This is a genomic window from Gaoshiqia sediminis, from assembly GCF_025907915.1.
GTDB classification, from domain to species: Bacteria; Bacteroidota; Bacteroidia; order Bacteroidales; family Prolixibacteraceae; genus Gaoshiqia; species Gaoshiqia sediminis.
The window spans coordinates 115,343-173,013 of the sequence record NZ_JAPAAF010000002.1 but is presented as its reverse complement, the minus strand read 5'-3'; the positions used below and the strand labels follow the sequence as shown (position 1 = coordinate 173,013).

49 protein-coding genes and 2 riboswitches (1 of these 51 cut by a window edge) are annotated in these 57,671 nt (G+C 47.8%); of the genes, 12 read left to right on the top strand and 37 right to left on the bottom strand.

The genetic code is table 11. The annotated features are described in order from the left end of the window. Nucleotides 1-129 precede the first annotated feature (129 nt). Nucleotides 130-687 carry a hypothetical protein gene (locus tag N2K84_RS02455; protein WP_282590181.1) on the top strand — a complete coding sequence of 186 codons (558 nt, stop codon included), beginning with the start codon at nucleotides 130-132 and terminating at the stop codon, nucleotides 685-687. Here N2K84_RS02455 and N2K84_RS02450 read toward each other — a convergent pair. The 3 genes from N2K84_RS02450 to N2K84_RS02440 all read right to left on the bottom strand — a co-directional run bounded on the left by N2K84_RS02450 (nucleotide 620) and on the right by N2K84_RS02440 (nucleotide 3,969). Continuing rightward, complete coding sequence (locus N2K84_RS02450; protein ID WP_282590180.1) at nucleotides 620-1,270, bottom strand: HAD hydrolase-like protein; 651 nt, start codon at nucleotides 1,268-1,270, stop codon at nucleotides 620-622. The genes N2K84_RS02455 and N2K84_RS02450 overlap by 68 nt on opposite strands. A 153-nt stretch (nucleotides 1,271-1,423) precedes the next feature. Continuing rightward, nucleotides 1,424-2,350 carry an adenosylcobinamide-phosphate synthase CbiB gene (gene cbiB, locus N2K84_RS02445; protein ID WP_282590179.1) on the bottom strand — a complete coding sequence of 309 codons (927 nt, stop codon included), beginning with the start codon at nucleotides 2,348-2,350 and terminating at the stop codon, nucleotides 1,424-1,426. Between the two features lie 131 nt (nucleotides 2,351-2,481). Beyond that, nucleotides 2,482-3,969, bottom strand: coding sequence for a cobyric acid synthase (locus tag N2K84_RS02440; RefSeq protein WP_282590178.1), 1,488 nt, complete (start codon nucleotides 3,967-3,969; stop codon nucleotides 2,482-2,484). A 471-nt stretch (nucleotides 3,970-4,440) separates the two neighbouring features. Here N2K84_RS02440 and N2K84_RS02435 point away from each other — a divergent pair, with 471 nt between their 5' ends. After that, nucleotides 4,441-4,896: a helix-turn-helix domain-containing protein gene (locus N2K84_RS02435; RefSeq protein WP_282590177.1), complete on the top strand. Its 456-nt coding sequence runs from the start codon at nucleotides 4,441-4,443 to the stop codon at nucleotides 4,894-4,896. Here the strand turns inward: N2K84_RS02435 and cobC are convergent. From cobC to N2K84_RS02370, 13 genes are all read right to left on the bottom strand, one after another. Continuing rightward, nucleotides 4,893-5,450, bottom strand: coding sequence for an alpha-ribazole phosphatase (gene cobC / locus N2K84_RS02430; protein ID WP_282590176.1), 558 nt, complete (start codon nucleotides 5,448-5,450; stop codon nucleotides 4,893-4,895). The genes N2K84_RS02435 and cobC overlap by 4 nt on opposite strands. Before the next feature lie 186 nt (nucleotides 5,451-5,636). Beyond that, a complete protein-coding gene (locus N2K84_RS02425; protein ID WP_282590175.1) occupies nucleotides 5,637-6,089 on the bottom strand; it encodes a transposase in 453 nt (150 codons plus the stop codon). 230 nt (nucleotides 6,090-6,319) lie between these two features. Then, entirely contained in the window at nucleotides 6,320-7,081 is a 762-nt protein-coding gene (locus N2K84_RS02420; protein ID WP_282590174.1) for an adenosylcobinamide-GDP ribazoletransferase, read from the bottom strand. 146 nt (nucleotides 7,082-7,227) lie between these two features. Continuing rightward, nucleotides 7,228-8,238 carry a nicotinate-nucleotide--dimethylbenzimidazole phosphoribosyltransferase gene (gene cobT / locus N2K84_RS02415; protein WP_282590173.1) on the bottom strand — a complete coding sequence of 337 codons (1,011 nt, stop codon included), beginning with the start codon at nucleotides 8,236-8,238 and terminating at the stop codon, nucleotides 7,228-7,230. An 82-nt stretch (nucleotides 8,239-8,320) separates the two neighbouring features. Continuing rightward, on the bottom strand, nucleotides 8,321-8,830 hold the full coding sequence (cobU, locus tag N2K84_RS02410) for a bifunctional adenosylcobinamide kinase/adenosylcobinamide-phosphate guanylyltransferase (RefSeq protein ID WP_282590172.1): 510 nt from the start codon (nucleotides 8,828-8,830) through the stop codon (nucleotides 8,321-8,323). 187 nt (nucleotides 8,831-9,017) lie between these two features. Continuing rightward, a complete protein-coding gene (locus tag N2K84_RS02405; RefSeq protein WP_282590171.1) occupies nucleotides 9,018-9,401 on the bottom strand; it encodes a DUF4430 domain-containing protein in 384 nt (127 codons plus the stop codon). An 86-nt stretch (nucleotides 9,402-9,487) separates the two neighbouring features. Then, nucleotides 9,488-10,576 carry a DUF5074 domain-containing protein gene (locus N2K84_RS02400; protein ID WP_282590170.1) on the bottom strand — a complete coding sequence of 363 codons (1,089 nt, stop codon included), beginning with the start codon at nucleotides 10,574-10,576 and terminating at the stop codon, nucleotides 9,488-9,490. Between the two features lie 11 nt (nucleotides 10,577-10,587). Next, nucleotides 10,588-12,522: a TonB-dependent receptor gene (locus N2K84_RS02395; RefSeq protein ID WP_282590169.1), complete on the bottom strand. Its 1,935-nt coding sequence runs from the start codon at nucleotides 12,520-12,522 to the stop codon at nucleotides 10,588-10,590. 87 nt (nucleotides 12,523-12,609) lie between these two features. After that, nucleotides 12,610-12,815, bottom strand: a riboswitch (cobalamin riboswitch). Between the two features lie 76 nt (nucleotides 12,816-12,891). Beyond that, nucleotides 12,892-13,665: an NUDIX hydrolase gene (locus N2K84_RS02390; RefSeq protein WP_282590168.1), complete on the bottom strand. Its 774-nt coding sequence runs from the start codon at nucleotides 13,663-13,665 to the stop codon at nucleotides 12,892-12,894. A gap of 186 nt (nucleotides 13,666-13,851) precedes the next feature. Then, nucleotides 13,852-14,655 carry an ABC transporter ATP-binding protein gene (locus N2K84_RS02385; protein ID WP_282590167.1) on the bottom strand — a complete coding sequence of 268 codons (804 nt, stop codon included), beginning with the start codon at nucleotides 14,653-14,655 and terminating at the stop codon, nucleotides 13,852-13,854. Next, a complete protein-coding gene (locus N2K84_RS02380; RefSeq protein ID WP_282590166.1) occupies nucleotides 14,655-15,677 on the bottom strand; it encodes a FecCD family ABC transporter permease in 1,023 nt (340 codons plus the stop codon). Before N2K84_RS02380 ends, N2K84_RS02385 begins: the two co-directional genes overlap by 1 nt. Nucleotides 15,678-15,702: 25 nt before the next feature. Further along, complete coding sequence (locus N2K84_RS02375) at nucleotides 15,703-16,230, bottom strand: cob(I)yrinic acid a,c-diamide adenosyltransferase (protein ID WP_282590165.1); 528 nt, start codon at nucleotides 16,228-16,230, stop codon at nucleotides 15,703-15,705. Between the two features lie 11 nt (nucleotides 16,231-16,241). Then, a complete protein-coding gene (locus tag N2K84_RS02370; RefSeq protein ID WP_282590164.1) occupies nucleotides 16,242-17,075 on the bottom strand; it encodes an ABC transporter substrate-binding protein in 834 nt (277 codons plus the stop codon). Between the two features lie 82 nt (nucleotides 17,076-17,157). After that, nucleotides 17,158-17,341, bottom strand: a riboswitch (cobalamin riboswitch). Between the two features lie 646 nt (nucleotides 17,342-17,987). Between N2K84_RS02370 and N2K84_RS02365 the strand changes: the two genes are divergently transcribed. Next, nucleotides 17,988-18,362: an HU family DNA-binding protein gene (locus N2K84_RS02365; RefSeq protein WP_282590163.1), complete on the top strand. Its 375-nt coding sequence runs from the start codon at nucleotides 17,988-17,990 to the stop codon at nucleotides 18,360-18,362. 98 nt (nucleotides 18,363-18,460) lie between these two features. Here the strand turns inward: N2K84_RS02365 and N2K84_RS02360 are convergent, their stop codons facing one another. The 4 genes from N2K84_RS02360 to N2K84_RS02345 all read right to left on the bottom strand — a co-directional run bounded on the left by N2K84_RS02360 (nucleotide 18,461) and on the right by N2K84_RS02345 (nucleotide 22,632). After that, complete coding sequence (locus N2K84_RS02360) at nucleotides 18,461-18,808, bottom strand: DsrE family protein (protein WP_282590162.1); 348 nt, start codon at nucleotides 18,806-18,808, stop codon at nucleotides 18,461-18,463. 116 nt (nucleotides 18,809-18,924) lie between these two features. Beyond that, nucleotides 18,925-19,476, bottom strand: coding sequence for a helix-turn-helix domain-containing protein (locus tag N2K84_RS02355; RefSeq protein WP_282590161.1), 552 nt, complete (start codon nucleotides 19,474-19,476; stop codon nucleotides 18,925-18,927). 111 nt (nucleotides 19,477-19,587) lie between these two features. Continuing rightward, the gene (locus N2K84_RS02350; protein ID WP_282590160.1) at nucleotides 19,588-20,739 is read right to left on the bottom strand and encodes an MFS transporter; all 1,152 of its coding nucleotides are present in this window, start codon (nucleotides 20,737-20,739) and stop codon (nucleotides 19,588-19,590) included. A 6-nt stretch (nucleotides 20,740-20,745) separates the two neighbouring features. Then, entirely contained in the window at nucleotides 20,746-22,632 is a 1,887-nt protein-coding gene (locus N2K84_RS02345; protein WP_282590159.1) for a DUF4914 family protein, read from the bottom strand. Nucleotides 22,633-22,995: 363 nt separating this feature from the next. Here N2K84_RS02345 and N2K84_RS02340 point away from each other — a divergent pair, with 363 nt between their 5' ends. Next, complete coding sequence (locus tag N2K84_RS02340; RefSeq protein ID WP_282590158.1) at nucleotides 22,996-24,000, top strand: bile acid:sodium symporter family protein; 1,005 nt, start codon at nucleotides 22,996-22,998, stop codon at nucleotides 23,998-24,000. Between the two features lie 146 nt (nucleotides 24,001-24,146). Next, nucleotides 24,147-25,361 carry a multidrug effflux MFS transporter gene (locus tag N2K84_RS02335; protein ID WP_282590157.1) on the top strand — a complete coding sequence of 405 codons (1,215 nt, stop codon included), beginning with the start codon at nucleotides 24,147-24,149 and terminating at the stop codon, nucleotides 25,359-25,361. Between the two features lie 128 nt (nucleotides 25,362-25,489). Here N2K84_RS02335 and N2K84_RS02330 read toward each other — a convergent pair whose 3' ends face one another. The 4 genes from N2K84_RS02330 to N2K84_RS02315 form a co-directional block, all read right to left on the bottom strand. Further along, nucleotides 25,490-27,439, bottom strand: a complete 1,950-nt coding sequence (locus tag N2K84_RS02330; protein ID WP_282590156.1) for a RagB/SusD family nutrient uptake outer membrane protein — start codon at nucleotides 27,437-27,439, stop codon at nucleotides 25,490-25,492. 13 nt (nucleotides 27,440-27,452) lie between these two features. Beyond that, nucleotides 27,453-30,830: a TonB-dependent receptor gene (locus N2K84_RS02325; protein ID WP_282590155.1), complete on the bottom strand. Its 3,378-nt coding sequence runs from the start codon at nucleotides 30,828-30,830 to the stop codon at nucleotides 27,453-27,455. A 103-nt stretch (nucleotides 30,831-30,933) separates the two neighbouring features. Further along, the gene (locus N2K84_RS02320) at nucleotides 30,934-31,890 is read right to left on the bottom strand and encodes a FecR family protein (protein ID WP_282590154.1); all 957 of its coding nucleotides are present in this window, start codon (nucleotides 31,888-31,890) and stop codon (nucleotides 30,934-30,936) included. 114 nt (nucleotides 31,891-32,004) lie between these two features. Then, a complete protein-coding gene (locus N2K84_RS02315; RefSeq protein ID WP_282590153.1) occupies nucleotides 32,005-32,571 on the bottom strand; it encodes an RNA polymerase sigma-70 factor in 567 nt (188 codons plus the stop codon). A gap of 207 nt (nucleotides 32,572-32,778) precedes the next feature. On the opposite strand from N2K84_RS02315, the gene N2K84_RS02310 reads away from it, so the two are divergent. From N2K84_RS02310 to N2K84_RS02300, 3 genes are all read left to right on the top strand, one after another. Further along, nucleotides 32,779-33,363 (top strand): flavin reductase family protein, encoded by a 585-nt coding sequence (locus N2K84_RS02310; RefSeq protein WP_282590152.1) that lies wholly within the window; start codon nucleotides 32,779-32,781, stop codon nucleotides 33,361-33,363. Nucleotides 33,364-33,501: 138 nt separating this feature from the next. Beyond that, on the top strand, nucleotides 33,502-35,607 hold the full coding sequence (locus N2K84_RS02305; protein WP_282590151.1) for a M3 family metallopeptidase: 2,106 nt from the start codon (nucleotides 33,502-33,504) through the stop codon (nucleotides 35,605-35,607). Nucleotides 35,608-36,000: 393 nt separating this feature from the next. Continuing rightward, nucleotides 36,001-36,699 (top strand): ComF family protein, encoded by a 699-nt coding sequence (locus N2K84_RS02300; protein WP_282590150.1) that lies wholly within the window; start codon nucleotides 36,001-36,003, stop codon nucleotides 36,697-36,699. A gap of 15 nt (nucleotides 36,700-36,714) precedes the next feature. On the opposite strand, the gene N2K84_RS02295 is transcribed toward N2K84_RS02300, so the two are convergent. The 4 genes from N2K84_RS02295 to N2K84_RS02280 all read right to left on the bottom strand — a co-directional run bounded on the left by N2K84_RS02295 (nucleotide 36,715) and on the right by N2K84_RS02280 (nucleotide 41,481). After that, the gene (locus N2K84_RS02295; RefSeq protein ID WP_282590149.1) at nucleotides 36,715-37,599 is read right to left on the bottom strand and encodes a DUF4249 domain-containing protein; all 885 of its coding nucleotides are present in this window, start codon (nucleotides 37,597-37,599) and stop codon (nucleotides 36,715-36,717) included. Nucleotides 37,600-37,604: 5 nt separating this feature from the next. Continuing rightward, complete coding sequence (locus N2K84_RS02290) at nucleotides 37,605-39,959, bottom strand: TonB-dependent receptor (protein ID WP_282590148.1); 2,355 nt, start codon at nucleotides 39,957-39,959, stop codon at nucleotides 37,605-37,607. A 230-nt stretch (nucleotides 39,960-40,189) separates the two neighbouring features. Next, the gene (locus N2K84_RS02285) at nucleotides 40,190-40,801 is read right to left on the bottom strand and encodes a porin family protein (protein WP_282590147.1); all 612 of its coding nucleotides are present in this window, start codon (nucleotides 40,799-40,801) and stop codon (nucleotides 40,190-40,192) included. Beyond that, nucleotides 40,798-41,481, bottom strand: coding sequence for an SIR2 family NAD-dependent protein deacylase (locus N2K84_RS02280; protein ID WP_282590146.1), 684 nt, complete (start codon nucleotides 41,479-41,481; stop codon nucleotides 40,798-40,800). Before N2K84_RS02280 ends, N2K84_RS02285 begins: the two co-directional genes overlap by 4 nt. Nucleotides 41,482-41,663: 182 nt before the next feature. On the opposite strand from N2K84_RS02280, the gene N2K84_RS02275 reads away from it, so the two are divergent. Together N2K84_RS02275 and N2K84_RS02270 are read left to right on the top strand one after the other, a co-directional pair. Continuing rightward, nucleotides 41,664-42,791: a glycosyltransferase family 4 protein gene (locus N2K84_RS02275; RefSeq protein WP_282590145.1), complete on the top strand. Its 1,128-nt coding sequence runs from the start codon at nucleotides 41,664-41,666 to the stop codon at nucleotides 42,789-42,791. Next, on the top strand, nucleotides 42,784-43,347 hold the full coding sequence (locus N2K84_RS02270) for an L-threonylcarbamoyladenylate synthase (RefSeq protein WP_282590144.1): 564 nt from the start codon (nucleotides 42,784-42,786) through the stop codon (nucleotides 43,345-43,347). Before N2K84_RS02275 ends, N2K84_RS02270 begins: the two co-directional genes overlap by 8 nt. Before the next feature lie 69 nt (nucleotides 43,348-43,416). On the opposite strand, the gene N2K84_RS02265 is transcribed toward N2K84_RS02270, so the two are convergent. The 3 genes from N2K84_RS02265 to N2K84_RS02255 all read right to left on the bottom strand — a co-directional run bounded on the left by N2K84_RS02265 (nucleotide 43,417) and on the right by N2K84_RS02255 (nucleotide 45,726). Then, on the bottom strand, nucleotides 43,417-44,124 hold the full coding sequence (locus N2K84_RS02265) for a head GIN domain-containing protein (RefSeq protein ID WP_282590143.1): 708 nt from the start codon (nucleotides 44,122-44,124) through the stop codon (nucleotides 43,417-43,419). A 100-nt stretch (nucleotides 44,125-44,224) separates the two neighbouring features. Beyond that, on the bottom strand, nucleotides 44,225-44,755 hold the full coding sequence (rimM, locus tag N2K84_RS02260) for a ribosome maturation factor RimM (RefSeq protein WP_282590142.1): 531 nt from the start codon (nucleotides 44,753-44,755) through the stop codon (nucleotides 44,225-44,227). Nucleotides 44,756-44,838: 83 nt separating this feature from the next. After that, complete coding sequence (locus N2K84_RS02255) at nucleotides 44,839-45,726, bottom strand: aldo/keto reductase (RefSeq protein WP_282590141.1); 888 nt, start codon at nucleotides 45,724-45,726, stop codon at nucleotides 44,839-44,841. A gap of 257 nt (nucleotides 45,727-45,983) precedes the next feature. Here N2K84_RS02255 and N2K84_RS02250 point away from each other — a divergent pair, with 257 nt between their 5' ends. Together N2K84_RS02250 and N2K84_RS02245 are read left to right on the top strand one after the other, a co-directional pair. Next, nucleotides 45,984-46,661 (top strand): DUF5020 family protein, encoded by a 678-nt coding sequence (locus N2K84_RS02250; RefSeq protein WP_282590140.1) that lies wholly within the window; start codon nucleotides 45,984-45,986, stop codon nucleotides 46,659-46,661. A 17-nt stretch (nucleotides 46,662-46,678) separates the two neighbouring features. Beyond that, nucleotides 46,679-47,971 (top strand): NCS2 family permease, encoded by a 1,293-nt coding sequence (locus N2K84_RS02245; RefSeq protein ID WP_282590139.1) that lies wholly within the window; start codon nucleotides 46,679-46,681, stop codon nucleotides 47,969-47,971. Nucleotides 47,972-48,383: 412 nt separating this feature from the next. On the opposite strand, the gene N2K84_RS02240 is transcribed toward N2K84_RS02245, so the two are convergent. The 6 genes from N2K84_RS02240 to N2K84_RS02215 form a co-directional block, all read right to left on the bottom strand. Continuing rightward, the gene (locus tag N2K84_RS02240; RefSeq protein WP_282590138.1) at nucleotides 48,384-49,580 is read right to left on the bottom strand and encodes a DUF438 domain-containing protein; all 1,197 of its coding nucleotides are present in this window, start codon (nucleotides 49,578-49,580) and stop codon (nucleotides 48,384-48,386) included. A gap of 53 nt (nucleotides 49,581-49,633) precedes the next feature. Then, nucleotides 49,634-50,113 carry an SRPBCC family protein gene (locus N2K84_RS02235; protein ID WP_282590137.1) on the bottom strand — a complete coding sequence of 160 codons (480 nt, stop codon included), beginning with the start codon at nucleotides 50,111-50,113 and terminating at the stop codon, nucleotides 49,634-49,636. Nucleotides 50,114-50,209: 96 nt separating this feature from the next. Then, the gene (locus N2K84_RS02230; protein ID WP_282590136.1) at nucleotides 50,210-52,345 is read right to left on the bottom strand and encodes a glycoside hydrolase family 97 protein; all 2,136 of its coding nucleotides are present in this window, start codon (nucleotides 52,343-52,345) and stop codon (nucleotides 50,210-50,212) included. Between the two features lie 23 nt (nucleotides 52,346-52,368). Continuing rightward, nucleotides 52,369-55,134, bottom strand: coding sequence for an alpha-amylase family glycosyl hydrolase (locus tag N2K84_RS02225; protein WP_282590135.1), 2,766 nt, complete (start codon nucleotides 55,132-55,134; stop codon nucleotides 52,369-52,371). A 66-nt stretch (nucleotides 55,135-55,200) separates the two neighbouring features. Then, complete coding sequence (locus N2K84_RS02220) at nucleotides 55,201-57,234, bottom strand: SusE domain-containing protein (protein ID WP_282590134.1); 2,034 nt, start codon at nucleotides 57,232-57,234, stop codon at nucleotides 55,201-55,203. A 2-nt stretch (nucleotides 57,235-57,236) separates the two neighbouring features. After that, nucleotides 57,237-57,671: the 3' portion of a SusF/SusE family carbohydrate-binding protein gene (locus N2K84_RS02215; RefSeq protein WP_282590133.1), read on the bottom strand. 654 nt of this gene lie beyond the right edge of the window; the window shows 435 of its 1,089 coding nt (coding positions 655-1,089); the start codon falls outside the window, past its right edge; its stop codon occupies nucleotides 57,237-57,239.

The following is a 57,671-nucleotide window of genomic DNA, read 5'->3' as shown; positions in this document are numbered from 1 at the left end:
TCGAAAGCAACTGAAAACCACCTGCTTATTTGGAATGATTTTTCACGGGCAGGTGGTTTTTGTTGCTGATTATTTATTTAATTTGCAGGCAGGTTTGGGAATTGCTTTTCGATTTATAAAAGTTATGCGATGGGGTTACTTCTGTACATTTTAGCAGCGATAGCATTTAGCGTTTACGCTGCATACAAGTCGGCTTACTTTGCCGCGACTCAATATTGGGGGTTGAAACTGACCTATTCACGCGAAACGATCGAAAGCCTGACAGCCAACAAGCAGATCAACCACTACCTGAAAAAGATTAACTTAAACGGGCTTCAAAGCGCCATCACCCCACGCAACCAAAAAACCAAACGGACCATCATCGCCGCATTTAACCTGCTTTTCTTTTTTGCTGGAGCTTTTGCTTTTGTCTGGTATGTGCCCATCCTAACCTTGTTTGGCATACTCATTCTGAAAAACCTTGTTCGCCAGGCACTGCCTACAGCCAGTTCGCTGAAAAGCCTGGAGAAAGTAATTGCCGAAATGGAAAAAGAATCCCGCTTGCTGGAGGAACAGGAGCGTTTGCAGGAGAAAGAAGCTTCCGATTTCTTTATCGACCAATTGCGCCTATCGCTTGTTCCTAGTAAACCAGATGCTCGGTTAAGTCATCCACGTCATCTGCAAAATAGTCGGGTTGAAGTGATCTGATTTCGTCGGCATCGCCATAACCGTAGCCCACGCCAATGGTGCTGATCTCATTGGCCTTTCCACCCACAATATCAAATTTCGTATCGCCAATCATCACCATGTTCGGTGAAGGTATCAATTGGTTCCGATCGAGCAGCTGCGTAATAATACCTGCTTTGGTATGCAGACCGCCATCGCCCGAGCCTTGAAAATCGGTCAGATAACGATCCAGACCAAATTCGCGCAGCACGATTTCAGTGAAACGGTCTTTTTTCGAGGTCGCCACATAAAGTTTCGTTCCCCTGTCGGCCAGCTCAGCCAGTAATTCAGCGATGCCCGCATACAATTCGCCTTCGTACAAACCTTTTGTGCTGTAATATTCACGGAACAAGCGAACGCCAAGCTCCACCTGACGTTCGTCAAAGCCGAGCACGTTTTTCAGTCCATCCTGGATGGGCGGGCCAATCAGCCGGTCTACTACCACGGAGCCAATCCGGTCGTGGTCCATTCGTGAAAACATGTAGTTTAACGAGTTTTCAATCCCAACTTTTGAGTTTAATAAAGTCCCGTCCAGATCGAAAATGATATGTGAATAATTGACCATGAATAACGATTTTGGTGCAAAGAAAATACAAATAAATGGCATCCGGATTTCCTCGATGCTTAAAACACTCCAACCTTAAAAATTATTAATCGCACATTAAAATAGTGAAACCTGATTCTTGAACTAGGTAAGAAGATGAGTCTTCTAAAGTGCCTAAATAAACACCAACACAATCCCTCCTACCATCGCCACAGCACTAGCCATATTCACATAAGCCGCAAACCAAAAATCGCTGGTGCTAATTTGTTTTTGGTGGTGGCCGATGTAAGGTTTCTTGACCAGTTTGCCGTGGTACACATTTGGCCCGCCAAATTGGCATTTCAGAATACCGGCAAGGGCCGCTTCGGGGTAACCGGCATTGGGGCTGGCGTGCCGGTGACCGTATCGGAATACATGCTGCACACCGCTCCAACTGAGAGAAACCAACACCATCAGCAGCGCCGTCAGCCGGGCGGGAACCAGGTTGAGCAAATCATCCAGGCGGGCGGCAAACCAGCCATAGTCTTTGTAGCGCTCGCTTTTGTAGGCAATCATCGAGTCGAGGGTGCTGGCCATTTTGTAGGCGAAAAGCGCCGGAACGCCACCCAGCGCATAAAAAAACAGCGGGGCGATCACGCCATCGCTCAGGTTTTCGGCCATGGTTTCGAGCACGGCTGTGCGAATTTGCTGCTCATTCAGCTTCGTCGTATCGCGGCCAACGATAAAGCTCAGTTGTTTGCGGGCAGCCTCGATCCCTTCTTTTTCGAGGGCACGGATCACCAGCCATGATTCGTAAACCAGGCTACGGTTGGCCAAACCAAAGAAAACGGCGACGGATGCCGTAATGATGAAAACAGCGGGATAGCCTTCCAGATAAACAAACACAAAATGAAGCACAGCCCAGGTACCGCCAACCAGCAAAGCCGAAGTTAATGCTCCTTTCAGCTTGCGATTTTTACCCCGGTTGAAACGCTTCTCGAACCAAGCAATCAGCCAGCCAAACAACCGGATAGGGTGCGGCAGCCAGCGCGGATCGCCCAGCAGGCCATCGAGGGCAAAACCGGTGAGAAGCGGGAGTATGAGTAAATAACTATTGTCCATAAATGCTTTTCAAGTCATCCTGAACTTGTTTCAGGACCTTTCTCTTATTTGAAACAGATCCCGAAACAAGTTCGGGATGACTCGGCTTTATTGAGGGTTTCACTTTAAGTGAAGCCCTCAATCTACTGTGTTTATTCATCAATCTGCATCACCGCATACACATAGTCCATGTCCACATGGGCACGAACGTGGGCGGCAAGCTTATCGTATTGTTCTTCCTTGAATTTGGCGTAATCAAACTCGGCGACTTCAGCCTTGAGTTGGTTGGCTTTCAGGATATCTTCCACCACCGCTTTGTTGTCGAGGATGCCGTGCAGGTAGCTGCCCCACAGTTTGGGCGAAACCATACAGCCGTCAGCCGAGCCGTCGTTCAGCGTACACAAGGGTTGGCCGCTTTTCAGTTCGGTAACGCCCATGTGAATTTCGTAACCCGAGCAAGCTTCGTCGCGACCGGCAAATTTGAAATCGGTTTGCACGGTGCGTTTGTCCTGTGTCAGGGTGGTGACAACCGGCAACAACCCGAGACCCGGAATGGCGTCAATTTCGCCCTCCACATGATGCGGGTCGCGGATTTCTTCGCCCAATAGCTGGTAGCCGCCGCAAATGCCGTACACACCTTTGTCCGCCTCGGCAGCCTGCAAAATGGCTTTGGCCAAACCCCTTTCGCGCAGAAACATCAGATCGGAAATAGTATTCTTGGAGCCCGGAACCAGCACCACATCTGCTTTGGCAATCTCCTCGGGGTTGGCCGAATAATACAGGTTGACATCGGGCATGCGCTCCAGCATGTTGAAGTCGGTGAAGTTGCTCATGTGCCGCAGCAGCACCACGGCCACATTCACCTTGCCATCGTCTTTCACACTGCCGCGTTTGAAATCGATCACCACGCTGTCTTCCTGCTCCACGTGGATGTCGGTGAAGTAGGGAACCACACCGATCACCGGGATACCGGTCAGCTCTTCCAACATCTTTCGGCCATCTTCAAACAAAGCAATGTCGCCCCGGAATTTGTTGATGAGAATACCCTTAATGAGTTTCCGCTCGGCCTTGGGCAGCAGCTTGATGGTACCGTACACGCTGCCAAATACGCCGCCGCGGTCGATGTCGGCCACCAAGATCGTGGGCGAGCCGGTTTCGAGCGCCACACGCATGTTTGTGATGTCCTTGTCCCACAGGTTCACTTCCGAGATGCTGCCCGCACCTTCCATCACAATCGGATTGTAGCGCGCATCGAGCGAGCGCCAGGCTTTCATGGCTTCGGAAAACAAGTAGTCGCGGTCGGTTTTCAGGAAATACTCCTGCGCCGTTTGGTCGCCCATCGGTTTGCCGTTCAGCACCACCTGGGCTTTGGTGTGGCTGGTCGGTTTCAGCAAAATGGGGTTCATGGCGCTGAGGCAGGGAATGCCGCAAGCCTCGGCCTGCACGGCTTGCGCGCGGCCCAGTTCCAAACCTTCGGCGCTGGCATACGAGTTCAGCGACATGTTCTGCGCTTTGAACGGGGCCGGTTGGTAACCATCTTGCTTAAAAATGCGGCAAAACGCGGCGTTGATCACCGACTTGCCCACATCGGAGCCGGTTCCGACAAACAGGATGGGTTTGAGCTTAAGCTGTTGTTTCATATTCATTAAAATCATTACAAACACGATCGTCCTTCCGAAAAAGCGTTCCAAAGATAGCAGAAACCGGAGCAAACAGGGGGTTTTCACGGGATAATTGAACAGGTTTAAATTCGCTTTGGCAGCTTGCCCAGGGCGGTTCGATTTTTCAATTCGCTCACACGAAGACATTTGTCTAAACCGGCGCCATTTTTCATCTAAACTTTAGGCCTTTGTCCTTTTTCCTAAATTTACTAATTCAAAATTTAAAGACCTTGTACCTTTTCCTAAAGTATTCCCACTATTATTTAATCCCTTTGTGCATTTTCCTAAACTAAAGGTTTGTTAATTTTATCACCTTGTACATAGTCCTAAAGTTTACGTACCAATATTTTATCACTTTGTACTTTTTCCTAAATTATTGGCTTAAATACTTTAGGAAAATGTCGGGAATGATTAAATTTTACGTTAACTTGAAGAGAAAAAATATCACCCATGCCAATCAACTATCAACCCGTTACGCCGCAGATGCTTTATGCAGGCCTTCGGGAAACCGACAAAACCACCGAACACAAACTGCCAAGCTTTGTCAACGAGGCCATTCCGAGCGGCAACAGCTATCTCGACCTGTTGGCCCGGCTTATTGTCACCAACGGGAAGCGGCCTGCACCGCATTATGCCCGGATGCTGGGCGCCAATCCGCGGCAATTCGACGGGGCCATTCGTTGCCTGACAGGGATGAGCGCCCACAACTGGATTAACGAATACCTGCGCCTGGTTGCCTGCGATTTGCTGGAACACACGTCCCTCACGTTTAAGGAAATCGGGCGCATGCTGAACCTGTCGCAAAGTAGTTTCAGCCAGTTTTTTCAGGCCTACCAACACATGCAACCCTGGGAGTACCGAAGCCTGAAGAAAGACGGGAAGCAGGTGAGTTACTTTTATGACTAATGCGCTGAGGTAAATTCAAATACTTCGCCGTAATCCACCCGTTGCTGAAACGCGTCCAAAGGTGCAGTCCGGTTCAACAGGCATGACAGAGCCCTCACAATGCCGCCATGCGTGATCACCACGACATTCGTTTCGTTGTTATTCTGTAACTCGTCGAGAAAAGCGCCGGTGCGACTGATCAGGTCGCGGAACGATTCGCCGCCGGGAGTCCGAACGCTTACATAGTCGGCAAACCAGGCCTGCGCTTCCGTCGTTTCGCTGATGGTGTCCCAGGGCTGCATTTCCCATTGGCCAAAGTTTAGCTCCATCAGGCGTTCGTCGAACTGAATAACCATCCCTGGAAATAAATCCTGTGCCAGTTGGCGGCAACGCGTTAGCGGACTGCAAAACACGGCATCGAATGTGGCTCCGTTCAGCTTCTGTTTCACCTGTTCCAGCTCGTGGCCGTAAGTGGGCGCCAAAGCCACATCAGTCTGCCCGTAACAAATTCCGGGAGGCACAGCAACACGGGTGTGGCGGATGGCGGTAATTTTCATATAATGATCGTTGAACATAGATATGTTTTGCAAATTGGCAGAGGTGAACCCAATAAGGTAATAAGGTTACTGTCTCTTCTGTTGGTCTTGCCACTAAGGTTAACTACAAAAAATAAGGTTTTGAAAAAGCGTCGATAAACCTTATCGGATAGTCAAGCTTAGTAGGAAAAATTGCTAATCGTAATTCTGGTAAACCTTATTACCTTATTCCCCATCGAACCCTTTTTGAATAGCTTGCTGATAATGCTTAATAAACTCCTCGTACTCTTCGGCAAAGGTATGTTTCCTATGATGCTCCGGCTGATTCAGAATGTATTTACAAACTCTGTTAACATGACTTTTTGATACAGAAAAAGCCGAACAACTTTGCTGCCATTGAAAACTTCCGGCAACCAATTTATTCTCGTGAATAAACCGTTGTGAACTCTCGGCTACAATCGTAGCCAAACGTTGTTCGGAAACACCGGGCGAACGGGAAACCAGAAAATGAACATGTTCCGGGTTGGCATAGACTGCATACAGCTGACATTCGTTGTTATTGACAATTCCGGTGATATATTTTTCAATACGTTCGCGCGAGGCTTCATGAATGCAGGCCTGACGGCTCAGGGTGGTAAACACAAAATGAGTGTACAAATTATTGTATTCTATCTTCATGCTGATTGAATTAGGTTGACCGTCAATTTACAGCATTATTTTTCTATTTCAAATAAGGTAATAAGGTTGTCATCTGTTCCATTTGTCCTGCTACTAAGGTTAATTACCAAAATAAGGTTTTGTAACCCGTTTTAAAAACAACGGAGAAACCTTATTTTCATTAGCCCACCTTAGTAGAAAACATTAACCCAATTCCCGGCAAACCTTATTACCTTATTTATTCCGAAACGTTAAATCAACCCTTTGCCCCCCAGCAAACACAAATAAAACAACACCTCAATGATTTGTTGCAAGGCGCCCAGGCAATCGCCCGTGTAGCCCCCAATTTTCCGTTCGATGTATTTTTTGAACAGGAAGGTAATGAGCAACGACACCGGCAATACCACAGCCATCAACTGCCACGGGAAAAGCGCTGCCGGGACCAGCCCGAAGAAAACAGCCAGCAGCAGGTCGGAGTTTCTGCCCCGTTTGCCGATGGGTTTGGTTTTGCTCAGCTCGTCCTCGCGCGAATATTGGCTGGTAAAAATGACGAGTACCGGCATCAGGCGGCCAAAAGCATGCCCGGCCACCAAGGCCAGCGGAACGGTATAAACCGGCAAGGCTTGCAGCGCCAGAAATTTGGTCGCCAGCATGCCAATCAGACCTATGGTTCCGTAGGTTCCAATTCGGCTGTCTTTCATGATGGTGAAAATCTTTTCGCGCGTATAGCCTCCTCCAAAACCGTCGCAGAAATCGGCAAAGCCATCTTCGTGAAATGCACCGGTGAGCAAAATGGTCGCCAGCATACTCAAAAACACACTCAAACTTACCGGAAACAACTGCACCAAGCCGTAGAATACCGCAGCGCCCAGCCCACCCACGATCAAGCCAATCAGCGGGAAATAACGAGTTGAACGGTTCAGCCGCTCCGGCGAGTACTCCAGCGTTTTGGGCACCGGGATGCGCGTGTAAAACATCAGCGCGGTGAGAAAGAGGTTGAGTTGTGTTCTCATGATATTCGGATTATTAGATTTCTGGATAACTGGATTGCCGGATCATTGGATTTTCGGGTAGCTGCCCAAGCATCGACCTAAACCGCAGGAATAGTCAATTTACAGTAGTCTGATAATCCAGCAGTCTGAAAATCCAAAAATCTGTATTACCCTTTATTCGAAACCCCGGCATCTTCGAAGCTGGCCATTTCGTTCAGAAAAGTTGCCGCTGCTTGGATGACCGGATAAGCCACCGCAGCGCCCGAACCTTCACCCAAACGCATGCCCAGACTCAGGACCGGCTCCGCCTGCAGATGTTCCAAAATCAGCTGGTGCCCCTGTTCTTCCGACGCATGACAGAAAATACAGTTGTCGCGGACCGAGGCGTCAAACTGAATGGCAGTCAGCGTGGCTGCCGTGGTGATAAAGCCATCCACCAGGATGACCATCTGCTGCCTCCTGGCTTCCAGTATGGCGCCTGTCATCATGGCAATCTCGAAACCGCCAAAGGTAGCCAGTGTTTCCTCAACCGAAGTGGGGTTATACTTTTCTGAAACGGTTTTCAGGACTGATGTTTTGTAGTCGAGCTTGTCGCCCACCATACCTGCACCTTTGCCGGTACATTGTTCAATGGGCAGCCCCAGAAAGCGGTGCATCAGCAGCGACGACGCCGACGTGTTACCAATTCCCATTTCACCAAAACCAATAACATTACAACCGGCAGCGGCTTCGGATTTCACCAGCTCTGCCCCGCGCATCATAGCCTCCTGGCACTGTTCAACGGTCATGGCCGGTTCTTCCAACATGTTTTTGGTGCCCATATCCACCTTGGCATTAATGACTGGCATGTCTTTCGGAAAGTAAAAATCAACACCGGCATCTACCACTTTCAGATTGATGCCGTTTTGCTTGCAAAATACATTGATGGCGGCGCCACCGGCACAAAAGTTCATCACCATCTGCCAGGTTACTTCCTTCGGATACGGGCTCACACCAGCATCGGCCAGGCCATGGTCGCCGGCAAAAACCAGCATGGCCGGATTTTTTAACTCGGGCGAAAGAGTCTGCTGGATCATCCCGATTTGCAGGGCAATGCGTTCCAGTTGTCCCAATGACCCGGTGGGCTTGGTTTTCAGGTCAATTTTGTGTTGAAGTTGGTCTTTTAGTGAGTTTGTCATTTATCGTCAATTTTTATTATTTGAAAAGTATAGTGAGCAGCGAGATACGAGTAATACTTCTTATCTCACTGCTCACGACTCGCTACTTAATCTTCACCGGGATGCCCGACACCATCAGGTAAACGGTGTCCGCCTGCGCAGCGATGTGCTGGTTCATCCAGCCTTGCAGGTCGGCAAACTTGCGGGCCATTTCATTTTCGGGATGAACACCCATGCCCAGCTCGTTGGTTACTACAATTAAGTCCATATCCTGCTGAATGAACTGTTGCCACTCGGCTTTGGCAGCTTCGAGCGCTTCATCTAGCTGGTAGCTACAGTCGTGGAAAAAGTTGGTGAGCCACAGGGTTACGCAGTCCATCAACACCACCTTGCCAGAGAAGTCGTGTTTTGAAAGCTGCTTTTCTTCCTCCACATTTTCCCAGCGCTGGTCGCGGTCGGCTTGGTGGCGGCGCACCCGTTGGGCAAAATCCTCGTCCCAAATACGGGCGGTTGCCAAATACACGGGCCGTTCACTTTTGCCCTCTGCCATTTGCTGGGCAAAGCTGCTTTTCCCAGACCGGGCGCCACCGGTTACAAGAGTTATAGTTGCCATTCGGGTTTCAAATTCCAAGTTTCAAATTCCAAGTTTCAAATTTCAAGTTCCAAAAGAAAATCGTGAGTAGTGAGACAAATTTGAGCGGAACTATTGTACTTTATTTAAGCCACAAAGAGCACAGCGTTGCTCACGGAGTTTCACTGAGTAAAAACTGATCACTGCTACTGAACACCGAGACTGATCACTACTTATCTACCGTACACGAACAAACATCTTTCACAAAACGCCAGCTGATGGTATCGCCGCCTTTTACAGGTTGATTGATGGCCACTTTCGGCTTTTTGCCATTAACGGCATAGTACCAGGCCATTTCGCCGCGTGCCGCTTCAACCCCGTTGATACTGGTTACAAATACGTAATTTGCTACGGGGTGGGTTTTTACCTTGGCAGCATGTTGCAGCGCCTCAAGGGCTGTCATGGAACGGGAACACTCAACCTGTATGGTTTCCGGGGCTTTTTGGTCACCGTAATTTATTTCAACGGTTACAAATTTCGCTTTTCCGGCAACGCCTGGCATACCGATCAGCATCATCAGCATAAAGCCTAAAAAAAATGTGGTTAGTTTCATCAGTTGAGATTTTTGGGTTCTGTATAAGAAACACGAAAACTACCCCTGCCAGGCAAGGGTAGCATTTTCAGATTGCGAATCTATTCTTAATCGAGGAAGATAGCCATGGCAGGCGAAGAACCGACGGTTTTGGTTGCTTCCAGTTCACCTTCAGTTGTGTAAATCATCATATCGCCATTTACCGTGCTCCCTTTGTCAACAAACACGTACGTTTTGCCATCAACCGGATTCACCGAAACACCGTTCAAACCGGTAACTCCGGTAACTAGTGGTTCTGCTTCATACGTTTTGGATGTTGTATTGAATACTTGAACGCCACCAACCAGATTCCAGTTGGCATCGTAACCGGCGGCAACCACATATAGCTTTGTGTAATCTTTGCTGAATGACATGATCGAAGCGTACGAAGTACTGACATTATCCAGTTGATACAAGGTCATTGCATCAGTCTTGGTGTTTATATAACCTAAACCCGTTTCGGTTGAAGGGTCAGACCAGGAGCTAACTAAACTCACATAAAGGTTATCGCTTTTATCTTTCACAAAATAGCTGGATACTGCATCGGTAGTGATATATGAAATTGCTTCTGTTGCCAGGTTCATAACCGCAATCTTTTTAGCGTAGCCCAGTGCAGCATACAATTTACCGTTGGCAATCGCCAAACCTTCAGGCCCACCAGCCAAGGAAATCTTCTTTTCCACAGTTTTGGTCACAACGTTATATTTAACCAGGTACGACATCGAGGAGTCGGTCCAGATATCACCTCCCCAGCACGAAATGTACAAGTAGTTGCCACTAGCAACACAAAAGCGAGGTTTTACAATTTCGGTTGTAATTGTGTCCTGCGCTACAAAAAGCGGGTCAGTTACCACTACGCGGTCGGGATTGTTGTTCATCAAATACAAGCGGTCTTCGTATTCGTAGATATATTGCGGGGCCGAGCCGATCCTTTCACCGCCGTTTTGTTGTTGGTAGTAGAAGGCGGTCAGTTCATCTTCCTCATAGTTATACTTGGTAATTGAAGAAGTGTTTTGCTCGTACCCGCCATAGTTCAGCACATAAGCGCCTTTGGTTAATTCACTTGGATATAATTCATTGTCATCATCGTCGGAACAGGAGCTAAAAAGAGCTGCCGACAGAAATAAAAAAGGAAGTAATCTGAATAACTTTTTCATGATATTAACGATTAGTTTTTGTTGAAATTTAAATCGGTTGAAAGGGTGAAACGGAAACTACGGCCCCACATGGCATAACCCGGTTGGTTGTAATAAGCCGTATCCAGCAGGTTATTGGTGGCAAAGGTTAGTTTGAAGTGTTGGTTGTTTACCTTCAGCTTGCGCGACAGGCCACAGTTCATCAGGAAATAATCATCCAGCATTTCGCCTTCGGGATTGAAAATATTACCCGAGTAGTTGGCCAAACGCCCGCCGGTATAGTTCCCATCGATAAAAACACTCCAGTTCCCGTATGTCAGATTAAGAAAAGCATTGCCGATGTGTTTCGGCACATAAACCACCTGACGGCCAATCAAATCTGTATTTTCATCATCTTTAATTTCAGTTGGGTTAAAGCTGTAATTCAACCTGAGGTTGAAATGTAACTTATCCATGAAAATATCCGTGTTTGATGACATTTCAATGCCCTTGCTGACAACCTGTGACTTATTAAACGGTTCCCATCCGCCACTGGCCGGGGCCCATTCAATCCAGTCTTTTACATCCAGGTAAAAAGCGTTCAACTTCAAATCGGTTTGAACCATTTCGGTACAATACTGATATTGCAGCCCCAATTCGTAATTCATCCCGTCCTCGGGCTTCAAGTCGGGGTTTCCAACAACTGGCCAAAAGCGATCGTTAAAAGTCGGGATGCGATAACTGCGTCCAATGCTTCCGGTTGCTTTCATCACCGAAACCTCATCCGAAAACACGCGATATTCGGCGCCCAGGGAGGGCGTAAACGGCACTTCGAAATTGGTAACTACTTGTTGGCGTAGGTTTAATGTCATCTTTACCTTGTTCCCCGGCATATAAAAGCCCGACAGGTAAAAATCGGCCTGCTGTTCGTAATCAATCACCTCTTTATCGTAAGCATACACATTGGGTTTTAGGTAAGTGTACTTGACGCCAGCTTTGTAACCAAGTTTCACTCCAAAATCCTGTTTACCCTCCAGTTCACCAATCAACCGGTCGGTACCAATTTTTGCATCCTGGTTGGCATTGTACAGCTGCATGTCGTGTACATAACCCAAACCGACTTTGTAGTTGAAGGTATGTTTACGGTTTTCGTATTCCGACCAAAAACGAACATGCTTGTTGTCGAGTGTTTCGGGCTCGACATTATTCATTTTTACCTCATCCATCAGTAACTGAATCTGGTGCCAGTCGTGTTCGAACCACAAAGCCGATTTAAACCATTTTTTATCGCTGAACTTATAATTCAGTTCCTGGATCAAGCCCATGTTTTCGACCATTGCGCCTCGCTGTGTATAACGCTTGTTGTCTGAAGGATCAACAAATTCAAAGTCGTTTTTCAACATAAAATAATACAGGCGTGTAACCGACTCAAGCTTGCCGTTACCAACAAACACCTTCGTGCCATACAACTGTTCGCCGAAAGAGCCTTCCGAAACGGTTGCTTGAACACGGGTACCATCCGTCCAATTGTTGTGCAAGCCCAGGTGGATCGCACCACCAATAGATCCTGAGCCGTTAACAGCCGACGACGAACCATATTGGAGGTCGAAACCATCGAACAAGTACACCGGAACACTTGAGAAGTCGCTGTGCCCCAGGGTGAGGGAATTGATGTTAATGCCGCCAAAATTTACGGAAGTGTGGTCGGGTGCTGTACCCCGAATGCGAATGGTAGATAAGCCGCCTGCATTAGATTTCAGGTAAATAGGGGTAAACCGCATCAACAGCTGATCAAGACCAGTGGCCTGTACGATATCGATTTGAGTACTTGGTATGGACTCAATTTTGGCTCCGGCCTGATACTTTTTGTATGGAGCATAGGTGGCTACCTCGTGTAAGAGAACAGAATCTGCAACTTGTGCCGGTTGGGCGGACAAACTGCCTGATACAAGGGCCAGAATACTTACGAACAGAAAATACCGTCTCATTTCTTAAAACAGAATATGAGCTTAGGATAAAATTTGTGAAAAATACACGACTAAATTTCACCAGCTTTATTCCCGAAGCTTTTGTTATTATTCGAAAAGATTTTGGCAGGTCTTCTGGCTCACCTTACTTTCTGATGCCTTCCCATCCGTCAGATGACGAATAGTGGCTGGGGTTTCAGAAAGCTTTTACAAGGCTTACAGCTGCGGGTACAGCTCCGGATTTACACCGGATTCCCTTTTCATCCGGATCCGGTTGTTACCGAATCCATAGAACCAAATCCGCGACAAATGTAGAAATTATTTAAAAACGGTTATCCTTCCCGGAAAGATTATTCGTAACAAAATAGTTTAGCTATGGATGTGAGCAACTTACCAGTCTCCGCTCAGTCCATCCAATAAGGCTTGATTGTACTTTTCGAGATCGAACCGGTACAGGTAAGGGGCTTTGTGGGCTACGCCCAAACGGCGTTCGGGCAAGCGTTTCAGAATTTTGTAGCTCAGTATTTTCCGCTGAAAATTACGGCGGTCCAATTCCCTGCCCAAAATGGTTTCGTAGAGTTTTTGCAATTCGGGCATGGTATACTTTTCCGGCAGCAGGTTGTAGCCGATGGGCTGGTAGCGAAGTTGAAGGCGCATGGTTTCCAGCGCTTTGTCCAGAATTTGACGGTGGTCCATCATCAGGGTTTCCACCTCGTCGATGCCTTTCCATTCGCAGGTTTGCGAAAATACATCGGGTTGGGGATCAACCTTCGAGAATTCGACCAGCGCGTAAAATCCGACCGACAGAAACCGCTGGCCCAACCATTCGTAATTGGTGAGTTTTACGCCGGCTTTTTTCATGTTCTCGGGCTTCAGCCCGGGATTGCTTCGTTTCGGATCACTAAAAATATGAAACTGGTTCAGGAAAATTTCGCCCAGCCCGGTACGTTCTTTCAACACACGGGTAGCGGCTTCTTCCACCGTCTCCGTTTTACCGACAAAACCTCCCGGAAGGCTCCATTCGTCGATAAACTTCGACTTCAACAACAACACTTTCAACTGGTTATCGTGAAATCCAAACACGACACAGTCAACCGACAAATGCGGCAAACACTGCGATTCCAGCTCCTCGAAATTTACGCCTATGGGTTTTGTCTTACTCACGAAAGTTCTTTTGGTTCACAAAGTAAGCAAATTTCAGGAATTTCTTCGATGTTAAAATCTGTTAAAAGGCCAGCGCCATTAAACGTTCCGGGAAACCGCCAGTCTAATTATCGTAATCGCAAGGGACAAGTTTTCTTTTCATGAATTTGCCGGGAAGCTTTCATACGCAAGCTTCCCGGTTTTTTGTTATTTCGACTTCATCATCTTGTCGCTCACCAAAAAAACGACAGGCTTACCTGAATACGGATTAGTGCGCACAATCACAGGCGTTTTGTAAACGTCCTCTATGGTTTCAAAGGTTAGCACATCGTCGGGTTTTCCCTGGTTGACGATCCGTCCTTCGTTGAACAGCAACAACCGGTCGCAATATTCCGAGGCCAGGTTCAGGTCGTGGATGACCATCAGCACAGTTAGCCCCATTTGCACATTGAGTTGCTGTAAAAGATTTAAAATACGTACCTGGTGCGTAATATCGAGGTGCGAGGTGGGTTCGTCGAGCAGCAGCAATTCGGGTTCCTGCACCAAGGCACGGGCAATGGCGGCACGCTGCTGTTCACCACCGCTCAACTCGGTCATCAGTTTGTTTTTATGCTGAAAGGTTTCGGTAAGCCGCATATATTTTTCGGCAATCTCACGATCACGGCTGGTCTCAAAAAATTGAAACCGTGAATAATACGGAATCCGGCCCATCAGCACATAATCTTCAACAGTGATCTGGTCGGCATCCACAAACTGGGAAACAATTGCGATGTTTTGCGCCCTTTTGCGCAACGAAAGAGATTGCAGCGACCGGCCATTCAACAACATCCGGCCCGAAAGCGGCGGAAGCGAGCCGGTGATGCCCCGAAAAAGAGTGGTCTTCCCCGACCCGTTGGGGCCGATAATCCCGGCAAATGAGCCCTTCTCCAGCGAAAAGCCAATCCCTGACAGCCGGAAAGACGGATAACCGCACGCGAAATTCTCGATATCAAAAAATGCCTGCCCCATCATTACATTCCTTTCCTCATTTTTCGGCTCATCAACAAAATAAAAACCACGCCGCCAATAATGCCCGTAATTACCCCAATTGGCAATTCGTTGGGCGAAATGATAGTCCGGGCCACCACATCAGACAGCACCAGGAACGAGCCCCCCAGCAAAAAAGAGCTGATCAGCAGGATGCGGTAATCGGTACCCAAAAACAAGCGCAATACATGCGGAATGATCAGGCCCACAAAGCCGATGACCCCCGCTACGGCCACGCAAATGCCAGCCAGCAGCGAAGCCAGCAAAAACAACGCTTTGATGGCCACATGGGTATTGATGCCCAGGTGGAGCGCTTTTTCTTCGCCCAACCGCAATGCATTTAAGGGCTGCACAAACAGATACGAAATGAACAGCACCAGCAGTGTAACGATCAGCGTGAGCCACACCAGGCGGGTATCAGGTTCATCCAGCGAGCCCATGATCCAAAAAACGATGCCGTGCAGGTTTTCGGTGCTGCTCACTGCCATCAGGAACATCATGGCCGACGACGCCACAAAGCTGACCATCACACCGGTGAGCAGCATGTGCTGAATATTGATATTTCCGCGGCGCGAGCTCAGCGTATAAACCAGGAAGATGATGAGAAAAGCGCCCAAAAAACCCGAAAGCGGGAGGGCAAAAGCACCCAGCTTTTGGTGCAGTCCCAGCACAATGGTGAACGCCACGCCCAGCGAGGCACCACCCGAAATGCCCAGGGTAAATGGCTCCACCAGCGGGTTGCGGTAAATACCCTGCAACATCACCCCGGCCAGGCTGAGCGCCCCGCCAACAGCAACCCCCAACATAATGCGCGGCAGCCGCACCTGACTGATGAGCATATGCTCCAGCGAGCTTTCGTCGCCCCCGGCAAACAGCAGCCGGAGCGCTTCACCCAGGCCGATTTTCAATTCGCCGGTACTCAGCGATATAAGCACAGCCACCAACAGCAAGGCCGTCAAGCCTGCCACAACCAGTAACCATTTGAAATATTTCGATCGCTCCTTCACGCTGAATGTTTGTATCCGTTTGAAGTTAGAATTCAATGCCCCTGCGCGACGTGATTCCCTGGTCGTAGGGGTGTTTTATTTTGTTGATTTCGCTCACATAATCAGCCCGATCAATCAGCTTAGCGGTTGCCCCGCGTCCGGTTAGCACCAGCTCGGTGCCTGCCGGTTTCTGGTCGATGAAGCCGATCAACGCTTCTTCATCCAGAAAACCATCGCGGACGGTGATCAGGATTTCATCCATAATGAGCAGGTCGGGTGGCGAAGTTTTCAGGTAATCGGTCAAGGTGACCAGGGCTTCTTTCATCTGTTGGCGGAGCAGATCAGTGGTGAGGCTTCTATCACAAAACGGATGTCCGCTGGTAAAGCCCATTACCGTGGCGCCCAGCTTTTTCAGACTGTCGATTTCGGTGTAACCATACACGTCGGGCCGTTTCATAAAGTGGGCATACACCACCCGAAAGCCCTGACCCAGTGCGCGGGCGGCCAGGCCCACCGCTGCCGTAGTTTTACCTTTGCCCGTACCGGTGTAAATATGAATGTAGCCTTTGTCCATCGCGTTGTCTGTTATTGCTTATCCGAATAAATAAGATCGATGATTTCTTCCAGCGCCTCCACAAATGAGATCGGTGTCGGGCTGCACGTGCGATCGGCATCCACGATAAAAATCTGCCCTTTCTTTACGGCGCTCAGACTTTTAAACTGCTCCCAGGTTGCTTTTTCTTCGGCCCCAACAATACCCATTAATACCACAATGATGATGTCGGGGTTACGCAGCAACACGGTTTCGCGGGTGATGCTTCCGATGCTGAGGTCAGCGGCAATATTTTCGGTTCCCGAAAAGCGGAGGAAGTCGTTGCAAAACGTGTTGGGCACCACAGCAAACAACGGATTGGCTCCAATTTGCATGAACGCTTTTTGCCCGGTTTTCTCGTTGGGTACACGTTGTTTGATGGTTTCAATCCGCTTCTGCACGTCTGCGATAATTTTCCCGGCCAGCTCCTTTTTCCCCAGCTTTTCGCCCAGGGCAATAAACTGGCTGCAAATTTCGGCAAACGAGCGCGGCGTTTCGAGCACCATTACTTCAATGCCCAGTTTTCGGAAGGTTTCGATGGTTTTGGGGTTGGTGAGCGTGGTGGTAATTACCAAGTCGGGCTTCAGCATTACCGCCTTCTCGTAGTTTACCTGCACGGCCGTGGCCACCACTTCGGCATCGGTTTTACTTTGGAGGGTGCAGTAGTTGGTGCAGCCCACCAGCAAATCGCCGGCTTCGAGCAGGTACAGGTTTTTGGTGAGCGAGGGCGCCAGCGAAATAATCCGTTCCGGATACTGCGCGGCAGCATGTGTTGCCAGTACAACCAGCAGCAACAGGGCAAAAAAAGTTTTCAAACGCGTTGTCATGCATGTTGGCATTAAGCCCCGGAAAAATCGATTTGGAAGATTTGGAACATTCCAACGATCTTTTTTCCCCGAAGATCAGGTTAAACAATGTGTGTTCCTGGCAGGTCTTCTGGCTCACCCTTCTCCGGGCCTTCCCATCCGGCAGTGGCCGGACAGTGGCGTAAGTTCCGAAGAAACATACAGGTTTACAGCAGCGGGGACTGCTCCGGATTTGCACCGGATTCCCTTATTAAGGCACTTTCCCGACCAGGGAAAGAAAGCCACCAAAACACGGCAAAAGTAGAAAATATTTCAGAGGAATTGATGATAGCGCTCGCAGGGAAATCGCTTTTAAGAATTTAAAAGCCATTCTTTCTCATGAAGGAAATTAAACTGCCCTTTCAGGGGCGTTACCATCCGCCCGGCCACGGCATGCCGTGGCCCTACGCGCCGGATAAAATCCGAAACGACCTAAACCGGGAAAGCCACGTACGGTCACGACACGTCGTGACCTCGTGACCAACATGCCATAGCCACGTGGAAAGCCCAGATTAACTTACCCTGCACCTACCGGAAATACCTCAGGCATTGGAAGCTTTTGAGGCACATGTACATTGAAAGGGTGAACTATATTTTAAAAGCGATTTCCCTGAAAGTGGGCGCAGAGATATTTCCCAGTGAAGGCGAACGATAAAAGTGATCAGGAAAATATTAACCCGGTCAGCGACCTTATTTCCTTCTAGGAGAAAATAAAATTCCATCTAGGAGAAAAAATATTTTCTTCTAGAAGGAATTTTTACGGCATCCGGATAAAAATACACCCAGCCCGTGCGAAACAATAATTAAGTTATCAACAGGTATTGACTTATTCGGATCATTGTCATAAATTGCCTGTGATTATCATATTACCAATTTTTTAATTAATCTTTAAACATGCTGAAATACAAATTAGTTGAGCGTGGCAATCCAAGCGATCCCACCGCTCCCAAAAAAATTTATGCATCACCTGTAAAAAACGGCACCAAAACCATTAGTTCGTTAAGTGGCGATATCGCCGATATTTCATCCCTGAGCCGGGGCGATATCAATAACGTGATCACAAACCTGGTGGAACGGATCCCCAAAGATTTGCTTGACGGCAGATCTGTTAGTTTAGGGGAACTCGGAACGTTGCGCGTAAGCTTTAGCAGCGAAGGTGTTGAAGATGAAAAAGATTTTCACACCTCGAAAATCAAGGGCCTCAAAGTCATTTTTACCCCCGGCAAACTCATCAAGGAAGAATTGAAAAAGGCACAATTCAACAAGTAGGGAAGAATCGATAGCCATTTTTATGAAAGATGCGGGCAAATGCCTGCATTTTTCTTTTCGCGCAGCGTAGTCCCCGCTGTCGGCTAACCATCCCAATGTTACAGGTTAATCACCTTATCCGCTATTTTCTGTAGCAGAATGATGTCCATCATGGTACCGGCAATGCCTACCTCCAGTTGGCCCATCAACCCAAAATGGTTTAAACAGGTTTTGCAGGCCAGCAACTTAACGCCCTTTTGCTCCAGCGTTCGAAGAATATCAACAGCCGGAGAGCCGGTACAAATTAGCTTCACCCCGCCATTGTAGAAAGTGATCACCTTCGGCAATTCGTTTTCTTCGTTGATCAGCGTGAGGTAGTTGGTCACAAGCTGAAGGCCGAGCGCTTCATCACCTGTTCCCATACCGTTCTGCGTAATTTGTATCAGTGCGTTTTTCAGGGATTTCATAGGCCAGCTTTTGTGTTGATTCGGGCCGTAAAGATAATCAGAAAGCGCTATTGTACTTATAAAACCACCATTCGATTTCCAGCGCTGCCAAAAACCTTGCGGATAAAAAAATCCGGTCAGGCATTGGGCGGCGTAACCACCCAGAGCAACTCGCCGGATTCGCCTTCAGTCAATTGCACCTCATGTTCGAGTACTGTGTTGAAGTAAAAGCTGTCGCCGGGTTGTAGCATATAAGGTTCACCATCCAGCAGAAACCGGTAAACGCCCTGCAGCACATGGCAAAATACCTGCCCGGCATGGGGCGCAAAGAAATCCGAAATATCCGAGCCCGGTTTAAACCGAATCAGGTAAGTTTCCATCTGCTTGAGCGGATCGTGGTGCGACAGCAGGTACAGTTCGCTGCCTCCAGCGTTACTTTCAACAAATTTTCTATCCGAAGCGGTAATCAGCGGATTTTGCGACAGCATTTCATTTTCACCAATTAAATCGCCCACGGTGGTGTGCAGGTTTTCGGCTATATTTTTGAGCGTCACAATCGATGGGAAAGCCTTGGCCTTTTCAATTTGCGACAAAGCGCTGGCACTGATCCCCACCCGCTTGGCTAAATCATTCAGTTGAAGATGAAGCAGCTCGCGCTTCTTTTTTATACGTTCACCTAAACGTTTCATGGTCCACTCCTTTCTGTTTTGACCTCGCGGTCCGTAATTCAGGGTAATGTTAGCGAATATTTGCCATACCCACTTGATTAATATTAAATCCGTTAATGGTGAAATACCGGGTCAAGCACTTTTCCTTTTTACCATCCATAGTTGAAGCCCAAACACCCCGATAGCCAACAGGCTGGCCATGAGCGATAACAGGGTAGCCTGGCTAAAGTCCTGAAACCGGTCGAATAGCTCACCGCCGGTAACCGGGCCAAAGATTCCGGCCAACCCGTACCCCCAGAAAATGAACGGATAGATTTTCCCCAGGCGGTGAATGCCAAACTCGTGCGCCGTTTCGCGGGCGAAAAGCACAAAGTTGGCCCCAAACCCCATACCTGTCAGCATCACCAGCAAGTAAAACACGACCACCGGAAATCTAAAATGCCCCAACAAAAAAGTTGACATGCCCTGTACCAACAAGGCGACTGCCAGTAAGGCGAACGTTGGAAACCGGTCACTCACCCAACCCCACCCCAGCCGTCCACTGAAATTGGCCAACGAAAACAGCACTATGGCAGCGGATAATTGCCAGTCGGTATAAACCCCTTCCCCCATAAGCTTCAGGTTGCCAATCACCATCAAGCCGGCAAAAGTACCCAGAAACATGGCTACAAAAAGAAGCAATAACCGGCTGAAGGGAACTTCGAGCTTTTCAGCACGACCCGCACCTACTGGTTTTTCGCGGGGCAAAGCAAATGCAATCAACGCCATCAGCAAGCCGTACGAGACACCGATATAGCGAAATACGTCCAGCACATCGGTCCCCCTATCCAACAGCCAGCCCGACCAAATGGTCAGCAATATTGAACCGGCAGCAAACCCACCCGAAACCATCCCGGTAACCAAGCCTTTCCGCATTGGGAACCAGCCAACCGGCACCGAAAGTGAGCTCATGTAACCCAAGCCGGTACCAATGCCGCTCAACAAGCCAATACCGATGAAAATGATTTCAAAATGCCCGGCGGAATAAGACGCCATCAGATAACCGGAGGCATACAGCAGGGCAGCGGCTAAAATCATCCCCCGGAAGCCGATTTTCCTTAGCAACCTGTCGGCACCAATCATGGACGTGGTAAACGATGCGATCACCGCGCCGAAAATCCATTGGGTTTGTGAAGCTGAAAGCCCGTATCCGTGCTGAAGAGGCGGCACAAACATGCTCCAGGCATAAATGCCGCCCAGAAAAATCATCACGGATACCGGCAATATCAGTATGGCTCGTTTCATCCGGTACTATTTTCCAAGCAACGATGCATATTCCTCAACAGTTGCATCGTTCAGGCAGGCAGCAATAATGCGCCGTCCCAGACTGGACAGGGCCGGATTGTCAAATTTTCTCACCTCACTTTTAAAGAACTCCATCAGGATGCGATGCCCTTCATCATATCCTTGTTCTCCAACCTCGGGTTGACGATATACTTTGAGGAACCGCGAAGGGATTTTTGCTCCTTCAATCGTCAGGTAATTCAACTCGTAACCCAGCAGCGATGAGCGGGCCGGCTGATACTGATCGGGGCGCAATTGAGCGTCACCGCGACGAGTCAGGTATTCGCGCATCAACAGTTGCGGCTTGAATCCCACTTTCCAAACGCCAACATACTGGTTGGGCGCCAGGGTGTAACGAACCTTGGGTGTCGCAACAATTTGTTCGAGCAGCAGGTTGGCATGGTGCACCATTTCGCCGGTCGCAAAGGGCCAGTACGATCCCACGCCCTCACTTTCCATTCCACCAGTGCTAACGATGCTCGGATTGGCATGGCCGCGGGGAGATACCAGTCGCCAAAGCCAGGCCAAAGCAGGTGGCAACAGATGAAACAAGCCAAGAATACCGTAGGATGGCGCCTCGTCTGAACAAGGCGGGGTGCGCACCCCAAAACTGCGAACATCGACGGATACCGGTTTGTCCAAAACTCCCGGCACAATGTCGCGCGGCAGGATTACCCTTGGGTTGGGACATTTCTTGCCCGGGGCATCTTCAATATGGTCCCAAACCAAAGCGGTGGAACCCGGTGTTGTGGCTATGTTCAGGAACAGAAGCGGCTTGGGCGGTTTCAGCGTAATCTTTTCCAAAAACGGATCGTCGCCATACTGGTTGATGGAGTCAACCCGGATAAACCAGGCGTTCTCGGCATCGAGCACGCGCAAACGACCATTTTTCTTTTGAATTGACGGATGGCAAAGCGCCATGTCGTCGGTTACCGGGTTGAACGCGCAGAACAACGGAATGTTGATCAGCCTCCGTTCGCCGGTTTTGGTGTTCTCGCCAATCAGGATTTGCCCGTTTTCCTCGCGCACAATGTGTTGGAGCATTTCACTTTTCCCGCCTCCACTTGCCCCTTCGTGCATGAAAGTCGTGGTATTGTCATACGGACTGACCACCTGCACCGTACTACAGTGAGCAGTCACCCAGTTTTCTTTTTCGCCCTGGCTCAGCAATACGCCGTACAACCCTTTTTTGGCGCTCGGCCCCGGATACAGGTTGTACGAAAACATTTCATGTACATTTTTCAACCGATTGTGAACCACCACTTGTTTGCCATCAAAATGAGTATGCCGGAATGGCGGAGCCACATAAATTATTGACTTGAGTCCAAATCCTTCCGGAAGTTCATCAACCGGGATAATTTGCTGAAGCATAGACAATCCCATGGCAAAGAAAGCCGCATTAGCCGGAGCTACTGCTACTCCACCGGCACCAATGCCATCGCGCCCGGCAAAGAAAAAGAACATGGCCAGGTCTTGCTTTTTCAGCCAATTGAAGGTATCCAGGCGCAAATCGTCGAAAGCATAATTGTACTTATCAGCAAAACGCTCCTTATCCGAGGGTTGGTCATCGGCAATAGCCATCGTGTCGGGGTCGCGGCGCCGCATGTACGGGTCGGTATAATTTGCCGAAACGCCGTTTTTCACGCGGTGCACAATGGCTTCGGTCACCGGCCCCTTCCCCTCCACTTCATAAGCTACTTCAAACTCCTGGCTGGCAGCACCGCCGGTAGCTGCTACAGCCAGCTCGTCGGTGCTGTTAAACACCGTCACGCTTCTACAATTGTTCAGGATATCTTCCAATTCAACCGGAAGAACAATTCCTTTTTCTTTACAAGCTTTGATCAAATTTTCCATTTATTCGTTTTTTATTTATCTCCGATTTTCTTGATAAACGTTGGTATTCAGCCACCAACAACTGACAACACCAGATTCATCTTCCTTTTACGTGACAAAAATAATTAAGTATTGCTTAATTTATTAATTCATGCTTAATTTTTACTATTTCTTAACGAAAAAGAAAACTGGTTGGGAACAGGAGAATTACGACCGCCTGCAGAAGACTAAAAAAGCTTCAAGGATACCACTACCCTGTTCACAAAAGAATGTGTCATTCTCAGCAAACATCAGGAACCGGGAATTTTTTGTTTGCAAACCTTGGTACCGTTTCTGGAATTTACGCCATCTTTGCAAATTCATCTTTCATCAAGCTGGTTTAGCATGTCTTCATTCAACTTTAAAACACTCAGACGTTATCTGCCCGACGGTTTTATCACCGGCATCTTGTCGATGATTATACTCGCTTGGCTTATTCCTGGCATTGGCGGAGAAGGCAGCGTTGTTGAACTGAAAGTGGTGATCAAGTACGGCATTGCATTACTTTTCTTTTTTTACGGTTTACGCCTAAGCCCGGATAAACTGGTGACCGACCTGAGCAATTGGCGACTCCACCTGATGATTCAAACGATTACTTTTTTGGTATTTCCGTTGGTGGTGCTGCTTTTCCGTCCGTTGCTGAAAGGCACCGAAAATGAAATTCTGTGGCTGGCAGTTTTCTTCCTGGCCGCCCTGCCTTCCACCGTTTCGTCTTCGGTGGTGATGGTTTCCATTGCAGAGGGCAACTTGCCCAGCGCCATTTTCAATGCCAGCATCTCGGGCGTAATCGGCATTTTGATAACCCCCACCTGGATGGGCATTTTCATGGAAAAGCATCAGGAAACCTTTGCTTTCGGCGAAGTGTTGCGCGATCTGGTCATGCAAATCCTCATCCCGTTTTGTGCCGGATTGCTGCTACACCGTTTTTGGGGGCAGTGGGCCAATCGCAACCGTCGCTACATCAGCTTATTCGACAAGTCGGTTATTCTGTCTATTGTTTACCGTAGTTTCAGCGATTCGTTTCTGAAAGGCATTTTCAGCAGTATCAAGCTAACCGAATTGTTGCTTTTATCGGCTAGCGTATTGACTTTGTTTTTTTTCATTTTTGAAGGGACCAAACTGTTGACCCGACTGATGCGTTTTAACCGCGAAGACCGCATTACCGTATTGTTTTGCAGCTCCAAAAAATCGTTGATACATGGCTCGGTGATGGTGGGTGTGTTGTTTGCCGGATCAACCTTGGGCAGCTTATTTTTGGTACCGGTAATGATTTATCACGCTTTCCAGCTCTTCTATATCAGCATTGTGGCACGCCGCTACCACCGGGAAATGCTTACCTCAACAAGATAGAGAAATAACTTCAACTCGAATGTTCAGAAAGCTCCTGAAAAGTAAGTTTGTGTAAAATTCACACGTAAAGGGAGGTGGAAACCAGCTTGGTTTTCTACGACAGCTTATTTTTACGGTCAGGTTTTAATATTACGAAAGAGATTGGTATGCTGAAACGGTTTATGATTTCGAGGGACAACAAGTTTTTCGTCGCGCAAATTACCTTGCTGCTGGCCATGCTGACAGCCATTTCGCCTTTTGCCACCGATACCTATATTCCGGCTTTGCCCACGATGGCCAAATATTTTGGTCAGCCCATCAATATGCTCGAGATTTCACTGACGGTGTATTTTGCCGGAGTAGCTGTCGGCCAGTTTTTGGGAGGCCCGTTTTCCGATTCCTTTGGTCGTAAAAAGGTAGCGCTAACAGGCCTGTTTCTGTTCAGCATGTCAAGTTTGCTGGCGGTTTTTGTGCCCGATGTACGATTGCTTTGGGTACTGCGCTTCACGCAAGCCATTGGTGGTGGCTGTGCCTCGGTAGTCAATATGGCATTTGTGCGTGACTGGTTTGAGGGCAAACAGGTGGCCCGCCTTTCATCGCTCATTAGTATGATTATGATGATGGCCCCGCTGGCAGCGCCGGTTATCGGGTCGTTTTTGCTGTTGAGTTTTGGCTGGCAGTCGATCTTTATTTTTATGTTTTCGGTTTCGCTGCTGGCCTTTATCCTCTTTTATATGTTGATGCCCGAATCGCGTGGCCGTGAATTCATTACCAACCTGGTGACGGTTCCGCAGTTCACAAAATCGTACGTCCGGGTTTTCAGCTCGCCCAAAGCCGTTTTTCTGGTACTGGCCAACAGTTTTGCCGTAGCCGGCATGTTTACCTTTTTAACCGGGGCTTCGTTCCTGTATATTGATTTTTTTAAGGTGAAGGTAAGCCACTTTCCGATCTTTTTCGGAGCCAATATTCTCCTGAACGTGGCGCTTACTTTCATCAACTTCAGGTTAGTAAAAACCATCCATCCTGCCAAACTACTGCATGTCGGATTGTTATTGCAACTGGCTTCCGGCTTGCTGCTGTTTTATGCCGTCAGGCAGGACATTCCCAACTTGTGGATAGTTTTCAGCCTGATCGTCTTGTTTGTAGGTAGCCTGGGATTGGTTTTCTCCAATGTTGTCGCGCTCATTCTCAACCAGTTTCCCGAAATTTCGGGTTCGGCCAACGCTGTGATCGGCGTGGTGCGCTTTGCCCTGAGCGGGGCCGTGGGGTCTTTGTTGGCTTTATTTCACACCGGCACCCCCATTCCTATGGGAACAATCATGTTTGGTTGCACCATGCTGGCGTACCTGCTGTTTATCGCTTCAAAAATGACTTCAGAATAGCATTTCAACCCAGATAACGAGAACCAACAACGCAGTTAGCGGAATAAAAAAGCTAACTTCCCAGCAGGTAATCTTTTGGCTGAGAAGTTAGCATTGATTTAATCTTTAATCAGCTTGTAACGAGCCAATTAATAGCCCGGGTTTTGATAAGCCTCTTTTTCTGCTTCGGTCATTTCCATGGCATCAATCTGGCTTTGCGGAATGGGGCGCAGGTAGTGATATGGTTGAATACTGCGCGTAACGGTTTGCGCATTATGGTCGCCCTTGGTACTTGAAGCGATGGTGTAAGTAGAAGCCAGTTCAGTCCACTTTTGGGTACGTACCAAATCGAACCAGCGGAAACCTTCGCCGTAATATTCGCGTGAGCTTTCTGCCAAAATAAAGTCTATATCAATAGTAGCAGGCGTTGCAGCCATCATGGCTGCGCTGTTGTCCTCAATTCTCTCCACATTATTAAACCTGTCGAATTTCCATTTTCCGGCACGGGCCCGAATGACATTGATTAGTTCCCTTGCGCTTTTACCGGCTTTTGTGGTTGCACCCTTCACAGCTGCTTCGGCTGCAACGAAGTAGAATTCGGAGAATTTGGCAATATTAAACGGACGGGTAACCGCGGCATTAGGCTGTCCCAGTGTTCCGGCGTTATCGGTGCGGTAGGTACTCATCTTCCAGGTCCCGGGATATACTACCCGACTGATTCCGCTTGGCGCGATCACATAATCAGCTCTTCCGGGCAACGTTCCCCCACCAACATTACTTGGGCCTGCTCCGGTAGGATACGTAATAGACGTGGCTGGTTCTTCGGGCAGGAACGTAAGTATCGGATCGCCCGGATAAACCTTCAAGCCGTTTGCACCATAGTAGAACTCGGTATTGTCTCCACTTACCGGCCAGTTACCACGGTAAACAGTTACAAACGAAGCGTCGAACCTGGAATCCTCCGTTTTATTGGCAAACGTGTTTACAAAAGCTTCAATGGTCGGGCACATACGTGTCCACGGACGCCCCAGATCCTGAACGGCTTCGCGTAAAACGGTGCTTTTTGAACCGGTGCCGTCAGGGTTAGTCGCGCTTCTGATTTCGGTATAATTCCAGGTCATCATCCAAGCGGCAAAATTGTCCGCGCTACCGCCACTGCCATACGTCAAGCTTGCTCCGTTATATTTTTCGCTTGTTTCGGTATGATCGGCGTATAACAACATTTCCTGGTTACGTTCGTTTCCTCCCACATGTAATTCGTAAAATGTGGGCATTAAGCCGTAAGGGCCAGGATTATCAATAGCGGTGGTAGCCACGTCGTAAGCCTGTTGAAAGTACCACTGGGCGTCATGTCCGTCCGGGTCAGTGCGGGAAGTTTCCGGATAGGTAGGAATGTTATTTGGATTTTCCAGCCACCAGGCGTAGGTCAGGTAAGCTTTTGCCAAAAACAAGCGTGCAGCGGTTTTGGTGGCGGTACCTGTATAACGTCCAACCTCGGGCAAATCGTCAACCGCGATCAACAGATCAGGAAATATACATTTAGTGTAAACTTCGGGAACCGTATTACGTACCGACACCCTCACCGGAGAAGTATTGAACTTCAGTTCGCCTGCACCCAAATCCAAAGGCACCCCGCCGAAAACCTGCACTAACTGAAAATAGTCGAAGGCACGGAAAAACCGGGCTTCGGCAATCAAGGATGCTTCGAGGCCAACTGCTTCGGCATTTTCAATAATCCCCGAAGCCGTGTTGATTGCCGGAAACGCGTTGTCCCACAAAGTACCGGCACCCCCGGTATCAGTAGAAGTAATATTCCCCTGGCCGCTGATGTCCATCACTTTGAAGTTTCCATCCGCACTCTGGGCATAAGTTGCTTCGTCGGTACCGGTTACGCCTGCGTTATAATAATAAGCATTACCGTATATGTAGCGCAGGTGTGCATACAACGCTGTTAAACCGCCGTTGACACCCTTTTCGGTTTTGAAGTATCCGGGCTCAAACAGACTGCGGGGTTGTTCGTCCAAAATATCAGAGCACGATACCAGGAACACCGTCAGCATGAATGTTCCCACTATAGTTTTTATATTTATATGTTTCATAATTTCCCTTTTTTTAGAATGTCAAATTAACTCCAATTACATAGTTGCGGGTTGAAGGCGAGTTAAAACCTACCGTCAGGATACGGCTATTGTAACCACCATAAGCAACGTTTTGGTCGCCGCGTGAGTTGGTATCAATATCCAGTCCCATTTCCTTGTGGTAATCTGAGAACATCACAAACGGGTTCCGCACACTTAAGTACATGCGCATATTGACCCCCGAGCTTTTAAGCAACGATCGGTTAAAGTCATACCCAAGAGAGATATTCCGCACCTTCAGGAATGAACCATTGAAGTACGCGAGGGTAGAGGCATACTTTGGATTATCTCCGCTTAACACACCAGCCGGATTAGGATACTTGGCGCCGGTGTTCTCGGGTGTCCAGTAGTCCACATTTATGTTCCCCCGGCGTCCGGTCATCAAGTTAAGGTAGCTGTTTGGTCCGTTGAGGGTACTGACAAGGATACCGCCGCTTTGGAAGCTACCGATAAGGCTCAGGTCAAATCCTTTGTACGATACACGGGTGTTGAAGCCTCCCTGAAAATCGGGATCCACTTCCAGTATTTGCCGGTCATCAGGTCCAATTTGTCTGGTTGGTGTGCCATCCTCGTTATAGTCGCCGGTGTATTTTACCTTGATCATACCCACGTTGCCTCCCGGCTCCAGGATATCCCGGTACGGATCCCCTTCTTGCCATAGGCCTACCCGCTCGTGGTCGTATATCGAGTTGATGCTGTAGCCAACAAACCAACCGTTGCCTTCATCCCTTTCCTGACCCGATGCAAGGGCTACCAATTCGTTTTTGTTTGTATAGAAGTTAATGCCTGCCTCCCATGTCCATCCGTTTACATCATCCAGAATTGTTCCGTTGAGCGAAATTTCGAAACCTTTGTTCCGGGTTTCACCGATATTAGCGGTATAACTGCTTACCCCCGAAGTTCGCGGCAAGCCAAGTCCCAGCAGGATGTCCTTCGTGTTGGTTACATAATACTCCATCGAACCGGACAGGCGATTTTTCAGAATAGAGAAATCCAACCCAAAGTTCCATGTTTCGGAGTACTCCCAGCCTAAATCCGGGTTTGGTAACTGGGTAACGTAATACCCAGTAGCATAGGTAGCATCGCCAAAATTATAATCTCTGGAACTTAACTGACCTAACGTACTGTAAGGAGCAACAGCCTGGTTGGAGGTTTGTCCGTAACCAACACGCAGTTTCAGCCGGTCTATCTGGGTGATATCCTGCATAAACGATTCGTTTTTTATGTTCCACCCGGCCGACACAGCAGGGTAAGTATGCCATTTATGTCCTTCGGCCAACCTTGACGAGGCATCGGTACGGACGGTAGCCGAAAGCATATATTTATCGCCATATTCGTACATCACACGCCCCATGTAAGAAATCAGGCCTGATTGGGTGTAGCCTCCATTGGCTGGGTTGGTAGCGGTGACTTCACCAAGAGAATTGCTCAGGCTATAATATTGGAAAGCTTCTGCCGGGATACCTTTTGCATTGGTACCTGAATTGAAACTTGTGTTTTCCTCGGCAGAGTACAAGGCGACAACATTCACCCGGTGTTTGTCGGCAAAAATGCGGTCGTAGGTCAGCAGGTTATCAATCATCCAGTGATAAGTGTGATAGTTACTGATAGAAGCTGTTGATTCCGTAGTCGGGGTGCTGCTGTTAATACCCTCTGCGGTATAGTTGCCGTTGTTTGCCTGCGTAAAGTTCAAGCCCAGTGTAGCGCGATACTTCAAGCCCTCAATCCAAGGAATTTTCGCTTCCCCGTACACCGAGTTGTAGGTTGCATATCCCCGGTTGTGTTGCAACCACTCATCTTCTAACCCTTCCAGGACATCCCTGGTAATGACAAATTGGTTATCCAACGGCATTTGTACGGTCCTTTTCCATGTGCCGTCTTCGTTATACGGGTCGGCTATCGGCGACATGCTCAATACCCCGTACAAACCAACCTGGTTTCCTTCCGTAAAGTTATAATTGCTGTTTGAGTTTAAGCCGAAACGGAAATATTCACCAACTTCCTGCTCAACCGACGCGCGTAAATTATATCGGGTGTATTTGTTGGTAGGAATGACACCCTGGTCCTGCAAGTATCCCAGGCCAAAACTATAGCTGCCATTGGTAGTACCTCCGGAAAGGTTGACATTATGGTCCGCCTGATAACCGTTTCTGAAAAACAAATCCTGCCAATCGGTATTGATATTATCGAATTCATCCGGGCCGTTTGAGAACTGACCTCTTGCCGCACGCAGAGCAATAAATTCCGGCCCGTTCATCATCGGGTATTTGGCAAAGATCTTATTAAAGCTTTGGCGGCCATTGTAGGTAATTTTTGCCTTTTGCCCTTTTTGTCCTTTGTTGGTTGTTACCATTATAACGCCGTTGGCGCCGCGCGAACCGTAAATGGCAGTTGCCGAGGCATCCTTCAGGATATCAAGAGTTTTGATGTCGTTCGGGTTGATGTCGCTGATAGAACCAACGAAAGGCACCCCGTCAAGCACCACCAGCGGATCGTTGCTGGCCGTGAGAGAGCGCGTACCACGAACGCGGATCTGCATGGAAGCGCCTGGTCTGGACGACGTTTGTGCAAACTCAACCCCGGCCATACGTCCTTGCAAGGCCTGCGTGATATTACCTGATGGCATTTCGCGCAATTCCTCACCGCCCACCGAGGCAACTGAACCGGTCACCGCTTCTCTGCGTTGTACACCATATCCAATGGCAACAACTTCTTCGAGGCCAATTGTTTGCTCCTGCAAAACGACGCTAATCTGGCTTCTACCGCTCACGGCGATTTCCTGGGGTTCCATGCCTACAAAAGAAAATTGCAGGGTAGCGTCCGCCGGTATTCCGGACAAGGTATAGGTCCCGTCAAAAGTTGTAATGGTTCCGTTTGTAGTCCCCTTGACAAGCACGGTAACTCCGGGCAAGGGCAGTCCTGCCGCATCGGTAACCGTGCCCGAAACGGTTTGTTGCTGCTGGGTTTTGTCGAATGACCACTTCATGTCATTCTTGGAAATGATGACCGAATTATCGACAATTTTGTAGGATACATCCACTGACCCGAGTATTTGGTCCAGGATTTCTTCTACACTGGCATCGGTCACCTGGATGTCAACTTTTCGGTTTACGTCAAAATCGTCGTTACTGTAAAAGAACTGAAGATCACTCCTGCTTTTAAGTTCATTCAGCACCGCCTTTATGGATACATCCTTGTATTGGAAACTGAATTTACTTTGTTGAGAATACGTATTGGCAGAGGCCGCCAACATGCTCACCAAAAACAAAAAGATTGTTAATTTCATAGTCAACAATAGTTTGGTTGCGTAATACCTCATCCGCTCGGGCGGATAAATCACATTTTTTTTCATAGGTTTGTATTTGAGTGTTAAACTTGCTAATACCCGTTCTGCTAAAACTGGTATTAGATATTATTTAAGCCGGAGTATGTGACCAGCATGCTCCGGCTTTCTTTTATTTTTCTTTCACAAGGACATAATCCTGGTTAAATTCAAATTTTATCTTATTGATTTCCTCGATAATGTTCAATGTATATTCCAGCGATCTTTCTTTGTTGATTACGCCGGAAAACCGAAAGGACTTAATCCGTTCATCCTGAAAAGAAATTTTCACTTCGTACCAGCGCTCAAGTTGCTGTGCAAGGCTGTGAAGGGTTTCGTTGTTGAAATAGATTTTCCCGCCTTTCCAAGAGGTGTATTCTTCGGTGTTAACCCTGTTTCTAACCAAATTTCCAGAGCTTTTCTCGAAAAGCACCAATTCTCCCGGATTCATCATCACCGACTGCTGGTTGGAACTAAATTGAACTTCTCCTTCGATCAGAACAGTTTCTATTTTCATGTCATTTCTATACGCTTTGACGTTGAACTGAGTTCCAAAGACCTTAACCTGCGCATCTCCGGCATGAACAATAAAGGGAATTTTCTCATTTTTTGTGACGTTAAAGAGCGCTTCTCCTTCCAGGATAACTTCCCGGTTATCGTTATTAAAGGACTGCTTATACGTTAAGGTCGATCCGGCATTAAGCCAAACGTTTGTGCCATCGAATAGGGTTACATTCGTTATCTGCCCGTTGGGAGCGGAGATACTGGCAAATTGGTCATCCAACTTCTGCCGCGAATTTATAGACCAAAAGGCGCTTCCGGTAATTAAAAGTGAGAGTAAAAAGATAGCGGCATATTTTGAAAATTCTATCCAGCGTGTATGGGATGAATATAGGTTCCCTTTTATTTCAGTCCAGGCATCATCCGGAGATTTCAGTTTCATGACTAAACCAACTTTTTCCCGGGCATTAAAAATCCGGTGTGCAGCCTTCAAGTCTTTCTCGCTTTCTGCATCCATGTGAGCCCCTTCCGGCTCAGTGGCCTCTCCGTGCAAAACAGATGCCCATGTTTCCCATTTATCTTGCCCCATTTTCAAAGTGTTTTCATTTATGACACCGGAATGATGGACAAGGGTGAAGCCAATTTTGGATTTTTTTGAAAAAAGTACCCCGAAATGCTCCCGAATGGGGCAAATCAATCTGTATTATTTGAATAATCGTCTGAATGACAAGGCAAAAAGATTTATAAAATAATTTCTTAACCGTTCCCTAAGGATTTTATAGGCAATCCCCATTTGTGTTTTGATGGTATTTTTAGAGAGGTTTAATGTTGACGCAATTTGATCGTAAGTGAGGTGATCGTTATAGGCCAAAAGGAATATTTTTTTACACTGATTGGGCAGCGCGTCAATAGATGAGGCAATTTGTACGGCCAGCTCTTCTTCCGAAAATGCTTCATCGGGATCCTCATTCAGGTTGGTAAGAAGGTTACTGTCAGGCAAATCATCAAAATGTTTTCCCCGGTGCAGATAATTGATGCTCCGGTTTTTTACCGCATGGAGCAAATAATTCTTTAAGTTTTTCTGAATTTTTAAGTCGGCCCTTTTCTGCCACAAGTGGAGAAAAGTCTCCTGGACAATGTCCTCTGCTTCTTGTTCGTTTCTAACATACCGCAAAGCAACCAGACACGATAGATGGTAATTCCTCTTAAAAAACGCCTCAAATGAAGATCTGTTTTCCAGACTTTGATGGATATATTTTGAAACAGCCATAAGAGTTGTTCAATTTAAGCAATAATATGAATTTTTATCTGAAAAAAGAAATTCTATTCTGTTCTGTTTTGTACCCGCATAAAGAAATCAGTTTATCTCGATTTCCTTGGTAATAAATGAAACGGAATGAAACAAGAGGATGCGGCCCCGTTTTCCTCTCCCCAGAGTTTTTATACTTTTGTACGCATCTGAAAACGACAAACAAACATGGCAAAAATAAATTGGAAACCTGGTACGATGGTTTATCCGCTACCGGCCGTCCTGGTCAGCTGCGGCGAAACCCCCGACGAATACAACCTGATTACTATCGCATGGACAGGCACCATTTGCAGCGATCCGCCCATGTGCTACATTTCAGTGCGGCCTTCGCGCCACTCGTACGAGATTATTAAACGTACGGGCGAGTACGTGATCAACCTCACCACCGAGGAACTGGCACGCGCTACCGACTGGTGCGGGGTGCGCTCGGGGGCCAACTACGATAAATGGAAAGAGATGGGAATCACCCCGGCCCCGGCCAGCGTGGTGAAAGCGCCGATTGTAGCCGAGGCGCCTATCAGCATTGAGTGTAAAGTGAAGGAAATCGTGGAGTTGGGAACGCACCACATGTTCATTTCGGAGGTGGTAAACGTGATAGCCGACGACCGCTATATCGACCCCGAAACCGGCGCTTTCAGCCTGAAAAAAGCCGACCCGATTTGTTACTCGCACGGACACTATTTCAAGGTAGGCGATCCGATCGGAAAGTTTGGCTGGTCGGTGGAGAAGAAGAAACGAAAACCCAAGAAATAATCGCTGCTCAACCTGGCTACTTTCCAGCGATCCATCAGAGCGAAAGTCCATTATTTGAACAAAACTGTAAGTTTTTTGTAATCATATCTTCACACAACTACTTATTTTGAAGATTACTGAAAACTTAAAACATTAGCAATGAGAATATGTTTCGGCGCCATTGGCGCCCTTTTATTGATGATCATGATGACGAACACGCAAGCAGAAACCAAGAAGAATCCGCTTTTGGAACCCTTCGGCACCGTTCACCAAACGGCCCCTTTCAACCGGATAAAGAATGAGCATTATCTTCCCGCCTTCGAGGCAGCTATCCGCGAAGCGAAGGCCGAAATACAGGCGGTAATTGATAATCCGCAAGTGCCCACTTTTGAAAATACCATCGAGGCGATGGAGCATAGTGGAAAACGATTGGGCATCATCCGCAAAATCTTTTTCAACCTAAATTCGGCCGAAACCAGCGATGAGATGCAGCAAATTGCCCAGCAGGTTGCCCCGATGTTGTCGGAGTTCAGCAACGACATTTCGCTGAACGAAGAACTTTTTGCCCGGGTGAAAGCCGTTTATAACCAGCGCGAAGGGTTACAACTTTCGCCCGAACAGCAAACCCTGCTCGAAAACACCTACCAGGGATTTGTGCGCAACGGGGCCAACCTGGGCGAAACAGAAAAGGTTCGATACCGCGAGATTACCTCCGAACTGAGCAAGCTAGGATTACAGTTTCAGCAAAATGTGCTGGCCGAAACCAACGCGTTTGAACTGCACATCATCAAAGAAGCCGACTTGTCCGGATTGCCCGAATTTGCCCGCGAAGCAGCCGCCCTCACCGCCAAGCAAAAAAACAAGGAAGGCTGGATCTTCACCTTGCAGTATCCCAGCTACGTTCCGTTTATGAAATATGCCGATAACCGCGAACTGCGGGAGCAGATGTTCCGGGCATTCAGCAACAAAGGCAACCAGGGCAATGAGTACGACAACAAAGCCATCATCAAAAAACTGGTGGACCTGAACCTGGAAAAAGCCAACATGCTGGGCTACTCAAACCATGCCGCCTTCAAACTTACCCGCCGCATGGCCGAAACGCCCGAAAAAGTGGAAGCCTTTCTGAAAGAATTGCACGCGGCATCGCGCCCTTTTGCCGAAAGCGAATTTAACGAAGTGCAGCAGTTTGCCAACGAAAACGGCTTCGAGGGGAAAATTCAGCGATGGGATTGGAGCTACTATTCCGAAAAACTGAAAAATGCCCGTTACGGTTTTAACGAGGAAGAGGTTAAGCCTTATTTCAAACTAGAAAATGTAATTGACGGCGTGTTTGACCTGGCGCGGGAACTTTACGGTTTGCAGCTCCGCGAAAATAACCACATTCAGGTGTATCACCCGGAATTGAGACCGTACGAAGTGTATAACGAAAACGGCGATTTTATTTCGGTGCTGTACCTCGACTTTTTTCCGCGCGACGGGAAACGCTCGGGCGCCTGGATGACCGATTTTCATGACCAGTACATGGAAAACGGACGGAACGTTCGGCCGCATGTCAGCATTGTATGTAATTTTACCAAACCAACCGAAACCCGGCCATCGCTGATTACTTTTGAAGAGGTGACTACCTTTTTGCATGAATTTGGCCATGCGCTGCACGGCATGCTGAGCCAATGTCAATACGGGAGCACCTCGGGAACCAGCGTGTTCTGGGATTTCGTAGAGCTGCCCTCGCAAATACACGAGAACTGGGCTTACGAAAAGGAGTGGCTCGACCGCTTTGCCGTTCATTACGAAACCAGCGAAAGACTGCCCGAAGAGCTGATCCAAAAACTGGTAGCTGCGAAGAATTTCCAAGCTGGTTATTTTTCCGAGCGCCAGCTCAGTTTCGGCATGCTCGACCTGGCCTACTACACTCAGGAAAAGCCGATTGACGAACCTGTCAGCAACTTTGAAACCAAAGCGCTTGCCCCTACCGAATTGTTCGACCCCGTGGAAGGTTCACTGATGAGCACCTCGTTTTCGCACATTTTTGCCGGTGGCTATGATGCCGGTTACTATAGTTACAAATGGGCCGAAGTGCTGGATGCCGATGCCTTCTCGGTATTTAAGAAGCACGGCATTTTTGACCGCGCCACCGCCGATGCCTTTCGTACCAACATCCTCGAAAAGGGGGGCAGCGAGCACCCGATGGAACTTTACATCCGTTTTCGCGGGCAGAAACCAACCGTGGATGCCCTGCTGGAACGGAGCGGTTTGAAAAATTAATTAAGAAACTGACCGATAACGGAAAGCCTGGGACAACCTGTTTCAGGCTTTCGTCTTTCATAATCCATTAGGAAAAGCGGGGCAATAAAAAAGGTTGCCGGGAATAGCAACCTTTGGGAAAAACTTTTAGGGGAAGGGAAGTACTGAATTTAAGCCAACTCATTTTAGACGAAAAATAACCGGCTTAATTCTTCGGCGATGTCTGTCTGACAATCATTTTAATTGACTGGTTGAAAGTACGGTCATTATTTCAACGTAAAATTATGGCTTGTTTATAAAAGTGTCATTGAATTGTTAAGTGCGGCGAACGATGTTACCTCAGGATTAAAATAGTAAGCATAAAATTACTATCTTTTATTTGTCAAAATCGTTCACACAAAATGTCTATTCACCATGAAAGAACCTGCCAGTCAAATCTTTCATCATTTTCTGGAGCTGCTTTTCCCGCGGATTTGTGTGGTTTGCGGCTGTAAGTTGATTCGCGACGAGCGGCACTTTTGCCTGTCGTGTCTGCTGCATATGCCACGCACCAATCACCACCGCCATCCAGATAACAGCATGGAGCAACTTTTTTACGGACGCGTACCCATTGAGCGTGCCTGCGCCTACTTCGAATTTCGAAAAGGCAGCAACTACCAAAAAATACTGCACCAGCTGAAATACCGTGGTTTGAAGGAAATCGGTGAATTAATGGGTGAACGCTTTGGATGCGAACTGCAGCAGGCAGGCGAATTTGCGGATATCGACCTGATTTGTCCGGTGCCCCTTCACCCGAAAAAGGAACGCAAACGGGGCTACAACCAAAGTTACCACATCGCACTTGGCCTTTCAAAAGCATTCCAAGTACCGGTGGATACAACCAACCTAAAGCGGGTTGTTTTTACGGCTACCCAAACCCGAAAGTCGCGCTTTGAACGCTGGCAAAACGTGGACGGCATTTTTGAAGTGGCCGATCCGTCGGTTTTTGAAGACAAACATATCATCTTAGTCGATGATGTGGTGACAACCGGTTCTACCCTGGAAGCCTGTGCCCATGCGATTCACAAAAGCTGCCAGGCCAAGGTCAGCATCCTCACTTTGGCCATTGCCTAAAAAAACTAATTTTGATCAATTATTCGTTACAGTAACAGCTTGCGGGAGCCCCTCGCCACGGTAAACAGTCGATCCGCGGGAAGTGGGCATCACCGCAAAAAAGCCCAGCGCCCCGTTGCTGATGTTTCCTTTCAGGTTGGCAGCAGGTCCGCTGAAAAGCGGGATCTTCTCATTCACCTCCTGTTGCAAGGCATTAATAAATTCGTAGTATTCTTTGGTGATTCCCGCCATTTCGAGGGTAACCATATCCCCAGGATTCACAATTTCTCCCTTTTCCTCGTCAAAATACTGGACAATTGGCCCATCAATCTTGTTCCCGTTAAAGAATTTATCATCGGTTGTCCAGTAGTTATCGATGGTATCCGTGTATAACACCCCGTTTTTATATACCTTAAACAGGTAATAATCGGTGGTTTCGCCCGGCTCAAGGGCATAAAGTTTCACTTCCCAGCCATCCCACCGACTGTTATAAATTACCGTGATGTGTTCAACCGGAACTGTGTTTTTCATCTCCGTTTCGGCAGAATAGGTTTCGGCAATACCATCGTCGTTTACATCTACATCTTCAATGGTCAGCCGGTAAGTAAAACCCGGAATGCCGGCAAAATCTTCCGGAGTAAGATAAACTCCGGGTTGAGTAATATCTTCAGTTAGCTGTGTAGTGTTTGTTCCATCGCTGATCCGGACAGTAGCCCCTGCAACAACCGGGCCTTCCTGGTTATAAAAATATGGTACCGACCTCGAAAGGTACAAGGCATGGGCCTTACGTTCGTTGGTAATTTCGGCAAAAACAACCAGCTTGGGTTCACCGGCCTCTTTCAGGTCAATTTCAACCCGTTCGGTACAGGCCGAAAATAGGGCGGCTAAAACAGCAGGGAAAAAGTATTTTAAATATTTCATGGTCATCAGAATTTGAAGTTGTACGTAACTGAAGGCACAATGGGGAACAGATATGTTTTCTCAGCGTAAGTTTCGCGCGGATCTTCCTCATCTTGTTTGAAGTTGAGCACCCAGGTGTTTTTCCGGTTGTACACGTTGTAGGCCGAGAAAACCCACTCGCCGCTCCAGGGCCGGTTTCGTTTGTTGCGCCCGCGAAGGGTGAGCGAAAGGTCGAGCCGGTGATAATCGTCGTAACGGGCGCCATTACGTTCGGAGTAAAGAGGGATGATGGTTCCGTTGATTTCATAGCGCTGAACCGGCAGGGTAACCGGTTGGCCGGATGCATATAGCCAGTTGGCCGAGAAGGAAACACGCCTACTTAGGTCGTAATTCAGCACGGAACTGATATCGTGCGGTTTATCAAAAGGTGCCACGTACGTTTTCCCCTCGTTAATCCCAGGGACAGTCCGTTCAGCTCGCGACAAGGTATAACCCAGCCAGCCGGTCAGGCGGCCTTCAGTTTTTTTCAGCAAAAATTCAACCCCATATGCCTTGGAATTACCTACACGCACCTCTCCTTCCATCTGCTTGTTGAGTAGCAATTCGGCATGGTCGGCAAAGTCGATTGTGTTGCGCATGTCTTTGTAGTACGCTTCCACCGAAGCCTGGAAAACATCATTCCCAAAATTCCGGAAATAGCCCATGGCATACTGGTCGGCCACCTGGGGTTTGATGTTCGGGCTGGCCGGGAACCAAACATCGAGCGGGCTGCCCGCCGTAGAATTGGAAGCCTGCTGAATGTACTGGCGTGAGCGGTTGTAGTTGAACTTTACAGACGCGTGTTCTGACAACATCAGGTTAAGACCAATCCGAGGCTCTAATCCAAAATAGCTTTTGTAAATATCGCCTGCTGCAAATGTCGTAGAATCGGTCAACTCAAAATTGTCATCAAAATGATAAACCGTGGCCTCGCCCATATTTTGGAACAACGATGCCCGAACACCATATTTCACTACTAATTTCTCGCCTATTTTTAGTTGGTGCGACACGTACCCCGCATGTTCCAGCGACTGGTTTTTTTCAACCGTATATTCCGAAAAAACAGTTTGACTACCAATACCTTTGGCCGAACCGGGGTTGAAACCGTGGTAAAAACTTTGTAATCCGAATTGAAGCGAATGTTCGGGTTGAATGAAATAGCTGAAGTCTGCTTTCAGACCCACATCCTGCAAGTCCGATTCCCACAGCCACGACTCGGGGCGGTCGTCCGACGTTCCCAGTTCATAATCATAGCGGCTCCAAACGGTGGTCAGGTTCATAAAAAGTTTCGGGCTGAAGATGTGGTTCCAGCGAACAGTGAAGGTTTGGTTGCCAAATCCCATCCTGAAATCGGGGCTTTTCATCACGTCGCGCCCCAGGTAGCCGCTCACAAACAGGCGGTTGTTTTCGTTGAACCGGTGACTGAACTTCATGTTGGCATCGTAAAAATAAAGCTTGCTGTCCTTCACATCCTCATCACCCGAGAGCGGTAAAAACAAGTCGAGGTAGGTTCTTCTTCCGGAAAAAAGAAAGGTTGTGCGGTCTTTAACAATGGGGCCTTCCAGCGTCAGACGACTGGAGATGCTTCCGATTCCGCCAGCCCCGGTAATTTTTTTTGAATTGCCATCTTTCATGCGCACATCGAGCAACGACGAGAGGCGGCCCCCGTATTGGGCCGGAACGTCGCCTTTGTACAGCTTGAGGTCGTTTACCGCATCGTTGTTAAATACCGAGAAGAAGCCCATCAGGTGCGAAGCGTTGTAAACAGTGGCTTCGTCGAGCAGGATCAGGTTCTGGTCGGGGGTGCCGCCACGTACGCTAAATCCTGAGCCTCCTTCGCTGGTCGTTTGCACGCCGGGCAACAACTGGATCGCCTTAATCAAATCCACCTCACCCATCAGCGCCGGTATCGATTTAATCACTTTGGGTTGAAGTTTCTCCACGCCCATCTCTACCCGGGTGATGTTCTTGTTTTTCTTTTCGGCAGCGATTACTACCTCCTGAAGCTTTTTGCTTTCCGGTGTCAGTTCAATTTCAAGCACCGTATTTTCAGTCAGGTCAATTTTCTTTTCAACCACCTGATAACCGATAAATGAATACGAAAGCGTGTAGGATCCCGGCAACAGTGAGATGGAATAAAAACCATATTCGTTACTTGCAGTGCCCACTCCTTGCTCCTCAACAAAAAGGGTAGCGCCAATCAGGGTTTCACCGTTTTCAGCATCTTTGATATGGCCGCTGATGATCTTTCGCTCCGATCTGCCATCCTCGCCGGGCGAAGCAAACGTAATTCCGGCCGAGCTTTGGCAGAAAGCCAGTAAGAAAAGTAGTTTTCTGAACATTGTTGTGTGCTGATTGGTTGATATTTGCCTTTGGGCCATATCTATTTGTAAAATAATTATCCCCCGAAATATTCATCACTAGGAAGTATTCCGCAGATAAGATTCATGGCCTTTTTCGGAATGCAATCTTACAAATTTTTGATTTCATGATGATTACAAACAAAATCAATTTGTCTGAAAATCGGCAAGAGGAAGTTAACCTGAGGTAAACAAACTCTCTGAGCCGGTAACTATTTCCCGAAACGATAATACAATCCGGAGGTGATCACCTTATTGTACTGGTCGTCCCACCAGTACCAAAGCACATCGCCGTTCAAATCACGGATCGGCATAAAAGAATAGGCCAGCCGCAAATCGAACGAAAGCCGGTCGGCGATTTCGTAGCGGGCGCCCAGCAGTGCCTGAAAGTCGAACTCATTGAACGGATGCCGGTCTTCTTCGGGGAACAGACCGTAATTGTTGTACTCGCCGCTGCTGACCAGGTAACCGGCCGAAAGCCCGACGATAACGGAAAGGGTTTCGTTGGTGCGAAAACCCAGATAAACCGGCAAATCAACGTAACCGAGGCGCATGATGTATTTTTCCAATTCCGGTTCATCTTTATCTGGGCTTTTGCGACTGCCCTTTTGAGCATATTTCATTTCCATGGCCGCGAACACGGTGCGAGAGAGGTTGGTTTGCACAAAAAGTCCGGCCACAAAGCCAGGCTTATGGTAGCCTTTCGTGAAATCGCCCTCTACCTGCGAGGCATTCAGGCCAGCCAGCATACCGGCATCGAAACGCTGGGCGCTCACGGCCAAAACCGCCAGCAACAAACAGGTTATGCCAACAAGTTTTTTCATGGCTGCAACAGCATTTTCTTTAGTTTGTCCACGCCAGCCCCGGCCTTTTCTTCAATAAAAACCACACCGTCCCGGTACACAGGCGGTCGCTCCGGATCGATCACATACACGGGCACATCGTCGTGCGTGTAATGCAGCAGGCCCGCAGCCGGATAAACATTCAGCGAAGTTCCCACCACGACAAAAATGTCTGCTTGTTCAACCAGCTCAATGGCCTCGTCCATCGCCGGTACGGCCTCGCCAAACCACACGATGTGCGGACGGAGCTGGCTCCCTTTTTCGCACGTGTCGCCCAGTTTTAGCTCCCAGCCGTCCAGTTCATACACCAAATTCGGATTGGCCGTGCTGCGTACCTTTTTCAGTTCGCCATGAAGGTGAAGTACCTTGTTGCTGCCCGCCCGTTCGTGCAGGTCGTCCACGTTCTGGGTTATGATGTGTACATCGAAATACTTTTCCAGTTCGGCCAACCCGCGATGTCCGGCATTCGGCTCACATTCGTACAATTGCCTGCGCCGGTCGTTGTAGAACCGATTTACCAATTCGGGATTTCGGGCCCAGGCTTCGGGCGTGGCCACATCCATTACATCATATTCTTCCCACAGTCCACCCATATCCCGAAAAGTACGCAATCCGCTTTCCTGGCTCACCCCGGCGCCAGTCAAAACTACCAGCTTCTTCATTGTTTCGATTTTTTCAATAAAGATAAAAAACCTTTGGCTGAATTGGGATGATTAAAGCAAGGCACTTAAAAATGCTGTGGTCGCTTAGGGGTTTTCTGCCTAAAAAATGAACCGTTCGTGAAAAAGCCTGCTTTTTTCGGGTAAAGCAAACTCAGATGATGGCCTTTTCGTAAATTTGGGGCATGAGGCAATCATTAAATATCGGATTTGATGCCAAACGGGCTTTCCTGAACTCCACCGGATTGGGCAGTTACAGCAGAAATACCATCCGATCGCTGGCAAAATATTATCCGGGGAACGGTTATTTTTTGTTTACACCCGAAAGAAATGAGCAGCTTTTCTCTCCACCATCAAATGCAGCACTGATTGTCCCCGAAAGTGTGTGGTGGAGCCGGGTGAGACCACTGTGGCGAAGATATAAAGTAACCGAGCTGGCCCAAAAGTCAGGCCTGGATATTTTTCACGGACTGAGCCACGAACTCCCGTTTGGCATCGAAAAAACAGGAATCAAAACTGTTGTTACCATGCACGACTTGATTTTCCTGAGGTTTCCGAACCAATTCCGGGCTATCGACCGGGCCATTTATTTTCGCAAGTGCAAACATGCCAGCCATATTGCCGACCGGATTATTGCCATCAGCCAGCAAACCAAGCAGGATCTGATCCATTACTTTAAGGTACCTGAGACGAAAATTGACGTTGTTTATCAGTCGGTCAATCCCATATTTTTTCAGAAAAGCACGCCCGAAGAACTTGATCAAACCCGGAACCGATACCATTTGCCGGATCGTTTCCTGCTTGCCCCGGGGACCATTGAAGCACGTAAGAACCTTGGCTGTACGCTTCGGGCACTTGACCAGGGAGACATCCCGGTATCGCTGGTTGTTGCCGGAAAACCTACCCGGTACATGAAGTCACTGCGACCCTTGATCAGGAAGTTGGGAAACCGGGTAATTTTTTTGCACAACCTTACCGACGCGGAATTGAGCCACTTGTATCAGTTGGCGGAAGCCACCGTTTATCCGTCCTTTTTTGAGGGATTTGGACTGCCGGTGGCCGAAGCTCAGGCCTGTGGTTGTCCGGTAATTACTTCGAACATCAGCAGTTTGCCCGAGGTCGGCGGCGAGGCAGCGCTTTACATCAACCCGGCCTATCCGGAAGAAATTGCTGCGGCTATCCGAAGAATTCTGGAAGATCCGTCATCAAAAAATGAGATGAAAGAAAAAGGACGGCAAAATGCCGAACGTTTCCAGGCAAAAACTTATGCTCAAACATTATTAAATATCTATCAAAACGTACATCATGCATGACGATATCAAAAATGCGCTTGAAGTATTGAAAAACGGAGGGGTCATTTTGTACCCCACCGACACGGTTTGGGGACTGGGCTGCGACGCCACCAACGAAGCCGCGGTAAAACGGGTTTTTGAAATAAAGAGACGGGCCGGTTCGAAAAGTATGTTGGTGTTGATGGAGAATGTCAATTTGCTGGACCGTTATGTGGTTGAAGTTCCTGAAATTGCCTACAGCCTGATAGAAGTAACCGATAAGCCGATGACCATTATTTATCCGGAGGCCAAAAATCTGGCTAAAAACCTGGTGGCCGAAGATGGAAGTATTGGCATCCGTATCACTGAAGAAAATTTTACCCGTCAGTTAATTCAGCGTTTCAAAAAGCCGATCGTATCAACATCGGCCAACATTTGCGGGGAAGCCTCGCCGGCCACTTTTGCCGACATTAGCGATGAATTAAAAGCCGCAGTAGATTATGTGGTAACTTACCGGCAGGAAGACCCAACCCCGGGCACCCCGTCCAGCATCATCAAACTGGGCGTTGGCGGCGAAATTCAGATACTGAGGGAGTAAAAGAAAAACCGGAAAGCCTGACGTGAAAATTCAAAGCTTTCCGGTTTTTTATTTCCAACCTCAATCAAGTTAGTATTGGATGACTCTGCCCGATCCAACCACCGACTGGTCAATTTGCGGGTTTCCCTTATATTTCACATCGCCCGATCCGGCCACGCGTACATTTAAAACGCGATCGGCATGTACATAAGCGCTTCCCGATCCCGCAATCCGCACATTCACATCATCGCAAGCAAAGTCTGCCCCCTTGTAATTTCCCGAACCGGATATAGCCACACTGAGGTCTTCGGTTTTTCCGCTTCCGGCCAGTTCCACATCGCCACTGCCGGAAATTGCTACTTTCAGGCGTTCGGCTTTCAGGTCATTCAGCAAAATGTCGCCGCTTCCGCTCACAGCCAGGTTCAGAATACGCGAGTTGATTTCACCGTCATTAATAATGTCCCCTGAGCCGGAAACAGACAGCCCGTCAATTTCAGGAACTGTGATAAAAATCTCAATCTTGCCGGTTTCAAAATCCTTCCACAAGTAATTCTTGCTTTTGAATCGGATGATCAATTCACGGCCTTTCACTTCGGTAATGATTTCGTCGAGTGTGGATTGTTTGGCAACAATTTCGACAGATTGTTTACTTCCCTGTTCCAGGTAAAGTTTGCCCGGGATCCGGAGCGAAATTTCGGAGAAAGCAGCTACTTCACGTATTTCCTCAGCGGCTTGGACAGACTGAAAGCCAATGAAAAAAGCAATCAGCGTTAGGACGGTTGTTAATTTTGTCTTCATCTGTTTTTGTTTTATTGTTTTCTGTATGAAAAATTAGACTTCACTCATTTGCTAAAGACAAGCTAATTCAACAAACGTTGCACGGGAAAAGAAATTATTCCTACAAATCGAAAATGCCATCCGGGCATTGAAGTTCAATTTCACGTTTTTCGTCGTCAAAACGAACCAAGAAGTCTTCGTTGAAAGGGATAAGCACTTCTTGTCCGTTGTAGGTAACCTGAAAAATGAGATTCCCGGCGTAGTCGTCCACCTGTTCAATTGTGCCTATAATTCCGCGTTTGCTGTCAAATAGCCGGTAGCCCACCAGCATATGCAGGTGCAGTTCTTCCTCGTCGTCAAGCCAATCCTCCTTTTTCATATAAACAGCACATCCGCAAATCTGCCGGGCCTGATTTTCGTCGTCCACCCAATCAAATTGCAGCAGGGCTGCTTCGCCCGAACGAAAGCGAAGGCCGTCGGGCTTCAGAAAGTAAGGGACCAGCAGTCCGTCAATTTCCAGGAAAAGGGGCGGTTCTTCTTCCAAACTGGATTCGAACTCCAGCTCAAAATTCAACACAACTTCCCCTTTTATGCCGTGGGGTTTTTGCAGATAGCCAATTTTCAGGCAATCGGTTTTAGGTATGGTTTCCATGAAAACAAAATTAAAAAAAGCTGCCGTAATTCATTACAGCACGTAGCAGATTCCAAAACTCAGTATCTGTGAAGGTTCAACTGTTAGCTGTTTACCACAGCCATAATGCGGTCAACTGCATCGGTTACCTGTTCAGGTGTCGTCATGCCAAGGGTCATGGCGTGTACATTTCCGCTTCGGATGGCAAATTTGATCGATTCTTCCCGCTGGCGGGGATCAGCCCATTGCCCGGCGCCAAAAATCTTCATCCCGATCACCCCCTTGCCGTTTTCGTTGGCCGTTTTCAGCAAGTCCATTACTTGCTCCGGGGTGCCGTCCATCACCTTTTGTCCAGGATTGATGCGGGCCAAAATTACATCGACCCACGGATCTTCCACGGCCACCTTCATCGCCTCGAAATTGTGGCACGAAACGCCCACGGTTTTTACGATGCCATTTTGCTTGGCCGCGTTCAGCTCTTCGCGCATGCTGGCTTTGGTTTCTACCCAGTTGCCGCTGGTCATACAATGCAACAGCACCAGATCGAGATAATCTGTATTCAATTCTTTGCGGAAACGATCGAGCGTTTCCGGAATTGGAGCCACCGTGTTCCACGAGTTATTCTCGGTCCATATTTTGGTCATGATCTGACATTTCTCGCGTGAAACTTCCTTCAGAAAACGCGACACGAAGTGATGTGTGCCATACGAATCGGCCGTGTCGATAAAAGTAACGCCCCGTTCGTGAGCTGTGCGGGCAATTTTCAGGAAATTGTCAAAGCCCATGCGGGTAAAATCCGATTGATGGGCATGTCCATTGGTGCCGGTGCCCAAAGCCAGCCGAGAAACAAGTAGGCCTGTTTTACCGAGCTGTACCTGATCGATTTCGGCAGGCGGCAGGTACGAAAAACCTGAAAAAGCATAACCTACCGAAGCCGCAGAAACACCGGCCAGACTGGTTTTTACAAATTCCCTTCGTGTAAATTTCTTCATAGTTGTTGGGTTTTTGGTATTAAAAACGGGAAAGGCCCCTTTTGATGATCAGGCCACTTTATGCTGATTTTCATAGCCGATAGCAAATTAGTAACTATATCTATACGAGCCAAATTTTAAGACCGCGTGGTCTTATTTGAGGTTTTACAGCATAAGTGATTATCAAACAGGGAAGAATAATTTGAATTGTAAAGTAGCTATTACTTTTTTGCTATTTTTGGCATCGAAAATTTACTAATCTTATAAATGAATTGACCATGAAGAAAGTTTTACTGATTCTGTTTGCTGCTGTTCTCAGCTTGGGCGCATTTGCCCAAAACGTTCAGACCCACTATGATTTGGGCAAAGACCGCAGTTACCTGACCACTACGGTTGAAATGTTTCGCCCGGATAAGATGGGAAGTACATTTTTCTTTATTGACATGGATTATGGCGTTGGCGATGTAGAAGGTGTAAGCCTTGCCTACTGGGAAATTGCCAGAGCCTTCAAATTAGGGAAATCACCTTTGGCTGCCCACATTGAGTACAACGGTGGTTTTGGACAATGGAAAGCTGGCGCAGCTGGTGGCGCTTACCAAATTAACGATGCCTGGTTGGGTGGTTTGGAATATTCGTGGAATGCCGAAGATTTTTCAAGAGGGTTCACCCTGCAAGCTATGTACAAAAATATTCGTGGGGTAGAAAATGCCTCATTCCAATTAACCGGTGTTTGGTATGTTAACTTCCTGAAGGGTAAAATGTCTTTTACCGGTTTTGCCGATTTCTGGAAAGAAGAAACTGCCTATGGCGACTTTATCTTCTTGTCTGAGCCTCAGCTGTGGTACAACATCTGCGATCATTTTTCGGTAGGGGGTGAAGTGGAAATAAGTAACAACTTTGGCGGAATGGAAGGTTTCAATGTGATGCCAACCCTTGCTGCTAAATGGACATTTTAATTTAATATATCCTGTTCATGATTAATAGATTCTTTAAACTCGAAGAAAACAATACGACGGTAAAAACCGAACTGTTGGCAGGTATTACCACCTTTATGACCATGGCCTATATCCTGGCTGTAAACCCGGGGATTTTGAGCGCCACAGGCATGGATAAAAATGCGCTTTTCACAGCAACGGCTGTTTCCTCTATCATAGCCACTCTTGTCATGGCCTTAGTTGCCCGTTTGCCGTTTGCTTTGGCACCGGGAATGGGACTGAACGCCTTCTTTGCCTTCACCGTGGTGCTGGGTATGGGTTACAGCTGGCAGTTTGCCCTCACTGCCGTTTTCCTGGAAGGGATCATCTTTTTGATTTTAACCGCTTTCAATATTCGTGAACTGATTGTGAACGCCATTCCGCTATCGATGAAACATGCTGTTTCGGCTGGGATCGGTTTGTTCATTGCGTTTATCGGCTTCCAAAATGCCGGAGTGATTGTTAACAACGATGCCGTTTTGGTAGGTCTTGGCGACATGGGTTCGCCCTCCGTTTTGGTAGCCCTGTTTGGTATTTTGCTTACCGGGGTGTTGCTGGCCCTGAAAGTGAAAGGCGCTTTGCTGATCGGTATTTTTGCAGCCACTGTTGCCGGTATTCCGTTTGGGGTAACCCACCTTCCCGAAGGCCATTTGGTGGATGTTCCGCCGTCGGTTTCGCCGATTTTCTGGCGAATGGATTTTTCGCAGGTTTTCAGCCTCGACATGTTGATTGTGCTGTTCACCTTCCTTTTTGTGGATATGTTTGACACGGTTGGAACCTTGGTTGGCGTTTCGTCGAAAGCCAATATGCTGGATGAAGAAGGCCGTGTGCCCCGCGTGAAACAAGCACTTTTTGCCGACGCAATCGGTACTACTTTTGGCGCAGTAATGGGAACCAGCACGGTTACCACTTATGTTGAAAGTGCATCGGGTGTTGCTGAGGGCGGACGCACCGGGCTGACTTCATTGACAGTTGCCGGATTGTTTCTGGTTGCCTTGTTTTTTGCCCCGCTGTTTACCATGATCCCCGGCGCTGCAACTGCCCCGGCTTTGGTTTTGGTAGGCTTGTTTATGTTGTCGCCCATCACGAAAGTGGACCTGGAAGACTTCACCGAATCCATCCCGGCTTTCCTGACCATCATTATGATGCCACTGGCTTACAGCATTGCCGAGGGTATCGTGTTCGGGATGTTGTCGTATGTGTTGCTGAAATTACTGACCGGCAAATTCAAGGACATTTCCGTCGTGATGTATGTGCTGGCCGCTTTGTTTATACTGAAGTTTTTCATCTAGAAAAAACCTGAAATACTTTTTTTGAAAAAGGCTGTCCCCGATTTGCAATAGCTTCGGGAGACAGCCTTTTCTTCTTTTCGGCAATCAAGTCAGTTTATTTGAAAAACAAACCAGCCAAAACAGAAAATAAAAAGAAGAACATAGAGAATAATCATCCACCGGTCCAGCAAAAGTTGACGTTGGTTCTCCCTTTTTATCCAGAGAAAAGTCCTTTTCTTCTGCTCAGCCGTGGGTTCCTGAAATCGTAAACCAATGTGTTTATGCTCATAAATGGCTTCTTCCTTTTTCTTAAAAGGATTTTTACGTTTGGAAAGTTCGCGGTTGACCCTCATTCTGGCGATCATATCCGCTACATGTCCGGCGCTCGACATATTTTCAAGAGTTAGTTTCTCGCTAATTTACCATAAAGAGATTATTTTTCCCAGTCCAACAACCGTTTCTCGCCAGTTAGTTGCTGAATACCGCTAATTTCCTGGGTCACTTCGATCACTCCTTTATACTCCCCTGCTTCATCGCGAACAGCAAAATACTGGATCAGGATTTTTTCGTTTTTGAAATTGATCCAAAAGCTGGCCTCATCCTTTTTCCCGTTGCGGAAGGCCGACACAATTTCTTCCACTACATGCACGCTTTCGGGCGGGTGGCAATTGTGCACTTTGCGCCCGATAATGGCCTTGGTGCGGGGGAAAATGCGTTTTTTCGGTGTTGAAAAATACCGTACCGTATCGTGCTCGTCCACAAATGTAATATCAACCGGCAGGTGGTTGAAAATGCGGATGATCTGATCGGCTTTCAAATTGCCGGTTTCCAGGTTCACCCAATCGCCTCCCGCTTCTGCAGACGAAGCAACTTGTTCTATTTTTTCAGCTGTAACGTAAGGAAAGCCTATTTCAGAACTATCAGAAAACATTTGCTGAATCACCTCGGGCCGAATCGTTTCGAGGATGTGTGGAAAAAGAATGTGCTCTTCCCGGAAACGAATGGCCAGCATGTTAAAGAAAAGATCGCCGGCCAGCCGGTTGAACTGGCTCACATCGAGCCCGGGCGCTTCCAGCTGCTCACGAAGCGCTTTCATCTCCCGGCGGATGTCATCCTGGTACGACCACATCAACTGCACGCAGCGGTAATCGGGCCAATGGGTTTCAAGGGCAGGGAAAAGCACGTTCTCTTTGATCTGGTAATGCAAATCGAAAGCTTGGAGCCTTCCCAGTTTTTCCAGCAAACTTTTCCGGGCCTCATCATTCGTCGGATCAAGATTCAGCTGTTTGATGTCCGGCTTCATCGATTTTAGCAAGCTTTCCATTTCCCGGTTGTTCCGGGCCAGAACATCCAGAAAACTGTTTTCCGCCGGTTTCAGCGCAGGATAAGCCAGGAGCGGACTGTGGAACAAATGCAAGATTTTATTGGTGACGGTTTTCAGTTCCGGGAGGTCTTTTCGTTCGGCCACCAACACATCAAACAAGGCAATCACCTCGGAGGGTGTCACCTGACGAATCAGTTCCTGATGTGCGTTGACAAGCGCGGCCTTATCGCTGGTAGTCATCATCTGTTTGGCAAAGTCCACCAAAGCTTGCACCCGTTTCTCCTGGTTATTGGTAAAAGCTGACATATTTCTGAAGTTTAAATCCACTCCAAGATAAGACATTCAGCCCAAAAAACGGGTTAGGAGTTAAAAAACAAACTGAGCATCTGGTAACGGTATTCGAAAATCCGGCGCAGCTGTTTCCTGACAAACAGGAAATGAGCAAATTGCCCCAGCACCGCAAAAGGTAGCTTGTAGGTTACTTTGTCGGTCATAATGATTCCGCCAATTGATTTCTCAAAACGATGTTCGTGATGCCACATCCGGTACGGACCGAATCGCTGTTCATCGATAAAATACTTTAAGGGCTCAACTTGTGTTATTTCGGTGACCCAATTGGTGCCGAACCCGGGGAAAGGCGAAACCCGATAGGAAATAACCTGGCCGGGATACATCTTTGAGGAATCTCCCGAAGTGATCCGAAATCCCATGTGCCCGGGAGTAATTTTAGCGAGATTGGCAGGATTTGAAAAGAACTCCCAGGCCTCTTCTATTGAGACCGGGAGTTCTTGTTTCACTTCGAGGGTATAAATATCCGAATGTTTTCTGATTGTTATCATGGCTTTTCACTTCAATTGAAGCTTTATCCATAAAACAGCATGGAAGCGAATTTGTTTAAATATTTGCGTGATTGGTTAAACATTATTTATCCCATTTTATCTTTTCCTGATTCCTTTCAGGTCAGTTGCTGCATCGGCTTTGATCAGGCTAATAGCATACCCGCCACCGGGAGCGCAAAACAGGTCGAGCCTGGTTTTGCTGGTCACCACGTACCGGTTGATTTGGTAAGCCTTCGGATTGTTGCGGTAATGCGCATCTTTCCGGTCGGCATAGATGGTAGCCACGTATTCAGCGCCTTCGGGCAAAAAGTCGAGACTGATGGATGAGGTTCGTGCCTCTTCGTCGTTTGTTCGGCCAACAAACCAGTTGTCAGTGCCTTTTTCTTTCCGGGCATAGGTAATAAAGTCACCGGGCTCGGCTTCCAGCACCTTGGAGTCGTCCCAATCTACCGGCACGTCTTTGATAAACTGAAACGCATCCAGGTACTTGTTGTAAGTTTCGGGCAGATCGGCAGCCATTTGCAGCGGGCTGTACATGGTAACATACAGCGCCAGCTGGCGGGCAATGGTGGAATTCACCCACGAGTTATTATCTGGATTGTATTTGCTCACGTCTTGCTCAAAAATACCGGGTGTGTAGTCCATTGGGCCTCCAATCTGGCGGGTAAACGGCAGAATGGTGGTGTGGTCGGGCGTGTTTCCTCCAAATGCTTCGTACTCGGTGCCGCGTGCCGATTCGTTGCCAATCAGGTTGGGCCAGGTACGGCAAATACCGGTAGGACGAACAGCCTCGTGGGCATTGACCATGACCTTGTAATCGGCAGCCTTTTCGATGGCATACTGGTAGTGGTTCACGATGTACTGGCTGTAATGCGTTTCACCACGCGGAATGATGTCGCCCACGTAGCCGCTTTTCACAGCGGGATAGCCGTGATCCACCATAAACTGATAGGCTTGGTCCATGTGCCGCTCGTAATTGCGCACCGAGCCCGATGTTTCGTGGTGCATAATCATTTGTACTCCCTTCGCATTGGCATAATCGCGAATTTCCTCCAGATCAAAATCGGGGTAGGGGGTCACAAAGTCGAATACATAATCTTTCGATTTGCCAAACCAGTCTTCCCAACCTTCGTTCCAACCTTCCACCAACACACCGTCAAAACCATGCAAAGCCGCAAAATCGATGTATTCTTTTACATGAGCTGTATTGGCAGCATGTTTTCCGTTGGGAGATACTTTGGAATAATCGGTTACACCCAACTGTACGCTCGGGAGATCGGCATACGCCCACGAACTTTTGCCTGTAATCATTTCCCACCAAACGCCAATGTATTTCATAGGTTTTATCCAGGAAGTGTCTTCAATTTTGCAAGGTTCGTTCAGATTGAGGGTGATGTGAGACAACAAAATATCGCCCGCTTTGTCAGATACGATGATGGTTCGCCAGGGCGAGGTGCAGGGGGCCTGCATATAGCCTTTGTCTCCTCGTGAATCGGGAGTCAGGTGCGTGGTGAAGATCATATTTTGATCGTCCAGGTCGAGGTGCATACAAGCATAGTTGATGAGGGCAGCTTCGTGCAGGTTGATGTAAATGCCATCATCTGTTTTCAGCATCAAGGCCGTTTGTACTCCGGTTGGCGACGATGGAGTTTGCGAAGCATTGGGCGTGACGGCCTGCTGCATCAGTCCCCGAATTTCGGAAAGCTTCGACTTGGTGTAGCTGTATTCCTGGGTGTCGTAATCGCCGGGGATCCACCACGCGGTATGGTTGCCGGTCATGGCAAACTGTGTTTTTTCTTCTTTAATGACGAAATAAATCAGGTTGGGTTGTTCGGGAAATTCGTAACGGAAGCCCAATCCATCGTCAAACAAACGAAAGCGTACGACCATCAGGCGGTCGGTTTCGGTCTGGCGCAAGGTCACGGCCAATTCGTTGTAGTGGTTGCGTATTTCGCTCACTTCGCCCCAAACGGGTTTCCAGCTTTCGTCAAACGTACTTTGTTCCGTCTTTTCAATTTCAAAACCATTCAACAAATCGGCTTCATCTTTCAAATCCAGTCCCAGGCTACTGGCAGCAATTACTGCTTTTCCTTTGTAATATAACTGATAAACCGGCTTTCCGTCAACAACTTCAAATTGGAGTTTCTGCATTCCGTTGGGTGAAACCAACTCTTCAGCCTCCACAAACCCTGCCAGCAGAAACAACACAATCAGGAGCAAAACATTTTTCATTTAATTGATCTTTAAAAGGTTATTTATTCTGATTTAATGAATTTTCGGGTATAACTGTTTTTTTCGGTTTTAGCCTGAATGATGTAAAGACCTTGCTGAAACCGGTCAATCGGTAAAACAACCTCGTGATCGGAGGTTTTAAGTTGTTTCACCAGACGGCCATCCATGCTGTAAAGTGCCAAATCGGTAATCCGGTCAGGGCAAGAGATTGAAATCCGGCTGCTCGCCGGGTTTGGGTACAACAACATGTCGGACGAAGGTTGTAACACCGGTTCCTCCACCTCGGTGGCCAGGTCTTTAAAAGCCGGCAGGGGCTGGTCGGAATAGAGCCGGTACTCGCCAGGCTGCAAACTTAGAGCCATGCTTGTAGCAGTAGCATTGTAGCTGGTTCCGGTAAAAAACTCGTGCCAGGTGCCGGTGTGCTGAAATGGCGCCTGAATGGTTTTTACGGTCATCCCGAAGTTGCCGATCAGCGTGATATGATGGTCACCCATCGCCAATTGAATACTTTTCAATTCGTCGTTCAGATTCAACGTTTCGACCCCCGAGGTGAACACCGGAAACTGGTCGCGCAACCGTAGCATGGCCGAATACACATCGAACAGTTTCATCCGGTCGGCATCGTCGAGATACTCCCACTTCAGCGGTTTTTCGCCCACACGCCCGTTAAAATCGATGGACACATCGTAGCCAAATTCGACAAACTGCCAGATCATTTTCGGGCCGGTGAGGCATAAAAAGAAGGCGGTAGCCATTTCGTTCCGCTTCAGCGCGGTAGTGAGGTTTTTAATGTTGTAGCTTCCCGAAACATTACCATAGGTCAGGTTTTTATACATCAACCGTTCCTCGTCGTGGCTTTCCATGTAGGCCACCAAGCCGGGTTTGGTAAATCCGCGCTTTTGCCAGGAGGCCCACGAAAAATCGGATTTCCCGCTTTCGTTGAAGCCCATTGTGGCTTCGTTGAAATTAAAGTTGGCATTTCCCCAAACCAGCATCCCGTTTTGGTAACTGGTCAGGATTTTCTCTTCTGCATTGTCGGCAAAATGTTCCAGGATGATGATGGCCTCGGGTTTTACCGACCAGATATGGTCGGCCATCCGCTGCAGAATGGCAATGCGCGCAGCATCATAAGCGCTTCCGTCACCCGGAGTATTGGTGAAGCCTTTGGTAAAATCGAAGCGGAAACCATCCACTTTATATTCGGTGAGCCAATAACTGGTTACACTGTCCACAAAGGCTTGGGTGAAGGGGCTATCGTGGTCAAAATCAGATCCCCAGGCAAATACCGGATTGGGCGAAGTAACGTTGAACCACGGATTATTGGCTGCCGGGCGGTTGTTCGCCGCGTCCCAGTAGAGCTGCACCATCGGACTGGAATTATAGGCGTGGTTCAGCACGATATCCTGTATGACCACGAAACCCCGACGATGACACGAGTCGATCAGTTCCTTTAAGTCGTTTTTGGTCCCGTAGGCTTTGTCGGGCGCAAAATAGTAGTTCGGGTTGTAGCCCCAGCTGCTGTTTCCTTCAAACTCGCTGAAGGGCATAAACTCCAGCGTGTTCACGCCCAACCGTTCAAAATAATCCAGGTTTTCCCGGATCGACTTGTACGTTTTCTCTGCCGTGAAATCGCGGATCAGCAATTCATAGATATGCAAATTTTCAATTTCAGGAAGAGTGTAATTGGTGGTTTCCCAAGTGTAGGGAACCTGCGCGGTTTGCAGTACAGAGGCCCGTCCTTCGGTTTTTCCGGCCGGATAGCTGATCAGGTTTGGATAGGCGGTTGAAGAAATGTAATGATCGTCATAAGGATCGCTCACTTTGTCGCTATACGGATCGCCGATGCGTATTTCGCCATCCACCAGGTACTGAAATACATACTCACGCTGCGGCTCCAGGCCCGAAACGGTCAGCCAAAAGTGATCACCATCCTGTTTCATCTGGTAGTCAGCATTGGGCAACCAATCGTTAAAATCGCCGATTACGTGTGCAAAGCTTTTTCCGGGCGCCAGCAGCGACAAGGTCACGGTTTGGTCGTCGATGTAATTGATGCCATCGCGGATTCCGGCCGGGCGGGATTCGGTTATGGTTTCATTCCGAACCGAAAAATAGAGCGAATCTTTGGCGGTTTGCCCGTCGGCCGTAGCAGTAATTTTGAGCCAGTAATTTCCGGCTTCTGTCAGACTGAAATCATGAACAAGTTCGGTTGAATTTGCCGAAACAAGTTCCGTTTCGTTTAAGGTGAGCGACAAATCAGCCACGGTTGAGGCCATCGCTTCCACGTGAATGGTTTCGTCTTTCTGAAAGATCGAAGCTGAGGCAGGGGATGACAAAGTCACATTCAGCCCGGATTGGTAAACCGTGACGTAGATGTTCTTTCCACCGGTAGCTTTGCCCTCTTTAGAACTGTCGGCGCTTCGAAAAACAAAAGCCATCTGCTTGATCGTCTCGCCTTGTGGCAACCCGTAAAACGAACGGATATCGGGCGAAATCTGAAGTTGGTAAATATTGGCCGAGATCCGTGTCATTTTCGCTTTCTCGACATTCACTTCCCAATCTGCTAGCACATATTTCCAATCGTCGCCCGAAGTGCTTTGGTCGGTAATCACACCAGTGTGTGCATATACATCGCCTGTATAATCTTGCAGCCCGGCTGTTCCCTGGGTGGCATCAAACGCGATGGTTACCGGCTGATCAACAACAGCAAAAGACGGTGTGGTGGTAACCTGGCCATAGCCAAGCAGCAAAAGAAGTTGAAAAAATATAAAAAGAAGAAACTTGTTTGCCATGGCATTCTATTTAGTGAAAAAGGGGTTGCCCAATTACGGGCACCCCCTGAGAGCATTAAAATAAGGTTAGTTTTTAGTAAAGGTTAAAGTCCGTTTAGCTAAGCTAAATTTGATTGTGTAATTTCCTGCACCTTCCGGAGTTGACATGTTCGGATCTCCTCCTTCAAAGCTAAGCATTTCGTATTTGAACTTAAATCCACTATCCCAATTGCCTGCTTCAGCAAAGATTTTGAATGCATCGTCAGCTGTAAGATCAATGGTAAGAGTCCATTCGTTGTTCGTAGCATCCCAGATCAGTTCAATCCCTTCATTTATGTTCCATCCATTAGGAGAACCAACCAGATACATCTTTCTGGTTGCAATGAGTTCTTTGGTGTAACTCATATTATAAGTGTCAATTGTTAACTTATAATACCCTTCTCCCGGAGTTGAAATATTTGGATCTCCACCTTCAAGAGATAATTCACCTGGTTTGTTTACTGCATCATACTCTTTATAGCCTGAGTTCCAGTTTCCGGTTTCATAGAAGAATTTAAATCCTCCTGAGGCATTCATGTCAGCGTATGTTACCCATTTACCTTCTCCTGCATAGACCATATTAAATCCATTGTCGATGGACCAGCCAGCAGGTGTAGCATCTCCGACAAGAACCATCTCAGCATCTAAAACAGAGTACTTGTAGGAGCTGGCATCTGTGTCGTACCAAACAGCAATTCTATACAATTTGAAATCAGAAGTTGTGTTTGTACTAGGAATATCCTTGTTTTCTCCTCCTAATAAACCACCTTTAGGATCTTCTGAATCCGTAATTCTACCCATGCCATTATCCCAACTACCTTTTGCCGGGAAGAATTTAAAATGACCACTCTTTAATGGAATATACCCAATGTAAGCATTATGACCCGAGCGCCATTTTAGTTCAATTGCATTAGCAATATCCCAACCGGCTTCTGTCGCATCACCTACAAGGTATATAGCAGCCTCTTCAATCATATACGCACCTTTGTTAAGATCCAGGGTTACAATATAAGTCTTATCGCCACCATCAAAAGTAATGTTGCCGTTTTTGCCTTTTGGGCCAACGATGCCTTCGGAACCATCGCCACCCAGGTTGCCCCAGTCAAGGTCGCCCCAGCTTTGCTGGCCAACAAATTTGAGCATCGCGCCGTCTTTAATGGCTGTTTCAATCGTGTAAACCCCTTCCGACTTTTTGATCATCGCCGGCGAGTTCTCAGGACTCCAGGCAGCTACGGTATCTGTATAGTCGCCAACCAGGTAAACTTCAGCGGGATCGAAAGTGTAGGTGGTTGATCCAACCTGGAAAGGAGCAATGGTTAACTCACTATTTGTGAAGTCAGCTTTTACCTCGTACCAACCTGTTTCACCGGTAAATTTAAAGTTGCCATCTTCATCACCTGCCTCTTCAATGTTTGAAGATACTGTGGCAAACTTACCATAGTTGTATGCAAACCCGCCGTCGGACTGTGCATCCGAGAAGCGGAATGCACCGTCTGTGGTTAGTTTCAGGTATTTGTAGAACACATCGCCATCTTTCAGGGTGGGCAAAGCATCAGAACTGGTAAAACCGACTTCGGTTGCTGTTCCCATCATATAGAATGCAGAAGGAACAGGAACATCCAGGTAAGGTGTTACTTTCATGGAAAACGGTTCGGTGTACAGATCCGCCAAATGTTCATTTGAAGCAGCACGAATACGAATTTCGATCTCTACCTTTTCAGCAGGATTGTACCGCTTCATCAAAGCAGCGTTTAGCTGACCGATGGTCACGGTCATTTCTGTTGCAGCAATCCGGTCAAATTCGATTGGATTCGCAAAATTAGTGCCTTTAGTATCCAGTTGCAGGAAATAACGAACGCCAATGTTATCAGCATAAACCGGAGCTGTCCAACTTAGTGAAAGTAAGGCTCCATCTTCGTTTCGTTTAAAAAGAACGGTGTCAATATCTGATGAAGGTTGATTGACCCATACCGGGGCAGTGCCTTCAACAGGTGTTTTGACCGGCGGAGTCATAAAATCCTCTTCGCAGGAGAATGCAAAAACCGCCAGTATCAGCATTAGAAAATAGCTTATATTTTTCATTTCTATTTAATTTTAGCAGTTTGATTAATGAAGTCAAGCTCAATGGTTTGTTCTCCTCCACTGATATTAACCCTTTCCTGATCACCGCCATCTTCCCGGTATGCAATCTTTCCATTAAGGAATATGAATTCGGCATGCCACCAGTCAGCAGCGGAAATATACGGATGGGTTACATGAAGCCTTAGTTCGCCACCCAAAAGGCTTTTGGTCAAATACATCGTCTTGTTTGCAGCATCCAGCTTAAATCTGTTCTCTTCGGTAACAGAACTAACAGGCCATGCATTAACATTCGGTCCGGTGATATAAATATTGGCAGGTTCAATCAACAGCTTATTGGTTGCCAGGTTTACACCAACGGTGTAATAGCCAGCCGTTCCGGGTACAGGTATATCTTCACCTCTGTTATCAACTGTTCCCAAAGTGTATTCGCCGTTAAC

What these genes read in the sequence shown, in the direction of transcription:
- N2K84_RS02350 (WP_282590160.1), bottom strand. Translation starts at nt 20,739, where the DNA reads ATGAAACGAGCCATACTGATATTGCCGGTATCCGTGATGATTTTTCTG.
- rimM (WP_282590142.1), bottom strand. Translation starts at nt 44,755, where the DNA reads ATGGAAACCATACCTAAAACCGATTGCCTGAAAATTGGCTATCTGCAA.
- cobC (WP_282590176.1), bottom strand. Translation starts at nt 5,450, where the DNA reads ATGTTCAACGATCATTATATGAAAATTACCGCCATCCGCCACACCCGT.
- N2K84_RS02360 (WP_282590162.1), bottom strand. Translation starts at nt 18,808, where the DNA reads ATGAAATCCCTGAAAAACGCACTGATACAAATTACGCAGAACGGTATG.
- cobT (WP_282590173.1), bottom strand. Translation starts at nt 8,238, where the DNA reads ATGACAAACTCACTAAAAGACCAACTTCAACACAAAATTGACCTGAAA.
- N2K84_RS02275 (WP_282590145.1), top strand. Translation starts at nt 41,664, where the DNA reads ATGAGGCAATCATTAAATATCGGATTTGATGCCAAACGGGCTTTCCTG.
- N2K84_RS02355 (WP_282590161.1), bottom strand. Translation starts at nt 19,476, where the DNA reads ATGAAACGTTTAGGTGAACGTATAAAAAAGAAGCGCGAGCTGCTTCAT.
- N2K84_RS02310 (WP_282590152.1), top strand. Translation starts at nt 32,779, where the DNA reads ATGGCAAAAATAAATTGGAAACCTGGTACGATGGTTTATCCGCTACCG.
- N2K84_RS02295 (WP_282590149.1), bottom strand. Translation starts at nt 37,599, where the DNA reads ATGAAATATTTAAAATACTTTTTCCCTGCTGTTTTAGCCGCCCTATTT.
- N2K84_RS02325 (WP_282590155.1), bottom strand. Translation starts at nt 30,830, where the DNA reads ATGAAAAAAAATGTGATTTATCCGCCCGAGCGGATGAGGTATTACGCA.
- N2K84_RS02400 (WP_282590170.1), bottom strand. Translation starts at nt 10,576, where the DNA reads ATGAAAAAGTTATTCAGATTACTTCCTTTTTTATTTCTGTCGGCAGCT.
- N2K84_RS02280 (WP_282590146.1), bottom strand. Translation starts at nt 41,481, where the DNA reads ATGAAGAAGCTGGTAGTTTTGACTGGCGCCGGGGTGAGCCAGGAAAGC.
- N2K84_RS02345 (WP_282590159.1), bottom strand. Translation starts at nt 22,632, where the DNA reads ATGGAAAATTTGATCAAAGCTTGTAAAGAAAAAGGAATTGTTCTTCCG.
- N2K84_RS02230 (WP_282590136.1), bottom strand. Translation starts at nt 52,345, where the DNA reads ATGAAAAATGTTTTGCTCCTGATTGTGTTGTTTCTGCTGGCAGGGTTT.
- N2K84_RS02405 (WP_282590171.1), bottom strand. Translation starts at nt 9,401, where the DNA reads ATGAAACTAACCACATTTTTTTTAGGCTTTATGCTGATGATGCTGATC.
- N2K84_RS02315 (WP_282590153.1), bottom strand. Translation starts at nt 32,571, where the DNA reads ATGGCTGTTTCAAAATATATCCATCAAAGTCTGGAAAACAGATCTTCA.
- N2K84_RS02320 (WP_282590154.1), bottom strand. Translation starts at nt 31,890, where the DNA reads ATGGGGCAAGATAAATGGGAAACATGGGCATCTGTTTTGCACGGAGAG.
- N2K84_RS02455 (WP_282590181.1), top strand. Translation starts at nt 130, where the DNA reads ATGGGGTTACTTCTGTACATTTTAGCAGCGATAGCATTTAGCGTTTAC.
- N2K84_RS02395 (WP_282590169.1), bottom strand. Translation starts at nt 12,522, where the DNA reads ATGAGACGGTATTTTCTGTTCGTAAGTATTCTGGCCCTTGTATCAGGC.
- cobU (WP_282590172.1), bottom strand. Translation starts at nt 8,830, where the DNA reads ATGGCAACTATAACTCTTGTAACCGGTGGCGCCCGGTCTGGGAAAAGC.
- N2K84_RS02365 (WP_282590163.1), top strand. Translation starts at nt 17,988, where the DNA reads ATGCTGAAATACAAATTAGTTGAGCGTGGCAATCCAAGCGATCCCACC.
- cbiB (WP_282590179.1), bottom strand. Translation starts at nt 2,350, where the DNA reads ATGGACAATAGTTATTTACTCATACTCCCGCTTCTCACCGGTTTTGCC.
- N2K84_RS02305 (WP_282590151.1), top strand. Translation starts at nt 33,502, where the DNA reads ATGAGAATATGTTTCGGCGCCATTGGCGCCCTTTTATTGATGATCATG.
- N2K84_RS02255 (WP_282590141.1), bottom strand. Translation starts at nt 45,726, where the DNA reads ATGAAGAAATTTACACGAAGGGAATTTGTAAAAACCAGTCTGGCCGGT.
- N2K84_RS02225 (WP_282590135.1), bottom strand. Translation starts at nt 55,134, where the DNA reads ATGGCAAACAAGTTTCTTCTTTTTATATTTTTTCAACTTCTTTTGCTG.
- N2K84_RS02435 (WP_282590177.1), top strand. Translation starts at nt 4,441, where the DNA reads ATGCCAATCAACTATCAACCCGTTACGCCGCAGATGCTTTATGCAGGC.
- N2K84_RS02420 (WP_282590174.1), bottom strand. Translation starts at nt 7,081, where the DNA reads ATGAGAACACAACTCAACCTCTTTCTCACCGCGCTGATGTTTTACACG.
- N2K84_RS02245 (WP_282590139.1), top strand. Translation starts at nt 46,679, where the DNA reads ATGATTAATAGATTCTTTAAACTCGAAGAAAACAATACGACGGTAAAA.
- N2K84_RS02440 (WP_282590178.1), bottom strand. Translation starts at nt 3,969, where the DNA reads ATGAAACAACAGCTTAAGCTCAAACCCATCCTGTTTGTCGGAACCGGC.
- N2K84_RS02300 (WP_282590150.1), top strand. Translation starts at nt 36,001, where the DNA reads ATGAAAGAACCTGCCAGTCAAATCTTTCATCATTTTCTGGAGCTGCTT.
- N2K84_RS02265 (WP_282590143.1), bottom strand. Translation starts at nt 44,124, where the DNA reads ATGAAGACAAAATTAACAACCGTCCTAACGCTGATTGCTTTTTTCATT.
- N2K84_RS02270 (WP_282590144.1), top strand. Translation starts at nt 42,784, where the DNA reads ATGCATGACGATATCAAAAATGCGCTTGAAGTATTGAAAAACGGAGGG.
- N2K84_RS02330 (WP_282590156.1), bottom strand. Translation starts at nt 27,439, where the DNA reads ATGAAACATATAAATATAAAAACTATAGTGGGAACATTCATGCTGACG.
- N2K84_RS02235 (WP_282590137.1), bottom strand. Translation starts at nt 50,113, where the DNA reads ATGATAACAATCAGAAAACATTCGGATATTTATACCCTCGAAGTGAAA.
- N2K84_RS02340 (WP_282590158.1), top strand. Translation starts at nt 22,996, where the DNA reads ATGTCTTCATTCAACTTTAAAACACTCAGACGTTATCTGCCCGACGGT.
- N2K84_RS02220 (WP_282590134.1), bottom strand. Translation starts at nt 57,234, where the DNA reads ATGAAAAATATAAGCTATTTTCTAATGCTGATACTGGCGGTTTTTGCA.
- N2K84_RS02450 (WP_282590180.1), bottom strand. Translation starts at nt 1,270, where the DNA reads ATGGTCAATTATTCACATATCATTTTCGATCTGGACGGGACTTTATTA.
- N2K84_RS02290 (WP_282590148.1), bottom strand. Translation starts at nt 39,959, where the DNA reads ATGTTCAGAAAACTACTTTTCTTACTGGCTTTCTGCCAAAGCTCGGCC.
- N2K84_RS02250 (WP_282590140.1), top strand. Translation starts at nt 45,984, where the DNA reads ATGAAGAAAGTTTTACTGATTCTGTTTGCTGCTGTTCTCAGCTTGGGC.
- N2K84_RS02385 (WP_282590167.1), bottom strand. Translation starts at nt 14,655, where the DNA reads ATGATGGGGCAGGCATTTTTTGATATCGAGAATTTCGCGTGCGGTTAT.
- N2K84_RS02240 (WP_282590138.1), bottom strand. Translation starts at nt 49,580, where the DNA reads ATGTCAGCTTTTACCAATAACCAGGAGAAACGGGTGCAAGCTTTGGTG.
- N2K84_RS02370 (WP_282590164.1), bottom strand. Translation starts at nt 17,075, where the DNA reads ATGACAACGCGTTTGAAAACTTTTTTTGCCCTGTTGCTGCTGGTTGTA.
- N2K84_RS02285 (WP_282590147.1), bottom strand. Translation starts at nt 40,801, where the DNA reads ATGAAAAAACTTGTTGGCATAACCTGTTTGTTGCTGGCGGTTTTGGCC.
- N2K84_RS02335 (WP_282590157.1), top strand. Translation starts at nt 24,147, where the DNA reads ATGCTGAAACGGTTTATGATTTCGAGGGACAACAAGTTTTTCGTCGCG.
- N2K84_RS02375 (WP_282590165.1), bottom strand. Translation starts at nt 16,230, where the DNA reads ATGGACAAAGGCTACATTCATATTTACACCGGTACGGGCAAAGGTAAA.
- N2K84_RS02425 (WP_282590175.1), bottom strand. Translation starts at nt 6,089, where the DNA reads ATGAAGATAGAATACAATAATTTGTACACTCATTTTGTGTTTACCACC.